The organism is Desulfomonile tiedjei (genome assembly GCA_016212925.1).
Taxonomy (GTDB): Bacteria; Desulfobacterota; Desulfomonilia; order Desulfomonilales; family Desulfomonilaceae; genus JACRDF01.
This window is the reverse complement of the sequence record JACRDF010000011.1, coordinates 57,672-115,342: the sequence shown is the minus strand read 5'-3', so window position 1 is coordinate 115,342 and position 57,671 is coordinate 57,672. Positions and strand designations below refer to the sequence as shown.

The following is a 57,671-nucleotide window of genomic DNA, read 5'->3' as shown; positions in this document are numbered from 1 at the left end:
GGCTCCGCCTGGGAACGAGGATTTATACTAGTTCGCTTTCAAACAGTGAAAGACAGGTGGAAGCAAAATCCGCACTGACCTGGTGCCCCCCCAGGTCAGTGGCACCCAAGATTGCATCACCTTCGCTCTGTGGGTGCCACGGACCTGAGCTTGGCCAGGTCCGTGCATGATTGGGTCGAATGTTAATTGTTTGACCACGCAATGTTACAAAAACAGAGGCCGGCTGGGCTTGCTACGGTAGGGGCCTGCGTCCCTGCCGGTCCCAGGGGAATTACCTCACAGCTGGAAATCATTCCCAAGCAAAGGTTTTTCCTTGAATTTCATCCACCGGTTTGTCTGGTTCCCAGGCTCCGCCTGGGAACCCATGCCGTCCGGGCTCTGCCCGGACACTGCCAGGCAACACACGCACCTGAAAGGCGTGACTGTCGGAGGGAAAGCCTCCGGAACTAGGATTATAGCCATTCTCGAAAGTTCTGTCGGAATCAAATCACACTGCGTAAAGCGATTGGCAGTGGCATGCCAGTCGATGGGACGTAAGTTCCAGCACGCCGTCCCTGCATCCGGTATTCCCCGAAGGGGAATACTGTGGGTAGCCCTGGGTGAAACCCAGGGAAAAAGCCCCCATCAATCACCAGACCGGCCCCGGAGGGGTCGGCCCCTTCAGGGTCGCGAAAAGACTAATTATTGGCGCTTCGTACCACGGGTTTCACCCGTGGCTACCCACCGTACTCCCCCTTCAGGGGAAAGATACCGGTGATAACTATTTTCGCGATTAATTTTGAGAACTACTATAAGAGAAGCACCGAGTTCGGTAGGGGCGGACCCCGCGTCCGCCCTTGTCCTTGCGTCTCGTTGGACCTAGGGCAGGCACGAGGCCTGCCCCTACATCGGCCAACCCCCCATTGGGACAAAAAAATTGGCACTCGGAATACCTCAAACAACCACAATCTTCCGGGGCGTTTGCCGGCGTGAACAAAAAAAGAACTTGACAAGGGGGGGCAAACATCTATAATTCGAAATATGTCAAACAATCGAATAAAAGAAATGGCTCGGTACGCCGAAATGTTCAAAGCCCTCTCGAATCCTCATCGACTTGCTATCTTCTTGCGCCTCCTCGCGGTTTGCCCGCCCGGAACAACCTGAAGCACAGTCGAAGAGGCCCGGCGGTACGTCGGCGAGTTGGGAGAAGAGTTGAACATCGCTCCTTCCACGGTTTCTCACCACATCAAGGAGCTTCGCCAGGCAGGCATAATTGTGGTGGAACGCCGCGGAAAGAACATTGAATGCTGGGTTAACGAGGAAGCTGTGAAAGCTATGAGGGAACTTCTCCATAGTGGAGGAGGGGCCGTTTTGAACAAACATAGTGCCTCCGCGGAACGACTCACTTGAATTGCGGAGAAAGGGGAACAGGTCATGGAAAACGCATGCCGTTTTCAGCCCGAGGGGCTTACAGAGGAACAGATGGGAATGATACAGCGCGTCCAGCAGGGGTTCCATTGCAGTGAAATCCTCCTGTTCGCGGGACTCGATGCTCAAGGCAAAACCAATCCCGATCTGATCAGGACTGTCTCTGGATTGGCTGGAGGTGTCGGCTTTTCCGGTGAGCTTTGCGGCGCGCTCACCGGCGGAGCCTGCCTGTTAGGCCTGTATAACGGTCGAGGAAGCGAGAACGAGGAAGCGGATCCGCGCCTCAACATCATGGTCAGCGAACTGATGGACTGGTTTGCTTCAAAATATGGAGCGCAATACGGTGGGATAAGATGCAGGGAAATCACGGAAGACGACCCGAAGAAACAACCTGAAAGGTGCCCCAGGATTGTCGCGGGCGTGCTGAAGAAAGTCCAGTCGCTTCTGGCCGAGAACGGCTTCGAATGGAAGCAAGCCTCGTCTCTCGACGAAACGGGTCCGGCCACAAGTAAATTGACACGGGTTGCAGTTGATAGCCATCCTCAAACGGCGTGCCCATGTGCCGCGGGGGCCAGGTAGCGGTGGCAATTAAATTCGAAGTGATGAGGAACATTGTTTGAGTGCCACTGCCGGCTTTTCCAGCAGTGGCACCTATCATGGGCAAAACACCAACGCTGACTTGATGCCACGAGAGGCTGTCACATGGGGAATCTGCCGAGCGAGTCTGATAGAAAAAAATCGCCTCTGGCTTTACGCGATCGAACGTTAGTCACTGTTACCAGTCTCCTGGGAAACGTATCGCTGCTCTTGATGGCGGTCTTTGTGTTCAAAGGATCGCTAGACCTGGTGGACCTGGGTCTTGGAGAAGTTGGCGCGCTCGTGTTGAATACCTGTCTGTCCATTGCCTTCTTCATTCAGCATAGCGGCATGATCAGAGCATCTTTTCGGCGATGTTCGGCTCAATTCATGGCAGAGAAATACCACGGTGCTTTGTTCACCGTAGCTTCTGCTGTCTTGCTGATCCTTCTCGTGGTGCTCTGGCAGAAATCCAATTACACCTTGTTTTCCGCCGAAGGGGCTCTTCGATGGGTCCTGCGGGCTGTATTCTTCTTGTGCATTATAGGTTTCTATTGGGGGATTCGGTCCCTGGGAAAGTTCGACGCCTACGGCCTCCGTCCGATTCTAAGGAATATTCAGAGCGCCACAGCGACAGCCGGTGATCTTAAGGTCCGTGGTCCATACCGCTGGGTACGTCACCCTCTGTACCTTTTCTGCATCTTGATGATCTGGTCCTGTCCGGACCTGACAGCCGACCGCCTCCTGTTTAATCTGTTGTGGACCGCGTGGATAGTTGTCGGGACAATATTGGAGGAACGAGACCTGGTCGCACAATTCGGTGAAGGTTACAGGACCTACCAAACTCAAGTGCCGATGCTGATTCCGAGCACCTTCCGGCATCTGGGTATTACAAGATGATATACCAGCTCTCTAAAGTTATCGCGGATTGATTCCCGGGTGCCGGGTGCCGGGTGCCGGGTGCCGGGTGCCGGGTTTTTTGGAAAACAGCGAGGTTGTCCCCCGCATTAAACACCAAATTGAAGAGCGAGCGGATGGTTCGGTAAAGCTGGGAATCCTCCGATTTATCGTGGCGATATAACTGGCAGGAAGCACGGACCTGGTAAGGCCCAGGTCCGTGGCACCCAATACAGAAAGCATCGCTTGACGCAAGGGGTTACAGCGGTTGTTCCCAAAAGCTCTTCCCGAATGAGATCGTCCCGCGTTGGCAGGATATCCGCAAATTGATCCGCGCTTACTTTCGAGAGCCACTATACCAGGTCGCAAACCAACAAGGTTATAGGTGTTGCCCGGCAAGGACGCCTTGCCCTACCCACCCTCCAGTACTTGGGTATCGGATAAGGTCAACCATTTTGGCGACTGCCTGACAATTTCTAATCAACACTAGGTTCTTTCGGCTCATCGAACTGAAAATAAAGCGACACTACGCCATCTTCCAGTGTTTTGTGTACCACATAAGGCAGCCTGTCAAAAGTTCGCAGCATTGGTTTGTTGGAAACCAGCACATCAGCGCGGAAGCCCTTGATCCCCCGCTCTTTTGCAATCTCGATCAGATAGTGCACCAGAGCACTCCCGATGCCGCGGCGCTGGTAGTTTTCATCAACCATGAAAGCTACGTCCGGGAACCCGCCTTTGGGGTCAATCATGTAACGAGCTTCGGCAATGATCCGCCGGTTCTCTCGCGGGCCCGTACTGACAACCAGAGACAGTCCCTTGTCCTCAGTAAGATTGCAATATTGCTGCACGTTCTTGTGGGGCATGCTCCGGCGCGGGGTGAAATAGCGGAAGTATACCGAATCCTCCGAGAGGTTGTAGAAAAGGTCCCGTATCATAGACTCATCGGTAGGTTTTATAACCCTAATATGGCCCTGGACCCCACCCTTGAACACTCTATCGGTCCGAATCCGGCGGCGGAATTCCGGTGACGCGGTCTCGAAATAAAACTGGTCGCTATACACGTACCCCATTTCGCGGGCCTGCTTCATCAGCTCTTCCCGGAAGTCGGGATGAGCGATTTCTATAAGAGCCATAGCCCTTTCCCGGACCGACTTGCCGCCGAGGTAAGCGATGCCGTACTCCGTGACTATATAATTAACGTCACCGCGATTGCTTACCACCGATGCCCTGGGACCAAAAGACGGAACAATCGTCGATCGGCCGCTCTGAGGAGAAGTTGACCGCAAACAGATCACGGAACGCCCGCCCTTGGCCATAGTGGCCCCTCGCATGAAATCGTGGTCGCCTCCTGAGCCTTCAAAAGCGGTCCATGCGGGCTTTCCTTGCCGAATCTGGCCCCGGAGATCCACCTGAAGCGCCAGGTTGATCGCGACCATCTTTTCGTTTGTGGCTATGAAGGCCGGGTCGAGCAGGGTATCCGAGGGGTACAGTTCGACCAGAGAGTTTTCGTGAACGTAGTCGTAAAGCCGCCGTGTGCCCATGCAGCACGAAGCGAGAGATCTGCCTCTATACTGCTTTTTTGTGCTGTTGTTGATAACACCGGCTTCGATGAGGTCCATTAATGGGTCGGTCAAGATTTCGGTGTGAAGCCCGAGATTCCGATGCTCATAAAAATATTCCATCAGGCCGCGGGAAATGCCTGCAAAACCGAACTGCAAAATTGAGCCGTCCTCTATGAGTTCACTGACATAGCCGCTGATTGTCTTCTCACGAACTCCAAGCGTCTCCTCAGGGATCTCGTACAACTCCTCATCGGATTCCACCACGTAATCAATCTTATCCAGAGTTATAAATGTGTCGCCGTTAGTACGAGGCATCCTCGGGTTGACCTGAGCTATGACCCTCCGCGCGCTTTCTACCGCGGCAAGAGACACATCCACCGAGATGCCAAGGCTCAATCGCCCGAATCTGTCCGGGGCCGAAACCTGTACTACCGCCATGTCGATAGGAATGCGGCGGTTCCTGAAAAACATGGGAATCTGGGAATGGAACAGCGGGACATAATCGGCTTCAGAAGGCCTATCAGCCTCACAAGGCGCCCCGCCGATAAAGAAGGTCTTTATTCTGAATCGTTCCCGACCTTTAGCCGCCAAAGCCGACGATTGACACCCTGTGATGAACTGTATGAACTCCACATCTTCGAGGTAAGATTTGCCGAGGGCCTCGATCACGGCCGAGGGCTCGGAACACATGCTCCCCAGATACACCCGGTCGCCGTTCTTTATGAGAGCCGCAGCTTCTCGGGCGGTGACAAGCTTAGAGGCATAAGACGTTTTGTGGTTGCCCATTACACATTACCCACCAATGCAGATTTTGGGTTTTTTTGACGTTGAAAACTCCCGCGAAAAGGCCTTCAGGGGTTTGGCCGGTTGTCCATTACACCAAAATGTCACCGGACGAGGAGCAAACCGAAACAAGGGATGGTGCGGCATGCGTCCCGCGCCTATTGGCACTTTGCCAAGAAAAGCTTCTGCCCCTGGCCCTCCCCGATTTCTTTTCGAGGAAGGCCCTCAAGGCCAAAGGATGGATCAGTCAATTGGGATCTTGGAAGCTTCCTTCGTTTTTTTCAAGTCCTGCGGCCCTGAGCCGAATAAAACCGTGGTAAACCCTTTCTGGAATTCTTCGACTCCTTTTCGAAAATGCACCGCTCCTGTGATCAAGTCTGAAGGTTTCGGGGCCAATTGCTTGATCAAATAGCTCATTCCGGCCACTGCAACCAGAGTTATTCCTGCTGCCTTTGTAAAAAGCCATAGAGGGTTCATCGGTAGCCTCACTCATTTGCGGGGAATTTTATGGAAAGGACATTGTCGGTCAAAGCAGCCCTGGAGGGCTTACGATTCACCAACGTTCTCGGAAGAAATATGTGCCGCTTGAAAGATCCAATGCGGACCACCAGGTCTCCTTCCTCCTTTGACAGGTCCACATATTCCTTGGCTACAAACGGCAGTTTGATCTTAAGCGTCATGTCGCCGTCGTGTTGCTCGATCTCGTAGACCGTGTCTCGATGAAGGACCGCCGAGGGGTCAATGTCGCCGTAAACCATCCTGCCCATGGCGGATAACTTCTCCAATCCCACGACTTCATCCTCGAGGATGTGGACAGGTAGGATGGGGATGGGTTCGAAAATCGTGTGGATTTGCTCCAAGCTCTTTTGCTGGGTTGCGAGCCAGTCCCTGAAATAGACATCCTGCAACGACTCAGGAAAGAGCCGGTTGACAATAATCGCGTCAACCACCAATCCATACAAGCAAAAATACATGAACGCGCGTTGGGTTTCACGAATGACCATGCGTTCCGCGTTGGTCACCAGCCGTATCGAAGTGATCTCGCGGTCCAGCAAGACTTCGTCCACCCCTTCCAATTTCAGGAAAAGGTCCTGCAACGCGTCAAAGTAGCTGTCTTCCGGAAGGGGAACGTCCGTGAGCTTCTTGGCGATGGGTCGAGCCAATTTCAAAAGACTGCGTTCCAACCGAAAGAACTTTTTCATATACCATTCCAGCGTGGTAGGCATGCCCAGGAAACGCAGCGACTCGCCGGTTGGGGCGCAATCAATTACAATCACATCGTAGGTGTTTTCTCGGTAGTACTGGTTTATGTACAGGAGGCTGACAACGTCTTCCATCCCAGGAATTATGGCCAGTTCTTGCGCCAAGACAGGGGTCATGCCACTGGACCCGAACAGAGCGGCCAGGTACTGGGATACCTCTCCCCAGTGCTGATCCAACTCTTCCTGAATGTCCACTTCCTGAATCCAGAGATTGTCCGTGACCCGACGAGGCTTTCCTCGGTTGAAATCGTGGAGATTGCCGCCCAATTGAAACGAATCGGAAAGACTGTGCGCGATGTCTATGGAAATAACTACGGTTTTCAAGCCCCGTTCGGCACATTTCAACGCCGTGGCCGAGGCTACGGTAGTCTTACCTACGCCGCCTTTTCCTGAGAAAATGATTATTCGTGGCTGTCTGGCGGTCATTCAGTCTCCTGGTCGATTGTTGTGCCTTAACATCCGAGCAGACTATACTGAAACCCGGGAGCGAAGTCCAGGCCGGGCGCATTGCGGAACTTTTCGCAACCGCGGCTAAGGGAGCTGTCCCAGCATGTACTTCTGTCCGCGATTGTAGGCGGTGTAAGCCGCGATGAGATGGCAAACCCAGCCAAACATTCCGCCGGTGCCGATCCAGAAGCCGGGCGTAACGATCAGCCAGAAAATGCCCCGCAAGAAATCCCCGTTGTAGATTTGCCCAACACCGGGAATGACCAAACTCAAGATCGCTGCAATTCCGGATTGAGTCATCAGATCTGCCTCCAACGCGGTCAGCCGGTGGTCCACAAGTCACAACAGAAAGAGCCGCTTGTGTCCCCCAGGTTTCAGTATTTTCATTTCCGGGCTGTTTTGCAACCCCGGCCGGTCTATAACGGGGGAGGAAGTCTCATACCAGTTCGCGTTCAGACGGTGACCATGACTTACGGCAGTTGCCAAATTTTTGTCCGATTCGTGGGAACTCCATTCCGTCATTCCTGCGGAGGCAGGAATCCAGTCCCGCGTCTCGCTGGATTCACCGGGTTCGCGCTTTCGCGGGAACGACGGGGTGAGTAAAGCAGAAGTGGCAGGAGGGCCGTTGGGGGACAACGGACATCAATTTTGGCAGTTACCGTAGGACCAAATCAGCACTGACCTGATGCCCAGGTCAGTGGCACCCAACAGCCAGTCAGAAGCGGCCCTGGGGTGCCACGGTCCACAGCTTGCCCAGATCTGCGCTGGATCTAACAAACTTTTCACTGTTTGAACGCTACCTGGTATCAAGTGCCAGATGTGTAAAACGAAAGGGCTGAAATGAGCTTGCCCGAATCTACATTGGTAGATTCGGGCAAACCAAACCGCGGCTAAGAGAAAACCGATCACAGGGAAGTGAAAAGGGGTTTTTTTACTTCTCGTAAAAGGCAAAGAAATCTTTGCTGTAGCCCTGGTCGTAACGCTTCATTGTGTACTGTAACTGCTCGGGTGAAAGCCTATCGCGTTTTACAACCTTATCGTTTTGGTCTCTGAAGTAGAAGTTACAGACGATATTATGGATGTTGGCGTCTCCGTGAATGGCCCGCTTGCAGCCAGCCAGAACAAGCGCCTTCGCCAGGTCTTTGGTACTGATATGATGACCCATGGCGAAAACGAGGTTTCCGTCGTCACGAATACCGAATGCAGTCCGATTGGCAAGGAACCACATCTTGTTTCCCATGGTGCTCCTGCCGCCGGAGTCGATCAGGAATCCGCCCAGGCCTATTTCCGAGTCATTTATCTTGCCGTGCTTGACTACCTGTTCTACCACTTTCCCGTCTTTGACTATCAGGTGGCGCAACTGGCGGGCATCCTTGACAAGAGAAAGGGGAATATCGCTCGTCCACTCGATGATATCCACGGAGTCATCTCGATACACAACCATTGTGGCCATTTCCGGTACCATGGGATAGATGACCTGGCCGCGGAAGATCGCGCCTGCTCCCCGAGCATGTTGCTGCATCCACATGGCATTAGTTATGGCCACTATCTTGGACTGGTTCTCTTCCCGAGGCGTGTGCGAAATCTGATAAACCCCCGGTTCCGTCTGGCCTATGAAAAGACGTGTTTTCATTCGTTTCATGTCGAAAACCGCCATGTAAGCGACTGCGGTGGGGTACTCTTCACTCGGCCTATAGACGGTTTTGTAGAGCAGGGGCCGTCCATCCCACCCACGCGGGGTGTCCTCGTCCGACCAGATCCCCTCTCCATCAAGTTTAGGCGATGTATAAAGCGGAGGCATGTTTGGTGGCTTCGGGAAGAAGGGATCTTGGGGCTGGTTGGTTTCGACTGTGACCGGGGTAAAGCTCTCCTCCAGTTCACGCTCTAAAGATTCGGTTTTTACTTCCTGATCCAAAGCGAGGGGTTCCGGGGAATCTTGCCTACCGGTTTGGAGCACTTCGGATTTGTCCTCCTCGGGTACGCGAGTCAGCAGTTCCTCCAGCCAATCAGGCAGAGCGTTCTCTTCAATAAGGCCTGTGCGCTGATCGTCAGCAATATCAGATACTTGAGCGTTAATCCGGGCAAACTTTGTTTCGGAAAATGCCGGCGCGGAAAAAAGGCTCGAAAGGACTAGAATCAGAACCGCAGGAACGACAAGCTTGTTCATAACACCATCTACCATGTTTCACCGTATCCGACCCGGAGGAGTTTCCCCGATCGCCACTACACCTTGTTGATCGGGTTTTTCTAGGGTGAGTTCCGTCTTTCGAGGAACTTCACCGTTGACTTCTCAGCGCATTACTGAAAATTCGTCTGTTTTGAGACGCGGAAACCGGAAAACTTGCCTGTCCCTTGTTTAGCTTCGCCTGATATGGCTTCGGTAGGATTGACAACCGGCTCCAAAACCTCTCTCACAACAAACAGTAAATTACGGCTTTTTTCGGCCAAAATAGGTCTGAAGGCGAATTATATCAGACTAGAGTCTCAAAAGCAAGCTATGATGGCCGGCAGCCGTTTCCGGAACCTTTCTTGGCCCCCGCGCTCGTTGAGAGAAAATAAAGGCAAATCTTAGGATGTCAAGGATTTTCCGTGGGAAGGTGGGTAAAGTTCAATTTCGTGACCTGCGTGGTTAGTTAATAAGCTAATATTACTGGTATAGTATCGCTGCTAATTCCGTCACAAGAACAAGCCCGCACACCAAGCCTTCATGGTCTTGGGAGGGTCTCCGCCTCGAGGAGATCCTGGAGATCGTCCGGGCCGAAATCCAAGAGTAGGAAGATTTCCCTTTCCAACTTAACGGTGTCGTCTTTCATGAGCGTCAACATGTCCACGGCTTCGGGGGTCTTGGCATAGGTCTCAAACAGGTATACGAAACGGTCTTCCAGGCTCACCACCTCGTCATGGACTACTCTCTTGTCGGCATAAAAGACCACATGCTCTTCCCGTATCGGATCACCCCTTTTGGATCGCAGTATAACGTGCTGCCCCACTATATTGGCTACATCCGGAAAACCTTCCTGTTCGAGAATTTGCTCGCCCCTGATGTCATGAAACTTTGATCTGTCCAAGATGCTCGGATACTTGCCTATGTCATGTAGTAAGCAGGAAGCCTGAAGTAGAGCCATGTCAACAGGATACTCTTGCCTGAGCAATCCCTCGCCGAGGACTCGCCCCACCTCCCAGACCCTCCGGCAATGCAGGACGATGTGCGCAGGCGTGTTGTATTTGGCCAAGAGGTCATGGCAATCTCTTGCCGTCGGGATGTTGATTTGCCCCATTGGGAAACTCCGGTCGTCGTGCGAGAACCGCGTGCCGAAACTTGCAATCGGCCATTTAGGTCTTCAAGATAATATATCAATTATTGGTTCAAATGGACAGCTTGAGTCACAGCTATCAGTAATGACGCCATTGAAATTTGGGTTGAGCTGTTATAATATAAACTTGATCTGTGGAGGGTCCAACACGGAGGCAAGATGGGCTTCCGAAGAGTTGGGGGTCCGTCAGGGGACGTGTCGAAAGCCCGGTCCAGATTAATCCGATGTCCGTGCTGTAAAGTAAGACAGTTGGCAGCCTCCGGGCACGAAAGGTTACCCATTCGGCAGCCAATTGGTGTGGGCTACTTTGCCCGAATCAAGAACAGGCCTGAACGGCCTGAGGTTTAGAGGTGGTTTTTACTTATGTTGCGGGAACACATTAACGACATCAGAATTAGATGGAGCCCTAAAGAAAGGCGAGGCAGCACTTATGACCCGGTGCTTTTCCTGGAGACCCCGGATCAGGCGCGAAAATTGATTAGACACCTGCAAGAGGAACTCGCCAGGGCTTACAATGAGAAGAACAAGGAATTGATTTCAGAGGTCGGCGAAATCCTTTCCAGAGTGGAGAGATTGTCCAAGAAATTCTTCCGATGGGAACAGTCTATGTCCCGTGCCCTGGAAGCTCAGGATTTACGCGAAATCAAGAAATTACCCTTGGGTTTCTAATGCTCCATAATGGCTCTCTTGGCAGCGCGCTCGTCATGCCGCCGAATTGATGGTGGATCGGTTCGGCAAGTGACCAGCGGGCAAATTGGGAGACCATGACTGGGAAAAAAGAATCGGTTTATGTTTCAGGTTAGCGGAGGTGCGGCTTAGGGCCGGTTTGAGGAGGGAGATTATGGAACTGGATGAACTGAGTCGCGAAGAACTCGTTCAGCGCATTAAAGAAATGAAAGATCACATGGACAACGTAATCGTCCTCTGGGGAGGAAAACGAGAAATGCGCGAGACGTTAGCCCATGTGGAAGAGAATAAGGACGGAGAATATACCGAGCAGGAAGCCGGCAATGCCGGAATTCTTGTCCGATCTGGGGCCGCGTTCAATGAATTTATCGAAATGATTCGACTTTCTTTTGACCGGGGAGGCATCAATTACGTGGTTTCGGAAAAACTCTCGGACATAATGGAAGAAGTAGCCTCCAAGTACAAGTGAACCGACGCTTCAAAAACACCATTGACCGTAAAAGGCTGTAGGGTCTTGTTCCTTTTGGAACAAATATTCGCTGGGCATTCAGCAAGCTTGCGGCTGAACAGGCTTTTCATAATAGCCTTGTCGCAAGTAAGCGCAGACGCTTCGATCGACATGACATAGTCAGACATCCGGCTGGCGATGCCAATCCGCTGTGTTGGTCGGGAAGCACAGCGAGTCCGGCATCTTGCGAAGCATTCGCGCGTTGGTAGGGCGCCTTCCCCCGCGTAACCAAGCGGTTATGTAAAATACTGATAAATGGCTGGAGATTTCTCGTAAGATAGTTTAACATATTGCCGAGAACATGGCCGAGAAACGTTGCTTCGAGGAAGCCTGCCGAAAGGAGAATTCTTACGTGAACAGTCAGGACAGATTGGCGGGTTTGTCCGTCCCTCTTATAGTAATTTTCTCGCTGACATTGCTGCTCATGTGGAACTCTCCCGGGTGGCCGGACGATTCGGATGCCCGCTGCACCGCCGCCAATAGACGCTGGGAGCAGATCCTGCAAGACCTCAAGGACAAGCTTCACACTTATGCCTCTATTCAGCAGACCCCGGTAGACAGGGTCATTCAGCGCCCCATCCTCGACACGCGTGAGAACAAAACCATCGCGAAACAGATCTCCGACGCTTTGGAAACCAAAGAAGAGCTCCTGAATGCCAAGAGAAAAGAGTGCCGAAACCTTTTGAACCTCGAGAGCCAGGTATATTCGGAAGTGCAGCAATGCCTGAATCGCCGAAACTCAAAAGACAAGGATCTTAAGAACATAACCAAGAACCGCCAAGCGCTCATAGACAGGGCAGTCGTTACTATTGCGGAGGTTCGGGAAGTGGAGGGGAAAGAGACTGTTGCCCCTTACGACGCCATGGGTGACCCCGACCCGTACCGCCGCAGCGTGAACAATTATTGGCAGAATTATCAGCAGATGTACCGAAGATGGTGGGGCCAATAGGGGCCGAATTCATGATTCCGCAGCGCTTTGCTATTGTCTTGTTTGGACGCGTTTGCGGTTCGTTTCTCTGCGAGGCCAACTCTTGTCCGCGATAGTTGCATAGCACAATTTGCCGTTACTGCCTGAGAATCCTTGACAGCCGCTTCGGTAATCACTAATATAATCCAGTCATACGGGACGTGGGCCCATAGCTCAGCTGGTAGAGCTCCCGGCTCATAACCGGTCGGTCCCTGGTTCGAATCCAGGTGGGCCCACCACATGCGAGAACCATTATGCGATTGCCTCATTTAACCTTAAACCGTCTTAATCTTCATCACGGGGAGCTAAGCCAGGCTCCCCGTGATTTTTTTGAGGCCTGGAGACAGCGGCTTTGAGCGTACCGACATTATCCCAAATTGTGGGAATCGCTGATCGGCTGTTTCCTTTTCAGGAGGCGGAACCCTGGGACAATGTCGGCATTCAGATAGGCACCCCTGACCGAGTTATTGATTCGATAGCTTTCAGCCTGGATCCCACACCCCAGACGGTGGAATTCGCGGCGAGAAACTCGTGCCAGCTTCTAGTAACCCACCACCCCGTTCTTTTGGAGCCCATCAGAAGCATCAAACCCGATAACCTTTCCGGAAGAACATTTCTTGCCGCTGCCAGATTGGGCGTAGACATTCTGAGCCTCCACACAAACCTTGACGCGGCGCCTGGCGGCCTGAACGATTATGTCGCTCGGGCTATGGACCTTCAAGAGGTCCGCACACCGTTCCCTGCGCGCTGTGCCCGACTCGGGCGGCTTCCTGAGGCTCTCCGAGTTTGTGAACTGGCCGGCCAAGTGGCAGAAAGGCTGATGATTCCGCACGTGCGAATTATTACGGAATCGGATTGCCAGGTTGAGCTTGTCTTTTCGGCCACAGGAAGCGGAATGGGCTACCTGAGGGAAGCGCTGGAATACGGGGCTGACGTTATGGTCACCGGCGACGTGAAGTATCACGCGGCTCGCGAGGCGATGGAATTAGGGATGCCGGTAATCGACGCGGGCCATTACGGTCTGGAAAAGATGGCAATAACGCTTATGGTTGAGAGCTTTCAGACGCATTTTATGAGCATGGGTTTGAACGTGAAATGCCTGGCTTGTGATTCGGAGAAGGAACCCTTTCTACACATATACGACCTCGAGGAGGACATTTCAGTTGAAAGAGCAAATACGGCTTCTTGAAGAACTTCAGGAAATCGACAACCAAATAGACGGTCACGAGAGCGACATCACCCGATTGCCTCTCGAGATCCAGGAAACGGCCAAAAACCTTGTTGTACTCCGAAGAGACATATCGGAGGCAAGCGACAAATCATCCTCGGTGGAGAAAGAGCTAAGAAAAAGGGAACAGGAGTTGGTGCTGGAACAGGAGAAGATCAAGCGCTCCGAACGCCGACTTCTCGGCATCAAGAATCAAAAAGAATACAACGCGCTCAACAGAGAAGTCAAATTGGGCAAGAAAGTGGCCACGGAAATCGAAGAAGCCATACTTGACTTCATGGGTCAACTGGAATCCCTTAAGAGAACTTTGGACAGAAAAGAGAAAGAATACGCGGAGTGCGAAGCCGCTCTGCTTGCGAAGAAGTCCGAAGCGGAACGAATTACCGCGAAGGCCCAGGCAGCACTTGCTGACTTAAAAGCCGAAAGGGACAAAGTCGTCGCCCAAGTGGAAAATGATTTCTTGAAGAAGTACCGAACGCTCAAGAAAGCTCGCGGTAAGGCCGTGGCGGAAATGCAGAGCGGGACATGTACGGGGTGCCATATGGCCATTCCACCCCAGTTGAACATTCGGGTTTTGAAACAGGAAGAAATGATAACGTGCCCTAATTGCCACAGGATACTTTATGTGAAGCCGGAGAATATTCCCGAATTCAACAAGATTGATTCATGATGTTCCGGAGTTGCTCAAAGCGCTGAACCGCCCGGTTATTGTTGCGGTCTGGTCGAGTGCCCTGAAAACAGAGCCGCAGGCAAGGCTCGTGGTCAGAACCCCATTTGGTGTCCTATGTACGGGGGAAGAATAAAAAATGTATCCCAAAGAATTTCTTTCAGGAACAAGTCTCAAGGATATTAAACGGATCGTGCGGGTGGAACACTCGGACCCTCACAGCGTGCTTGGCGGCCACCCCGCGCGAATCGGTGACCAAGACGGGGTACTCGTCCGGGCGTTTCATCCCGATGCAGTCCAAGCGGAACTGATGATCGACGGCGAGAGAGTTGTCATGGACAAAGCCGCCGCGAGTGAAGGGCTGTTCTGGTGTTTTCTTCCGGGCCGGCGCTTGCCCCTCAGGTATCTGGTTTCGTTCAAATTCGCCGACGGTTCCGAATGGCAGTCCGATCCTCCGTACCGGTTTCCGCCGACCCTCGGGGAATTGGACCTCCATTTCGTGGGGGAGGGAAAGCACTACAACCTTTACGAAAAGATGGGCGCGCACCCTCGAGAGATGGACGGGTCAGAGGGGACCTCGTTCGCGGTCTGGGCCCCCAATGCCAGACGGGTCAGCGTAGTTGGGGAATTCAACAATTGGGACGGCCGACTCTATCCAATGAGGAGCATGGGTAGCAGCGGAGTGTGGGAGCTGTTCATCCCCGGTGTGAAGGCGGGTGAGCTGTACAAATATGAGATCAAGACAGCCAGAGGTGAACTCCGCATCAAGACGGATCCTTTCGCGTTCGCAATGGAACTAAGGCCGGGGACTGCCTCGCGTGTGTGGGACCCGGACGGACATGAATGGCAAGATGAGGGCTGGATGGAGAATCGTAGGACCGGCAATGTCTATGCAAGCCCGATGAGCATTTATGAAGTCCACCTTGGATCATGGCTCCGGTTCCCTGATCAGGAGAATCGCTGGGCAACGTACAGGGAAGTGGCACTTACGTTGGCGGAGCATGCGAAGAAATACGGATTTACTCATATAGAACTTATGCCGATCATGGAGCATCCCTTCGACGCGTCCTGGGGATATCAGGTGACGGGGTACTTCGCTCCTACCAGCCGTTTTGGTACGCCTGACGATTTCCAGTTTTTTGTGGACACTCTCCACCAACACGGCATCGGTGTCATCCTCGATTGGGTGCCGGCTCATTTCCCGAAGGATGATTTCAGTCTGCGGCTCTTTGACGGCACGGCACTGTACGAGCATGCTGATCCTCGCCAGGGAGAACACAAAGACTGGGGTACGCTTATCTTCAACTACGGCAGGAACGAGGTCCGGAACTTCCTGGTGAGCAACGCTCTGTTTTGGCTGGACAAGTACCACCTGGACGGCTTGAGGGTCGATGCAGTCGCTTCGCTGCTCTACCTGGATTACAGCCGGGAAGAAGGGGAGTGGCTCGCTAACAAATACGGCGGGAACGAAAATCTGGAAGCCATAGAGTTTGTAAAGGAATTCAATGCAATAGTCTATGCACGCTGTCCGGGTTGTTTCACCGTGGCAGAAGAATCCACAGCATGGACAGGCGTCACGACACCGACTCATCTGGGCGGGCTGGGATTTGGCTTCAAGTGGGACATGGGGTGGATGCACGACACCCTGCTGTATTTCTCCAAAGATCCGGTGCACAGAGGCTTTCATCAGAATGATCTGACTTTTTCCATGATGTATGCGTACAGCGAGAATTTTATTCTCCCCCTTTCCCACGATGAAGTGGTCTACGGCAAGGGCTCACTGCTAAGGAAAATGCCTGGCGACGATTGGCAGAAATTTGCCAGTCTGCGCCTTCTGTTCGGATACATGTACACGCATCCGGGAAAAAAACTTCTGATGGCCGGGTCGGAGTTGGCAACGTGGAACGAATGGCATCATGAGTCCAGGTTGGAAATCGACCTGCTCCAATACGACGTTCACCAACAAGTCTCCCGGTTCTTTTCCGATCTGGGTCGGCTCTATCTGTCGGACAGCGCTTTGTGGGCCTGGGACCATGAACCGAGAGGCTTTTCCTGGATCGACTGCCACGATTACTCGAACAGTGTCCTGTCTTACATTCGTCGCGGACCGGATGGTTTTCTCGTTTGCATAATGAATTTTACGCCTGTGGTTAGAGAACGTTATTCCGTGGGTGTTCCCGACGCAGGCGAATATCAGGAGATCGTCAATTCGGACTCCAGGTTCTACGGCGGGAGCGATGTGGGTAACGCGGGGCTGGTCTCCACAATCCCTGGAGGGCAGCACGGTTATCAGCAATATTTAAGCTTGACTCTGCCGCCGTTGGCGTGCCTAATCTTGCGGAAGGCTTGAGCATTCCATGACAATTATAGTGGAAGGTATCCGAAGAAGGTCGTTGTAAATCGTGTGGGTTACCTTGTCGAAGGCTTGAGATGCAAGACGGACATACTCTTGCGGTTCGCGCACATATCGGCCGCGATCTCTGGAAAGAATAAACCGCGCCAGGGTGGACTGATCCGGCACAAAGCAGCCGTCGAGAGTGACCAACCTTTTGCCGGGCTTCAGGAGTCTGGCAGCGAGTTCAAAGAGTTCGCCGGCCTCGCGATCGTCAAGATGATGGAGAACCCCTGTAGCCACTACTATGTCAAAACCCGGGAACTCGGCGACAACATCCTTCCCCAACTTTCGTAAGAAGAACCGGCCTCTGTGGCCGTAATTCTTTTTGGCGGCCTGGAGGAGCTTCTCGTCCATGTCAAAGCCGACGTATTCCACCGGCGGCATGTGCCGAAGGATATCCCCTGTGCCGCAGCCAATGTCCAGGATTCTGGCTCCCGGTTCAGGGCGGATGTGTTTGCTCACGTAAAGAGATTCACCCTTGCCCCGCACCAACCGCTGAAACAGCGTGTAAACTGTCGCACTTGCCAGCAAATCCCTGGGGTCTCGAAAAATCAACTCCGCCTCCTGCCGATCATGTCCCCGGAACGGGCCGCGTAAGAAAAAGCACGTAATAATCCTTGGTATGTGGCGCTCGAGTCCAACCTTCGGCCTGGATGGCAGAGAACCGACTGCCTTTCGCTACCAACGCTTTGATGCCGGTTCTTTTCAGCGCATCTATTGCGACTTGCCTTTCATCCCTGGAGCTTTCAAAGAATTGGTTTGCATCCTCTATTTCACCGACTATTTTCAAACCGCTCATCCGGCCCCAGTAGACCGGCAGTTCGCCCACCAGACCGGCGTAATCTCCTCTTTTCAGGCCTTTTTGTACCAGGAAATCCTTAACTGACAGGTGCTCATTGTACGAATCGCGATACGATAAGGCCTTCCCCGTTGAATGCAATCCTCGGAGGCTCTGGTCCACGAGGGAGTGAACAATCACGGCCATGAAGAATCCTGAGAGCAATCCGGCTGCGATCGCTGCCCTCTTCAAGGCCTTGGCATCGTTTGCCGGCCGTCTCAGGACAATAGTCATAGCCACAAATCCCAAGAACAGATATGACGCTATGTAACGCGGTTCCATTTGGACCAGGCTGTAAAACGCAATTCCGAAAACGGCCGTGACCATGAACAAAAGGAACATGGATGGAGGCTGAATGGGCCCGGGCCGGATTGACCCTTGCCACCATTGCAGTGCAAACCACAAGAGCATGACCAAAAGCCACGGGGTTTGGTCGAGGATGTCCCAGACATTGCCGGGAATTCTCCTCAGATGGGCCGTTAGATTGAAATCCGGCTTCAGCCCTTCGTGCCAATAACATATGTCGAACCCTGCGGGCCTCGTGCATGCAAACTCCGACACATATCCGGCCGTTTTGGGCTTTTCCGACAGAATTTGCGGGTGGATAGGTTCGCCCTTGCCGGAAATAAACTTTGCGTAGATATGCCGCCCAAGCTCCCCGTAAGTCAACCTTCCCAACCTCTCGGAAAGTGCGCTCACCAGAGGTGCGCTTATCACCAGCATGCAGAAGACCGCGACAAGGATTCTGGGGATGGCCTTCTTGAGAGAACCTGAACAAAACGCTGCCAGCGCAAAGAAAATTGGAGAGAAAGGAAAAAAGAAGGACTTTATCAGATACCCGATTCCAACGATGGCGCCCAGCACACCGTATCTGAAATACCTCTCCGGGTTTTCTCTGATCCATAGAATTGCCGCCATGCAGCCCAGAACTGTAGCGAAGATCAGCATGTCCGGGTTTATTAGCCGAATTCGTACAAAAACCAGCGAGCACACCAGAAACATGGAATAACACAGGATACTTATGATCGGCAAAGGAAGGGGGGTCTCTCCTGCTGATTGGAAACGGTTCACCTCGCGTCTGACAAACCACATCACCAGGTCGCACGTGGCCATGGCCACCACAAAGCAAAACACGTTTGCCACTCTGAGCAGAGGGAGTTCATTCAATGGATTGGTGCCGAAGAGGGCTTGTGCTATTCCCAGCAGGACGGGGTACCCCGGACTGTAGGTGAGATTCACCAGTCCGGACCAGTCACCTCTTCTGAAGGCTTCTCCCATCTCAATGTAGACTATAGCGTCGCCGTTGATGAAGAAGCGGGTGGTATAGGCCATTATTGTGCCGCATAGGATTCCCATGACCCAGAACGCGGCCCTTATTCGGATGTTCCAGCCCGCCAACTCGAAGTTAGCCATCCAACCAAGCACCTCTGCCAGAATTGACCCAAAAAGGTTCCGAAAACGCGGCCCAACCAGTGTCATGGGCAACGCCCGGAGTCGGCGGACATCCCACTTCCCGCGATGCGCGGGACACGTCCGTGGCATCAAATCCGCGAAAAATTTTCATAATTCGTTGTGGCGATTTCCGCATGGGAGTTGGTATCTCAGGCCTCAAACGTCATCAGAGACATATATGACTTTGCTCCCTTGGGGTTCAAAGCTGAATGGAAGCTCGGAAAGTTCCGCCAGCGCGCCTCTCACCCGGTCCTGGTTCTGTGGCTCGACGTAGAACAGAAGAAAACCTCCGCCTCCGGCCCCTAGTAACTTGCCGCCTATTGCTCCGGCATTGATCGCAGCGTCGTAGTAATCATTGATCTTTTCGTTGGTTATTCCGTGTACCAGGCCGCGTTTATGCTGCCACGCCTCATGGAGGATTTCCCCAAATCGATTTAGCGATCGGCCTTCTCTGAGCACCGCTAGAAGTCGGCCACAAAGCTCTTTCATTTGAGTAAGGACTTCCATCTTCTGATTGGTCGAAGCCTTCTGGACTTCAAGAATGTCACCGGCGCGTCTGGTAATTCCGGTGTAAAACATCAGCAGATTCTGTTCCAGCGCTTGCTTGGTCGCTTGCGAGCATATGACCGGATCCACGAAGACCGATTCGTCAGGATTGAAACGGATGTGACAGATCCCTCCATAAGCGGCGATGTACTGATCTTGTTTTCCGATGGGGTCACCGAGCCTGCCGATCTCTATTTCGCAAGCCTCACTGGCAAGCTGCCCTGCCGAGACGTATTCGCCTCTAAAGGTGTGGAGCGCGTGGAGCAATCCTACGGCATAGGTGCTTGAGGACCCGAGTCCCGTGCCCGCAGGTATATCGGCCATGGAGGTAATCTCCACCCGGTCCACCACACCGGTGATTTTCATCGCCTCTCGTATAATCGGGTGGTGAATCTCTTCTACGGAATTGACCAGTTCCGTTTGTGAGTATTTCAGCAAGATGCGATGATCGAAGTACCGACTCAGGCGGTTGATGGTGATGTACACGTACTTGTTGACCGTGGAACTTACCACCGCGCCCTGCACAACCGAATAATACGAGGGAAGATCGGTGCCCCCGCCGCAAAAGCTTATACGCAGAGGAGTGCGGGTAATTATCATAACTCACCTTAGCATCGGGATTTTGTGATCGAGGAAACAGTGGTGGGAAACGTCACATCACGGAATGAATTCCCTCGTCGGGCGGGAACAAGATGATTTGGTTCGGGATTTGGGGTGTCCGCTGCAACCAATTTAGTCGGGACCCAGGCCGTTTGGAACCGGCAGCTTGTCCATTCTGCCTACAAACTTGGCTGAGAGTGTATGCCCCATCCCGGGAGGCCGCCCACCGGAAAAAAGTTTCCCGGGACGGGGTATCCCTCAACCCTCCATTCACACAACAAACAACAAACTATTAAGATATTCCGGTCGCGGTGAAGGTTGAGGATAGGCCAAGAGCAAGACCGAAGTCAAGACTTTTTACGGGGTGGGTGCACGCAATGCGGATCTGAACAAGCGGCGCAGTCCTGGAGATACAAACGTGAATCGCACCGTTGCCTCATGCTGTTCTGAGGCCTCCGCGACAGTCAGGACCTTCGCGAACAACTCGCTTGGTGAGCCGTCATGAGAATCTTCCATCAATTCCATTCTGATCTCTTCTCGGACCAGGATCGCTTTAGGGGCCAGGATCACCGCTGAGTTCTCCGACAAGTGGGTTATCCAGACCAACCCTTCCACAGGTCGGACAATGTTTTCATCAATACGACACATCCTGAACGGAATTTTCTCCTCAACCCGCACCGGAACATCCACGGTGTCGGGAAGCTGAACATTATAAGGGCCGGCCATCGCGCGGAGGCTATAAAGACTCACCGACTCACGAATACCTTTCATACGGACGCGGATCACGTCCCGCAATTGGGCAATCTCGCGGACTCGGTCAAAGGCGGAATTACTGACAAGCACCTCCCCTCCAACCGCGTAGGATTCTATGCGGCCGGCAAAATTTACTTCAGAGCCCACAATTCCGTATTTGGTCCGTCTTTCCGAGCCTATGTTGCCAACGACTACCGACCCTGTGTTTACTGCGATGCCCATTTCCAGCCGTGGAAGCCCGTCAGCCTGGTTCATGGCATTTATGTGGTCCATCGCCGCCTGCATTTCGATCGCGCAAGCAATCGCACGAGCGGGATGGTCCTCCATGGGTGTGGGCGCGCCGAAAAAGGCCAGAATGCCGTCTCCTTCGATCTCGTCCACAGTGCCGCCATGATCCAACAGAATTTCGACCATTTTCCCCAGGTAACGGTTCAAAAGACGGAGGACCGCCTCAGCCGGCATTTCGGCAGTGAGGGCAGTGAAGCCCCTCACATCGGAAATAAGGATCGAAATCTCCCGGTTTTCACCGCCGAGCTTCAACCCGTCCTCCGCCTCCAACAGTTGGTCAACGACATCCTGAGTTAGGTACCTGCCGAAAGTATCCCTGATAAAGTCACGCTGCCTGAGACCGGCAGCCATAGTGTTGAAGGCCTCCACAAGGTGGCCCAGTTCGTCTCGTGAGATCACAGGCAGAACCTGTTCGTAGTTTCCTCGGCTCAGTCGAGAAGCAGCCTCGGAAAGCATATTGATCGGCCGAGCGATCTTGTGCGCCATCTTCACCAAAACCACTGAGAGCACGAGAATCGACGCCAATCCCAGGCCCAGGTAAGCCCACGCCAACTTCAAAATCGGCGCTACGGCCTCGGCCAGAGGCACCTCCAGACCTACGAATAGATCTCCCTGGCGGGTTTTCTGGAAGCCGCCGTACCAGAAGGCCTCATCCACGGTTCCAACCGAACTCCACCGATTCTGGTCTGCGCCCAAGGCTTGCCGCATCCTGACGTGGAGATCGGCACTCGATTCTCCCAGCTTGTGGCCGATTTTTTCTTCGCTGCTGTGAATAATATATCGGCCGTCACGTCGAAATATGGAAAAGACGGTTCCTCTGTGCTTTTCCAAGATTTTAATTCTTGGCAGCTTCTGTCGTATGGTGGACAGCGGCACGTTGAACCCCAGGACCCCCTTGACTTCCCCGCTTGGGTCAGCCACCTTTTGCGCTACCGTCATCACAAGTTCAGATGAAAAAGGCGATAAATAAGACGCGCTCACAACGGTGTCATCACTATCGAGCGCGGCTTGATACCACGGTAAGAGGCGAGGTTCGTATCCTTGAGGTATCTCCCTCTGTTCCAGGCCGGAAATGAATCTTCCGTCCGGAAAGGCCACGAACGCACATTCTACAGGGAATTGGCTCGCAATTTGGAGAAAGAGATGCCTGTATTGGGCATCGGTGAAGTCCACCATGCCCGCCTCCATGGAAGAGACTTTCAATGTCTGGATTCCCACTGACAAACCCGAATCGATCTCATCCGCGGCCTGCTGCAAGCCAAGCGTAGCCAGTTCCGTCATTTGCTGCAATACGATCTGGCGAGCAATCACGAAAGAGAGGATACCTGCCAGAGAAATTATGACGATGACAGGGAGCAGAATGTACACGAGAAACTTGTTACGGAGCTTCCTCATGGTTTACTGTTCTCGCATCACAGGGTTTCCACGTGATGGACACGATGACCCCGTTGCCGAATGGGATTCCCGGATAAATTATAGACGCAGCAAAAGGTATTGTCTTGTTTCATTCGCACTTAACCGTCTGTCGTCCACTGAGGCTTACCCCGTATTCTACCTTAGACGGCAATGTCCTCCATTCGTTCTATCACGGCCCTTCCGAATCCCGAGCAGGACACTTCCTTGGAGCCCGGCATCAATCGAGCGAGGTCGTAAGTCACTGTGCCGGCCTGAATCGCGGCAGACATTGCTGAAACGATCAGACCGGCCTCTTTTTCCCATCCCATGTGATCGAGCATCATCGCACCCGACAGCAGCAGGGAGCCCGGATTGACCTTGTCAAGACCTGCGTATTTTGGAGCGCTGCCGTGCGTGGCTTCAAAAATCGCACAACTATCGCCTATGTTCGCGCCGGGAGCCATGCCCAGCCCGCCCACTTGTGCTGCGAGAGCATCCGAAAGGTAATCACCGTTGAGATTCGGCATGGCCAGGACTTCATATTCCTTCGGACGAAGCAGCACCTGCTGAAACATTGCGTCCGCTATCCGATCGTTCAGCAATATTTTCCCCTCAGGGATTGCTCCGCCCTGGATGTCGGCAAGGTCCCGTTCCAAGACCACTTTATCCGCGAATTCCTCTTGGGCCAATTCATATCCCCAATCACGAAAGGCCCCTTCGGTAAACTTCATGATGTTCCCTTTGTGAACCAGGGTAACCCTCTTCTTGCCGTTTTCCAGGGCGAACTGGAGGGCTCGGCGCACGAGCCTTCTCGTTGCATGGGGGCTCATAGGCTTTACGCCCACGCCTGAAGCAGGGTCAATCCGCACGGCCATCTTGTCGCGAAGGAATTCTATGACCTTAGCCGCGTCCGCACTACCTGACGGCCATTCGATACCCGCATAGACATCTTCCGTATTTTCCCGGAAAATCACCATGTCCACGTCTTGGGGCCGCAGAACCGGGGAGGGTGTCCCGGGAAGATATCTCACGGGTCGAATACATGCATACAGGTCCAGTTTTTGCCTCAGCGTGACATTGAGGCTTCTGAATCCACCGCCCACCGGCGTGGTCAAAGGGCCTTTCAGGACCACTACCGCTTTTTGGATAGCGTCGAGGGTATGCTCGGGTAGATATTCACCGTAAGCGCGGAAGGATTTTTCCCCCGCGGGCAGCTCCCACCATTGTATTTTGCGTGTACCTCCGGATGCCTTAGCTACGGCCGCATCAAATACCGGCTTTGCCGCGGCCCAGATATCGGGCCCCACACCGTCGCCCTCAATGAAGCCAACAATCGGATTCTCGGGAACCGTCAATTCACCAGACTGCTTCAATGTGATGGACTTCCCTCCCGAAGGAGGAGATTGAAAATGCTGTTTCATAATTTCACTCTCCGCAAAGGGTTATTCATGAATTGGCGTTCGCTCTCGCCAGATGGCTGTCATGAAAAGATTGTGATTTTAAACAGGATACAGGAAAAGCCTGCTTGCCATAAACCGGCGGCTACTTCAGTAGCCGAGGCATTTATTTACCGTCACAAAAGTCACCCAGGGCGGGTCGGAATGTTGGCCCAGCAATTCGAATCCCTGGTCGGAAAACAGCTCTATTAGCACTTCGCTCTGTGGGGCGTCAATACCGGACACGATCCAGGTCTTATGCAGGGGGACACCTTTTAAAGGCACCAAGTCTCGCAACACACTGAATGGCAAATTCGCGGTAATGAGGTCAAATGGCTCATCAACGAACAGTCTTAACTCACTTTCCACAACATTTATCTTGGATGCAAGGGAGTTCAACCTCACATTTTCTCTGGCGGTGAGGGCTGCCAGGTGGTTTCTGTCAACCGCGGTAATCCTCTCCACGCCCAAGGCCGCGGCAGCCAACGCAAGAATGCCACTGCCCGTCCCAAGGTCCAGCATTGAGGTTATCGACCGCGTCCGGATGATTTCCTCCATGAAGCGGAGGCACGAAACCGTCGTAGGATGGCTGCCGTCACCGAAGACGACCGAAGGGTCCAACAACAATGAACCGGAAGGCGGTGCAGGATGATCGGCCGAAACGAAAACGACGCTGCCGACGGCCAGTCCCGCTGGAGGAACGCCAGTCTGCCAGTCGCGGTATCTCATTTCATGGCGCGAACTCAGTATGCCGCCCTGTGCGGAAATCAGCGAATTAACATAATTGTTTTCAGGAGCAGTAAAGAACAAATAAGAGAATTCTTCCTCGTTCCAGCGGCCCACGTAAGACGAAGGTGCGGAAAAAACGTCTTCCTTCACTTCCCCCCGAATCTCATAAATAAACAGCATGTCATCCGGGGAAATCATCGGCAAGGCCTCACGTGGTTCCCGCCAAAAGCCGACCTGTCAGTCCGCACCTTTGATTTCACCCACCTCGCGCACAATGGCCAGATAGGTCTCAACTGCGGCCAACAAGTCGTTCTTGGCTTGCGCGAGATCCGCCAGCTCGCCGGAGGTCAAAAAGTCCCGTTGCAGAAGACCGTCAATTCGACGATTGATCTGAATGATCTGCTCAGGCGATGCCAGTTCTCCCATGTCAAGCTCCAACTCTTCTGCTGCTCCTTCGGGAGCCTCCAGCTTGGCAGGTTTGAGCTGATCCATCCAACGATCCTGATCTTTCCATTTGCTGATCGTGGCGGGGCTTACTCCCACACGGCGTGCGAGGTCTTTGTTAGTTAGGTTCCCTTCCGCGTCGAGATAGATTTTCAGGGCCTTGTCACGAGCAGCTTTCTTTCGCACGGCCCCTCCTGCCGCCTTGCCTTCAGGCTGCTGGGTACCCTTCAGTTGCGAATCCCAGCCATCATCGCGTTTCCACCGACCTACGGTGAGAGGGTTGACGTTGACTTCCTTTGCAATCTCTCGGTTAGTTATTTTTCCTCCGGCTTTGAGGAACATTCTTTGGGCCTGCGTACGAGCTTCTTTTTTCATCAGCTGCTCCTTCCAATTCCGTCAATTACTTCTCAGTGTTACGCCAAATAAAGTCACCCGCCTCCTCTTGTATGTTAAGCAAACTTTTCTCAGAAAGCAAATAACATTAGCCGGGACTAAAAAACAAACAATTTACGGAATTGCCCCGTATTTTCAAGGCAAAAGGCATTGCCGCCGATGACTCCGCCACCATTCCCAGTGAGAATATAGAATGATGTCACTATGTTGAAAATATGAAGTAGACTATTCTGCGGAAACATTTGAGACTCTATTTTATAGCCGTGCCAAAAGCTTGAGCCTTGTTGAATACCCTCAATGCGATGCATCGGTCGATCCGGTCGTCGCGGCCGGCCACCACTCTGAAGCAGTGGGTTTATAGGCGCATAACGAGCCTGCACAGGGACAACGCGTGTGACCTGGATCAACTTTGTCGAAAAGGCAGCTCGCGATTGGCGTGACGGTGCTTGAGCGAGGCATGACTCGCATCCGCAATAAACCGAAACAGTATTTTCTCCCTAATAGGAAACGAGCTGAAACTTACAATGACGATACACCGAGACTCGAACAATAATATCCGGAGCAACACAAGATCACCCCGGGTCAAAGCGGAACAACTGCCCGGAAAAATCATACCAAAGGTTTAGCTGTTGGATGAACTGGTGCCTGAGGACGGACTCGAACCGTCACGGGGACTAGCCCCAAGGGATTTTAAGTCCCTTGTGTCTACCTATTCCACCACTCAGGCGCCTACCGGAGTCATCACCAAGATATCAATTTCCTGAGAGGCTTTCAATCTATAAGCAGTAAACGTTCAGTCTTTCGGGGTCACCACGCGGTCAAACGGAATTAGAAACAACAACAGGCCCCAAACGTGCATACTCAAACCGGCACCCCACTTTTGCCGGGACGGACAAGTCCCTAAACATTAATATGTAAAATGTCATTGGACAACGGCCCCGCCGGCCGTCACATAAATCACGGGATCGCCGGATGGATTGGAGATAACGAATGAGTCGTCTTCCTTGACATGCACTGCATGACCGCGGGGCAGAGTGATTTTTCCGCTGGTGGTGTGCATCACTAGAGGCCCCCCCACTGCGCATAAGATCTCTTCGTACCCCTTGCCGGCCTTTACGAGCCGATCTCCTTCACCCCCTTGAAGGATACCGAAAACCAGGTAGCACGCAGTGGAATGGAGATCTTTTTCCCCTAGAACATATTCGCCCCCCTGAGTACGGGCGCGACGCTCCAGGTCGAACAATTTCACTCAGGCGGCTCCTTCCGCGGGTGCCACGGAGAATAAGGGCCGTCGTGACCATGGCGCTCTTTGTCGCCAGCGGAACGGCGTGCTCCGTCAGAGGACTCAAAGCTGGGGCCGAGGCTAATTCCTATGGTTATCTTGCCGGTGTAAACCAAAAGAAGGTAAGGATAGTTGGTGCAGTACTCCGCACCCACGGCTCTGATTTGCCGGGTGTAAAGCACGTCAAGGTCGAGATCTCTGAAAAGCTCTTCTGCGCTCGTCCAGCAAAGATCAGTTATGGATGCCATGGATATAATTCTCCTTGGATGGCGCTGCTACACGGTATTTCAGGGCTTCCCAAGTTAGGACGGAAATATCAAGGCTGACAATCCCGTGTTGCGTTGCTGTAAAGTCGCTTCTAAATCTCCTCAGCGCGTCTGTCAAGGAATTTGTGCAAGCGTTTGTAAGCCTCCAGTTACGCGGGGGAATTCGGAAGTGCCGCCCACGTTAGTGCCGGCAACTTGCCCGCCGCCGGTTGACGGCTCCGCTTCCCCCGCATGACCGAGCGGTCCCGGGATTCCGTTCAAATCTTCGGTACTGCCGGCGACCGGATCGGTAGAGGCGGCAAAGTCGCCACGCCAACGATCCACAGGGCCGATTGTTCTCCTTTGCAAGGCCGACACGCAATGCTATCATACACCAAGCGACTTTCCACAACATGAATCAAATGGAGCAAGTCCGAGCCGCAGCGGTTTACAGGAGAGAGGGTCATGTCTTTACCAGTCTCGTCGGATCGAGTTTGCGCGATTTGCGGAGACAACGAAGCTACCTTGCCAAAAGACGAAGCCGCACTTTGCGGGACCTGTAACGAGAAATCCGAAATCCTCTTTGATCGGGAAATGCGAAAAGTGGAACTTCTCCGCACTATTCGCGGCCTCGACGTGGAATTGTACGATATTAAACATCCGGATGCGCTGGAAGAGAAGAATCACTGCGGTCAAGTGATCATAATGAAAGCGGGCCAGGGGTTCGAGGTCAAAATATGTTTGAGGGCCGCGGTCTTGGATTGGATGCAGCCTTTGTCGGATGAAGGCACCGCCTTTAGCTCGTTGGATGCGCGGCTGGACGCCCTCATTGGGAATATATCGCTGCTGATAGAGTCCTGGGGCGGGGGTCCTTATTACATGGACATATTTTATGTGGACAGGGTTGTCTCCACGGAAGGTGAGGTCTAGGGGGCCACGAAGTCGACGAACTTAGTGTTGAAAAGCGTCTTGTGCTACAATGATGCAAATTAGACCAGACTGGAGACTGTTCCGTGTTCGGCATATCAATGTGGGAAGTGGTTTTGATCCTGGTGGTGGCCCTGATTGTTCTGGGCCCGAAGCAGCTTACGGAAACTGCTCGGGTATTGGGGAAATTGTACCGGGAAATCCAAAAGATGGCATCGGATGTTCGCAATTCGGTCGACCTGGACGCGCTGACCTCCACGAATCACTACCCGGAACCGCCGACTCATAAACCTGAGCCGACTCCGTCTCCGCCAAAGGATCAGGGCCTGATCCCTTCTCCCGGCGAGAAATCAGGGCCGGATTTCTACGCGGACCTGCTGGAAAGCTCCAAAGAAGAAGAAAAGCCGGACGAAGCTTCGGCCGCCAACGCAGAGGAGTTTAAAGAACCCGCCTTGGATGAAATCCAAAAGGATGCGGTTGGGGACCAGCCTGTGCAAGCGAACCCTGGTCAAGCGCAAGCCAAGACCCTCGATGCCGAAAGCAAACCCGAGGATAAATCAAAATAGCCTTCAATGGGATCGAACGTTCGTTGAATTCCCCAAGCTACAGAGGGACAACGAGACCGGCTTCTCGAATGGGAAAACTGTAAGGCCGGCGAGTACCATACGATTGTGTCTTAGCAACGTCATGTCAGCCCGCACGAGAAATCTGAAGGATTGGCTATGAGCGAAATTCTCCTTCTTCTGAGCCCGCGCTGGAAAAAATTCCGCAACATTCTGAAAAACAGACGAACGGAAAAAATGCGCCTTCCCTTCCTGACAATCCTGGTCGTCGCCCTATGGGTCGTTATATACGTGGCCTTTGTGAAGTCATTGATCTATTTTACGTCGGAAGAAATGTTCGGCACTGTCGCAGCCACCAAGCTTTTGTCAATGATACTGATGACGTTCGCTTTTGTAGTAATCATTAGCAATATCATAACCACATTTTCCACGTTTTATCTTTCGGAAGATCTGGAACTGGTAATGGCCGCGCCCGTTGCGATTAGCTCGCTGTATACCGCGCGGTTCCTGGAGACGATGGTAGATGCTTCGTGGATGGTCGTTTTATTTGGCCTGCCGGTTTTCCTGGCATATGGCAGAGTCTTCTCAGTTCCGTGGACCTTTTACGCACTCAGCCTTGTCGGGTTTTTGTCTCTATTGGTTATTACCACTTCGGTAGCGGTCTTTGTTGTTCAGACCCTGGTAAGGACTTTCCCGGTCAGGCGGCTGAGGGACCTATTCGTATTTGTCGGCCTGTTGATTTTTGTCGGCGTCTATTTGTTGTTCCGAATGATCCGTCCGGAGGAGTTTCTCAACCCGGAAGGGTTCGCTTCCGTGATGGACTATCTTTCGATAATGTCCGAATCATCCTCGCCTTTGCTGCCTACAACCTGGCTGATGGAGGCGCTGCGACCATACATCACCGGTTACGGCTTTGAGCGGACGCCGCTGTTCATGGGGCTGCTCGTTCTCGGCGCGGTCGCGGCATACCGATTGGTCGGCCACGGCCACGAGGCCATGCACTTTTATGGTTATTCCAAAGCCGTTGAGTCAAAAGGGGCACGATTGACCAAAAGTCGCGCTGTGACCTTTCTGGCTAGAGTCCTTGGTTGGAGAATGGACCAGTCCACGGTTCGGCTGGTGATCAAGGAAATGCTCCTGATGGCGAGGGATTGGGGGCGCCTGAGTCAACTCCTATTGTTACTCGCACTTATAGTGGTCTATTTGTATAACTTCAGCGTCTTACCCTCCCTGGAGACACCCGAGGCGACATTAATGTTGAAGAGCGCTGTCGCTTTCTTGAACATCGGGCTGGCAGGGTTTGTACTGTCGTCTTTGGGGGTCAGATTCCTTTTCCCCGCCGTCTCGTCGGAAGGCAGGGCTTTCTGGGTCCTGAAGGCTTCGCCGGTTGGGCTGCGCAAGGTTTTGTGGGTAAAGTTCGTTTTCTATCTGGTTCCGATGCTGTTTTTGGGGCTAATCCTTGTCATAGCCACAAACAGGCTGCTCGGCCTGGGGCTCGCTATTTCCCTGATCTCTACAGTCACGGTCGCGGGCCTAACATTGGGCATAACAGCTCTCTCCGTCGGTATGGGAGTCATTTACGCGGATTTCAAGCAAGCAGACCCCAACAGAGCTTTCACCAGCTTCGGGGGGCTTGTAACCATGATCTATTCCGCGTTGGCCGTCTCCGCTGTGGTTCTGCTGGAAGCTTTCCCGGTATACCGAATAGTGACCGCGCCCTACTTTGAGCATATGTTCAGGACGCGGGATTACCTGTTAATCGCAGGGTGTTTTGTCGGGGCGATTGCCGTGACGGGGTTCATTGTAATCCAGCCGCTCAGAGCCGCCTTGGCACGAATTACGGAGCTGGAGATATGATTGACCGAAGCGATTGCTTCGTTTAATGATGCGATGGGCAATGAAACAATTGTTGCAAGGACGCATCTTCAGGCAATCTTATTCTTTGGTGGGACGGGCATCTTGCCCTTCATTTCAATAGACAGGCGAGACGCCTGTCCCACCCATGGAGTTGCTTTGCGGTTTCACTCCTCGCAATGATGTTTCCGGGTCGCATCTTGAAGTAAAGCCTGAGAGCCCTATCGTCACAGCATAGGCAAAACCTTCGATGTCAAAGAACCATCCGTTATTTTAGAGACGTTTATTGAAAGGAGGTTAGCGAGAGGGATTTCCGCAGAGGATTCCTGACCGCGAGAGATATGGTAACCCGTGAAGAAGTGCCTATTCGTTGCGGAAGTATTGTTCTTGAAGGCGTTCTGGAGGTTCCTGACAACACTGCCATGCGTCTGGGAGGAGCGGTGGTTTGCCACCCCCATCCCCAGTTCGGCGGCAACATGTTCAACAATGTGGTGAGGGCCTTGAGAAAAGCCTTCCTGGAGCAAAACCTGATCTGCCTTCGATTCAACTTCAGGGGCACCGGCGGAAGCGAAGGGGCTTACGGAGGGGGTATAGACGAAATTGAAGACGTGCGAGCGGCCCTGGATTTCGCAGAAGGCCTCGATCAATTGGACCCAACGAAGCTGGTCCTGGCAGGGTACTCTTTTGGCTGCTGGGTGGCCCTGCACGCGGCCGCTAGCGACCCACGACCTTCCAGGCTGATCGGGATCTCACCGCCGGTGGATGAGTATGACTTCAGCTTTCTCAAGGAAGAAAACAGGCCCAAGCTACTGGTGGCGGGTGATAACGATTTTGTTTGCTCTTTGCCCAAGTTCCGGCAACTGCTGGATGAAATCCCGAACCCGAAGGTCGGCAAAATCCTGCCAGGGACCGACCACTTCCACGTAGGCCGCGAGGAAGCCCTTATCAGCGAAGTCAACTCATTCTTGGATATCTATCCCCTGGACAACAAGGCCGAATGACCAATGCTCTCCTCGTTCTCGGGCTCGGCCTGGGAACCAGACAATAACCAGCGCATTGACCCGGAGAACTTTTCCCGTGAACTAAAGAGGGCGCTCGACCCGGAATGACACTTTCGCGCGCACCCGCCACACATCTATTTGATCGTTTATCATTCGAACGTCCTGCTCGACCACGCCGATTCGAGTTATGCCGCGCAGGGTTTTCTGAGCCTCGGCAATGACCTGCTTCATGGCGTCGTCCCATCCCAATTGCGATTCGCCCACCAACTCGATAATCTTAACCACAGACATTTTCCTGCCTCCTAGCAACATTGCAAGTATCTGAAAAAATTAATTAGTCCGACACGTTTTGTCTCACATTGCTCGCGCCGCTGTCAAGGCCGGAGGCCGAATCCAGGCTATGGGTGCCATTGATTGGAAGGGGTTGCTAGCCGGAGGTTTTTGAACTATTCTAATTCGCCACAAAAATCCAAACACAGGGTGCAACAAATGGGGCTTCTATCACGGTCTGTTTCCATCATGCGATATCGGGTTCGCGGCGAATTGGCGGGTTCTTTCTGGGATTCAGTGGATGAAGGGGTAAGAAAAGGCGCGTTCAGAGAGATCGACACCACGGGAGATGAGGTAGGCATGGGATGGGTAGCGATGGAGGATTTCGCAGCCAATGACTTCAAGGGAGCCTCTTATCTTCGAGGGAATTACGTTGCGCTTTCCCTCCGTATAGATACGGTCCGCGTCCCGCCTCGAATACTCGAGATACAAGTCCGGAAGGAAAGCGCGAAGCTCCTGGAAGAATCAGGAAGACAGAGGCTCTCTTCCGCTCAGCGTCGGGAACTCAAGGAGCGCGTCAAGGAGACCCTGAAGCGCCAGGTGTTCCCGTCCATCCAGGTTTTCGACCTGATCTGGGACACGTCGAAATCTGTGGCTTATTTCGGCAGCCACTCGGTCAAGGCCAGGGACAGGATGGAAGGCCATTTCAAGAAATGCTTCGGACTGACTCTGGTGCCCTTGATTCCATACATCCGAGCTACGGAATTGCTTACGGAGAAGTCACAGCAACTGGTACTCGAGCAATTAAAACCGTGCTCCATGGCCCCTTGACCCAACCGAAAAGGAATAAGGAACATAACAGTATGGATTTTATAGATATATTAAGCCAAAAGGCCTTTCTGGGCCGAGAGTTTCTTACGTGGCTCTGGTTCAAGTCCGACCGGGCCGGAGGGCGAATCGAGATGCCGGGAAATAAAGCTGCCGAGGTGCTTTTCCTGGACAGAATGACCCTGGACCTCTCGGACGCGGAAACACCCCAGACAGTGATGCTCAAGGGCGAGTATTCCGAGCTTAGAGAAGGCCTCGCGGCGCTCAGGGAAGGCAAGAAAATCGAAGAGGCGAGGATTTCGGTGAGGGCTGCCGACAACGACTTTACCATGATACTCAAAGGCACATGGTTTTCCTTCGGGTCACTGAGGACTCCGCCCATTCTTCCTGCATCGGACGCGGACGAGGAAGAACCTGTTGAAGGAGCGTTCCTGGAGAAGGTTTCGCTGATTGAGGAGAGCATGGAGATCGTGGACTCGCTTTTCGCGTACTTCCTGAAGCTCAGGACATCCGACCAGTGGGAAACCGAGGAACTCCCCGCTTTGCGGCGCTGGGTGGAGTCAACTTCCGCTTAGAGGCGTGGAACGGCCGGGAAGGGTAGGGAGACTCTTGACCTCATGGGGTAAGCATTCAGTCTTGCGGGGGTAGAAAAAATTCTGAGCCCTGAAGGGGCGTACCAATGGTAGCCACGGGTGTAACCCGTGGACCGGAAGTACTGCTACGGCCCTGAATCATCGACCCTGGAGGGGTCGACCAATCCCGAAGTCCAACTCACATTTATGGTCGACCCCTCCAGGGCCGGTGATCCAAATGATTGTGTGGACGGTTCTCCACGGGCTCACGCCCGTGGCTACTGTTGGGCTGCCCCTTGGGGGCATGGGAGGCGCTCCCGCACGTCACTGAATGCTTACCCTCAAGGGACATTTGGGCATTGACAAGCAATGTCTTATGATCCAAAATAAACGGTCTCAGGTTGGGGATGACAGGTCGACCTTGCCGGCCCCAAGACCGGAGACTTTGCTACATTTATTCCCCGATAGCTCAATTGGCAGAGCGGGTGGCTGTTAACCACTAGGTTGTAGGTTCGAGTCCTACTCGGGGAGCCAAAAAAGATAAATCATCCCGCTCGGTTACCGACAAGCCGCAGCGGGATTTTTCGTCTCGGAACCAGGCTTACGCCAATTTTGTGCCAAGTCTTGGGGCAACCCCGCTCTGAGGCTTGAATCAAATTGATCAACTCCGGCGAGGAATAGTGGGTCGTGATCCTTCCCGACGCATGGAAGCAGAGGTTTGGCCGGTCCTCCGGAATTCCGCGGAATTCCGAAATACCGGGGACGCCACGATCAATTTCTTTTGCTTTGGGGCCGCTGGCCGAGGTTTCTTCTCCGGTAAATCCCAACGGACGCCTTCTCTAATCTTTGGACAGGCTCGCTCTCTCTCAAGGCTCGCCCACGGACTGCTCGTGGCATCTAAACATGCGCCCATCCGCAGGAGACAGACAATGAATTAAGTGTGGAGTCCCCCGAATTTGCCACGGGATTTGGCGAAGCGGGAGGTTCACCATTGCCCGGATTTTAACGTGCGTAGTCAACCTATTGTTATATAAAGATGATTTACCCAATTGACAGATAAGATTAATAGCTTGACTTTAATGGTGAAGTCAGTACCTTGGGTATCACATTCTTGATACTTCTGAAGAGGTGACATGGAGCCAATCCCGCAAGCGCAGGTGATAAAGAGAATCCAGACGGAAAACATGTGGTGGAATGACCCCTATCGCATCACGGATTTGTACTACCGATTTCGTCATCGCGCTTATTTCGATCTCTTGCTCCCTTTAGTGGAGGAAATCTCGGTCAGGAGAGCAATCTTATTGATGGGACCCCGGCGTGTTGGGAAGACAGTCCTAATTCACCACATAATACAACGACTAATTGACGATGGCATTGACCCAAAACAAATATGCTACATTTCAGTTGATCATCCAATTTACAATGGGTTGAGCCTGCAGGTATTGCTAGAGCTGTTCTCTAAAGCAAGCGGAGTTACCCTTACGGACAGACAACTCTTTGTGTTTTTTGATGAAATTCAATATTTGAAAGATTGGGAGATCCATCTGAAGGCAGTTGTCGACACGAACCCACATATCAAATTCACTGCCTCGGGGTCGGCGGCGGCGGCATTACGATTAAGAAGCAGGGAATCGGGAGCCGGGCGTTTTACGGATTTCTTGCTTCCTCCACTCACATTTCATGAATACCTCGACTTGCTCGGAAAGGATGACTTGGTTGACTCTGACGACTCTGCTTTGTCCGTCACGGCTCCTGATATCAGGGCACTAAATGACGCCTTTGTGCATTACCTCAATTTTGGAGGCTATCCGGAAGTAATCTTTTCGGAGCGGATCCAGTCTGACCCGGCTCGATTTGTTAAGGCGGATATAATTGACAAAGTGCTTTTACGTGATCTGCCCAGCTTGTATGGAATTCAGGATATTCAAGAATTGAATTACCTATTTACTACGTTAGCCTTTAATACTGCTAATGAGGTCTCACTGGATGAACTTTCACGCAATTCGGGGGCGGCCAAGAATACAATTAAGCGCTACATAGAATATCTCGAAGCGGCATTTCTCATCAAAGTCGTTCACCGGATTGATCGAACGGCCAAAAGGTTTCGACGTGCCAATTACTTCAAGATTTATCTGACCAATCCTTCCATGCGCAGCGCGCTATTTTCGCCAATTGGTGAAAACGATGAATTTGTCGGACCGCTTGCTGAGACAGGCATCTTGTCGCAGTGGTTTCATTCAGATGAGTCTCTGAATTATGCAAGATGGAGGGACGGCGAAGTTGACATAGTCTATCTGGACCATCGGCAGCGGCTCTGCTGGGCGGTTGAAGTTAAATGGAGTGACAGGTTTGTTCAAAACCCTTGGGAACTTAAGAGCGTCATGCAGTTCTGCCATTCCAATAATCTGGAAGAAGTGACTATTACATCTCGTAGTGTATCGGCAATTCAAGTCGTTGAAAATATCCGCATGGAATTCATCCCTGCAAGTCTGTACTGCTATTCTGTTGGCCGGAATCTGATCAAAGGACGAGGCATTACATCAGTGGGCGATGAATGCGCTATCGAGTAGGCCTCGTGAAGCTAAAGAGACTACGAGAAAAAGAGTGCGGGACTTTTGCGGGATTCGGTTACGGACGGTTATGGATTGTCGTGGGTTCTTGCAACGGGCTTAGCCGACAACATCTTGTTTTTGGTGATTCTACGCCTAGTGCAGGCGACTGTTAACCACTAGGGTGTAATGGTTGAGGCTTTAGCCGAAATCCCGCATGAGGCGGGATTCGATCCCGCGCGACGCGGGACTACTCGGGGAGCCAAACAAGATAAATCATCCCGCTCGGTTACCGACAAGCCGCCGCGGGATTTTTGGTTTCAGCACGAGAGTCGAGGATTGGGTGCAGGTCCACTCCTGGCTCACGTCCGAACCACCTCATGTGGCCGCCGCATGAGCCAAGACGAGACTTGATAATCATAAAAAGGGGCCACTGAGTTGGGGAATATCACATCCCCGATTCAGTGGCCCCTTTTTATGGGTGACCCCTTTTCCCCCTCTTTGGGCTTCTATAGCAGTTCCCGAAAGTAATGACGGATTGACTTATGGGTTTCCCGCCAACGCGGGACTGGCTTGTCCAGCAGTGCGGTTCCATTCAGAAAGAACTTTCGAGAATCACTATATGTAAATGAACATGTGGGGCATCCCGCGTCCCGCGAGACCGCCACCACATTATGGTAGCGGCCAGAGCCTGCCCCGGACCACGATCCGGGGTCCCTGCCGGCCATGGCTAATGGTAATTCGTTTGACGCTCACTGCCACGATTGGGCCTAATACCAGTTCGCTATTGTTGTCGTAACACACGAGATGTTAGCTGTCATTGCGAGGAGCGAAGCGACGAAGCAATCTCTCGCCCCAGAGATTGCTTCGGGCTTCACGCCCTCGCAATGACAACTGTTCGCAATGTTGTATTTTTTATGGCGAATTGGCATAAATCCGCCCCATAGGACAAGTCCATGTCCGATTGGTCAGAAATTCAGTTCCGCGCCAAGGCCCACAGCGACCTGGCTTCTAGTCAGCGTGGCAGTTTCATCTGCCGCTCCCGCAAAACTGGCGGAGGCAAGTGTCACTCCCCCAACAACGAGGGCATTGTTCAATATCTCGTCCAGGTTGCCCCTTCCCCTGACGCTCAACCAACTCCCCTTGGCCCAGGCCTTGAGCGAAAAGTTTGGACTGAGTTTCATATCGTACTCGAAGTCCCCCTCAAGTTGCGCGCCTGTTCGAAACATCGAGTAATTCCACTCAATGCCGGTTGTTAACAGGATAGCGCCGACAAAGAGGTTGTTGACGAAATGATCGGGGACCTTCACGGCCGCACTTACAAATGGGGTCCAAGAAAGCGAGCATCGGTAATTGGGCCCCATGAACCGGACGCCTAGATAAGGCGTCCAAAGCTTGAGCTGGAAGTCAGCGCCGGCTGTGTTTGTTATGACAATGCCCGGAGCAGGGCTTAGAACGGAATTGATCGGGTTTCCGAACTGATCTCGAGGGTTGTCCAGACCGAATGACAGGTGCTCACGCCTCAACGCTGCAAAGACCGCTAAGCTATTCGAGATCCTGTACGCGAAACCGCCCTCGACGGCCCACCATTCCAAATGAGACGCGTCCCACCGGGAAGGGAACAAGCCGCCTGCAACAACGTGGAGCGGTTCCTCACTGGTAACCGCGCCCACGCTCCTCTTCGCGTTGCCTTCAGCATTCACAAAGAGTGAGAAAGCAGGGGTCAGCCAGCCCTCCAACCCCACGGATCCTACCCAGACATGGGCATCGCGCAACTGAATATCAATGGGAGTACTCGCGCCAAAAAACGGAATGGCGGATGCAGTCGGAAGGTTGAAATTCAGACCTATCCACTGATGGCCCGCGCGGACATTCGGCGTCAAGACCATCCCTGCGACATCGAACGAGGCGAATCCCGGAACCGACCCGAGAAAAGCCTCGCCGGGGGAACCCATTCCAAACAGCCCCTGTGCACCTGCCGAGGTTGCCAGGGTTGTGATCAGCAACAGCGGCAGCACCCACAAAAGCCATCTGGACCTAATGTAAGCGGACCTCATAACTCCCTCCAAACCCAATGCAAAATGAAAAACAGCACTATCCCCCCGTGGGGGGCGCTGCTGAGAAAAAAACAAGCTGAAAATCTGGGAACGTAAGATAACTTGTAGCTAGAACTGGGCCACAAAGTCAAGGAAAACCTGCGGGTTAAAGTAACACTTTAGTTACGCGAGGACACTCCATCTATGCAAGCAAGAGATCTTTCACCGGAGAGCCCGCGGAGCGTAAGGCGCACGGCCGAGCCTGTCCCAGAAGCCAAAAGGAAGTCTAAATCGTGCCACGATCACGGAGGTAGTTGCTTTGTTACCCTCACCCCAGCCCTCTCCCGCAGGGAGAGGGGGCCCTCTGGAGCCGCTTTCAAGTCCCCTCTCCCCTAGGGAGAGGGACAGGGTGAGGGGCATTCCATTGTTATTTCATTGCCCGCCGCGCTCCGGGTCGAAGAATTCGGGATACAGTTTTTTTGCGCATTCCGGGCAGAGGCCATGGCTGAAATCCGCTTCGGAATGGTCGCGAATGTAGGCCTCAATTTGCTGCCAGTACCCCTTGTCGTCTCTTATTTTCTTGCACGAGGCACAAATGGGCAGCAGGCCACTTAGATTCTTGACCTGGGCTAGAGCGGCCTGAAGCCTAAGGATCACTTTCTCTCTCTCTTGCTCGGCTCGCGTGCGCTCCGCGACTTCTCTCTTCAGGTTCTCGTTTGTCTTTCGCAATTCCGCTGTGCGTGCCTCGACCCGTTTCTCCAGTTCTTGCCTGAGCATCTCGTTTTCATGGAGTTGCATGGTTTCGCGGGTGAGATCTTCGACCAGCACTAGGACAAAGCGCTCGTTGACTATTCGGATGGGTCGGAAAGTCATGCGAGCCCATACTATGGAATCTTCTATCCTCAGAGGTCCTTCACTGACGCGTGGCTTCCTGTCGGAGAAGACTCGCCCCAGAACCGCTTGCGCCTTTTCAATAGCTGATGGTCCACCAAGAAGATTCGCAAAGGGCTTGCCCTGAATTTTTTCGTACGCAGCGGTAAATCTTCCGCAGGCCTGATTCGCTACGGCAACATCCAGATATTCATCGAGTAAGAAAGCGGGGATCGGGAGAGCTTGGATTACTTTCCCGAAGGTTGTAGCCCAGATTCCTCCTCTTACGTCGAAGCTGCCGGAAGTCGTCACGTCGCGGGTAAACAGGGACCTTAGCTCAATGGATTCCGTGGACTCGTAACCGACACGGAGCGGTCTGGGTGGCTCTTTCAACTCAATAAAGCAATCGCGGCGCAGTAACTCGCCGCTGTTGATCATTTGGTACGGGGGCACGTTCGCGAGATCCGCCCGCTGCGCCTCCAGTTCGGCGATTTGGTTTCGGAGTCGTTCAATTTCCTTGAGAAGGTTCGTTTTTGACTCGGCATCGTTGCTCATGGCAACCCCCAACCGATGGACTCCGCGCATCTATAGGTTAGACAACGAACCGGAGAATATGTCCCCCGCACCCTTATGGATTCCCAAAAGGCGCGAGCAGCACCGCCGCGCATCGCCACTACCACCCGGTTGCCGAGGTCTAGCTTGCCATCTTATTCGGCTGTTTCAACGAAGCTCTGGCAACAAAGACTTGGAAAAGCGCGGCCACGCCTAATAAAGCAACCCCGGCCAGGTCTGCCCACGGGGAGGGGTGCACAAGACACAATCCGGAGCCGGCCAGCAACAGACGCTCCAGCGCCGTCGACCTCTTTAGAAGCCATCCGGAAGCCGCGGACGCAAAAGCAACAACCCCGAGAAACGACGTTGCGATGACCCAAACCGATTCGAGCAAACCGCTGCCCTTGAGAAGCAGAGCGTACCCGGAAGGGTCAAGCACAAACATAAAAGGTACCACAAAAGCCACAACAGTATACTTCCACGCCATCAAAGTAGTCTTGAACGGGTCTCCTCCGGTCAGGGCCGCGGCGGCAAAGGGAGACAGAGCCGTCGGCGGCGAAACTTCGGAGAGCACGGCGTAGTAGAAGATGAACATGTGCGCGGCATAATCGGGCACGCCAAGCTTTACAAGGGCCGGAGCGGCAATAACCGCCGCGATAATGTATGTAGCTGTTATGGGAACTGCCAAACCTATTATCCATAACAATATCCCGGTGAATATGGCAGTAAGTAGGAGGCTTCCCCCTGCATACGTTATGATGATAGTGGAAAGCTTCAGACCGAGACCGGTCAGGCTTACGACGCCCACGATAATACCGGCGCAGGCGCAAACGGAAGCTACGTTGAGCACAGCGAGAGTCCCTTGCTTAAGGGTATTTACCATCTTAGCCAGCGTGAACCAGGTCTCTCGGCGAATAAAGCACGCAAAAAAACAGGTCAATATCGCGAAAAAGACCGCCATGGGCGGAGTAAAGCCTGAAACAAGGGAGGCCACCAGCACGATAACAGGAAGAAAATGGTACCCGTACGTCCAAGTCAGAGACCTGAGGGTATGAACTTTTTCCACCTCCACCAATCGCAATCCGAATTTGCGTGCATCGAACTCAACCATGAGCAGAAGTCCCCAATAGTAAAGGCACGCCGGAATAGCCGCCATTTTGATGACATCCAGGTAAGAAATCCTCAGGAACTCTGCAATTAAAAACGCTGCCGCGCCCATGACAGGCGGGGTGAGCACCGCGCCCAGGCCACCGGCCGCCAACAATCCACCGGCATTCTCTTTGTTGTACCCGGCTTTCTTGAGCATGGGATAGGCAACGGAACCGACCGTCACGGTATCAGCTACTCCACTCCCCGACCCGCCTGCCAAAAAGAACGACGCCATGCACACAGTGCGACCCGCTCCTGTTGGTTTGTTTCCCTGAGCGGTAAATGCAAAATCCACATAGAACTTGCCCGCACCGGACGTTCGCAGAAACGCTCCGAAAATCGTAAACATAATTATGAAGGTTGAGGAAACATCGATTGGAACGCCGAAAATGCCCTCCAGAGTCATATACATGTGCCCGACGATACGCTCGAGGTCATAACCTCGGTGAGTCCAAGGAGGAGGAAGCAAGGGGCCAATATACGCGTAAATGAGAAAGAGCACCACCGTGACTGGCATTATCAAACCGGAAGTCCTGCGCGCGGCTTCAAGAATCAGGAGAATCAGGATAACTCCAAACACCAAGTCCCAGCGATCCGGTGTTACGGCCCTGTAAATGAACTCTTCAAAATCCAAGAGCATGTAACCGATAGACGAGGCGGCAAGCAGTGCCAGAATGATGTCAAGGGCGTTCACCTTGTTCTTGAACTTCTTCAAGGCCGGGTAGTGCAAGAAGACCAGGACCAATATAACTGCTACATGCACTCCTCGAAGTATTTGAGTGGTAATAGTGCCGACCGCACAATAGATGGCGAATACGGAGTTGGCCACCGCCAGGACTGTGATGATTATGCTCCAGATAGGGTTGGGTTCCCTGGTTACTCCCTCTTCTTTCTGTATGACTTCTTCAACCTTCTTAAGCTGTTCTTCAACGACCCACGTTTGTTGCTCGTTTTCCATTATCTATCTCCAAAGGGCGCTGACAAAGTATACCAGGGCGCGGACCCTGACCAGTTTCACCTGGATGGCCTCTTCCCGGTTTTCTGGGTTTCCAAGATCAATCTCGCGGTCACGCACTTGAAAAACGTGATTCCCAATGCTGCCGGCCGGGATCGTAAATCCGCGGCAGCGTAGATCCACGTTGAATTCGTCCCTGCGTTCTATCCCCAAGTATTCCAGCGCGGCTTCGCTGAGGCTCGTCACTTGGACAAGCCTCAAGTAATCGCCCTCTATTCTGAACTTCTCACTGACGGGAACGTCATACATGGAATGGGTGTAAGTGTGGACAAAGACATCGCCCTCGGACACAGGCAGTGCAAGCTCGCGGCCACCGATGTCTACAATTAGGAGACTTTGGCCCGGTCCGACGACCAGGAGGATCGCGGCAACACCCAAAAGGTACGGTACCCATGCCCTGGCGCCGTACCCCAAACGGCGTTTCATGTTTGGAGGTTCAGTCCCTTTTCCTTAAAGAATTTCTGCGCACCTTTATGATAAGGGATGGGAGATCCCTTTACGGCGCTTTCGAGACTTATGGCCTCAGCCTGCTTGTGAACGGCGACCAGATCGGCCTTGTGATCGAACAAAGCTGCCAATATTTCATATACCAATTTCTCGTCCATGTTTTCATGGGCGACCAGGCAGTTTGCAACGGCAGCCACAGGAACATCGTTATCAACGCCTTTGTAAACGCCCTTTGGAATTATTTCAGGGTAATACACCGGCCCGTACTTGACCGCCATCTTGTCTATGCAATCAGCATTGGGTATTAGACTGATCTTCATTCCGGGAGACGCGGCGTTATCGAGGACCGCGGCCGTCGGTACACCGCCACACCAGAAGTACCCGTCAATCTTTCCATCTTTGAGGGCGCCAGAGGATTCGGATGCTCCCAGCCTATCTCGCTTAATATCTTTGTCGGGGTTTATCCCGTTGGCTTCCAGGATTCTCAGGGCCATAACCTCGACCCCGCTCCCCGGCGCGCCTGTGGAGATGGTTTTACCCTTCATGTCCGCGACCTTGCCTATCCCTTTCCCTTCCACAACCACGACATGCATGAAGTTCGGGTACAGGACTGCCAGATTCTGTATGGGAAGGGCCTGTTTGAATTTGCCGAGCCCCTTCCAGGCATCGTAGGCTGTGTCACCCATGATGATTCCCAAATCAGATTTCTTGGCGGCTATAAGCTTGCAGTTGTCCACGGAGGCGGCAGTGACTTCGGCCGCCGCTTCCACGTTCGGGACGTGCTTGGTTATGACAGCCGCTATGGCGCCCCCCATTACGAAATATACGCCACCCATTCCGCCTGTGGCTACGGAAATCCTCTTTTCCCCGGCGGCGCCGGCGCCCTGAGGCCCTCCAAGGACCACGATGCCTCCGACCGCGGCTGTTAGCTTAAGGAATTCACGTCTTCCCATTGCGCAGCCATATTTAATCCCACGCCTCTGCCTCATGCCACCCCTCCTGTTGTTATAAGGTTGATCAGCAATAATACGACAGCTCCGCTTAGCAGATCCGGCCTACGTGCCTGTAGGCCGCCAAGCCACTGAAGCCGTAGTTCTTGCGCGGTGTTGTTCTTGCCAAGCTTGTCCCCGGAAAGAGGGAAAGAAGGAGTCCGGTCTCGTAGATCTGACCGCGCGCAGCCTTGCCATGGAGGACGCGAACTTTTGGGGCATAAATAGCATAAAGGACCGGGGAAATTCAAGTTCGATCATGGGCAGAGGCTGAGGGTTCCGTTACGCCGAGCAAATTGAAGTGGTGAGCGGACCGCGTGATGGGACCGGCATCTTGCCGGCCAGTCGACACCCCGGACTCCGATTCGGGGTCCAGTCTGGATTCCCGTCTGCACGGGAATGACGGCGGGCGAAACGTCTGGTCCACCAATTTGCAGCGCAACCGCCGTGAGAGCCGGGCCCGGGAAGCCGTCAAGGCTTCGATAACAGGTACAACCTGTCAGGCCTTTCCTATCTTCTGCGGCGGGGGCGGTGGGTCCCCTTCAATGACCATGATGGCCATGCCTGTGGCCAGGTGCCATTCAATGTGGCAATGGAAGAACCAGAATCCGGGATTGTCAGCCTCCCATTGCACTACAGCCCAGCTCTTGGCCGGAATGCTGAGATTATCTTTTTGGACGGGATCGTTCTCATTAAGGGGCTGACCACGGTACTTCCCGGCCCCTTTGGCGCCCAACCCCAGCACGCGGAAGTAGTGGCCATGCAAATGAAACGGGTGGCCCATCTTTGATTCGTTGTCGATGACCAGTCGAACGACATCCCCTTGCTTGAATCTCATTTGCGTGACGGGTGGATCCGGGGGATCACTGTCTTCGGTTGCAGGCTTTTGGGGCAACTCGAAGACCTGCCCGTTTACCATCCACTTGTAAGGCATCATCGATCCCGAAAGCACGAGGACTTTGTTGGTGGTGGGCGCTTTCAGTTCCAAAGGAGAGTACGGCTTGAGGTCAGTCACCTTAAGAGAAACACCCCATTCCGCTTTCGTTTTGGGCAGTTCCTGGAGAGCCCCTTTGTATCTCAGTACTGCGAGGGCATAGTCTTCCTTGTCCTCTTCCAGCGTCTTGGCTCGAATCCAATAATTTGACACCGACTGATCAGCGTTGACGATAACATCGTATCGCTCTCCTACGTCGATGAGCAGGCTGTCCACTGGCTGGAGTTTCGTTAGGGCTCCATCAGTGGCGATAGCGGACAGTTTATGTCCATCGATGGCAAGCCTGAACGCGTAGGTTGAAGAGGCGTTTATAACACGAAACCGAATTCGATCTTTTTCCGCCACTTCGTAGGTCTCCAAAGGGGTTTCAGAGCCCGGATCAAACCTCCCCTTTCCGTTGATCAGAGCCGATTCAAAGGGAACGTCGGCAACGTCCGGTGCGCTATCGGAAGCCATTCGCATTTGCATTTTGGAGGGTATTTCGTCAGCCGGCTTTTCCATCTTCATTTTGGCGCCCATTTCGCCGGATGCCATGCCCATGTACAAGCCTTTTTTCAAGTTTGCCAGAATCCGCTCTGAAGGGATGTGAAACCAGTCGCTGATCATGATGACCCGCTCATAATCATAGTCGTTCTTGTAAGGGTTATCTTTCTCCTCGATGATGAAGGGGCCGAACAATCCGTCAGAGTACTGAACCCCGGTGTGAGAGTGGTACCAGTGTGTACCCGCCGGAAAGGCCGTGAAGGTGTATGTGTAGCAATCTCCGGGTTGAATTGGTCTCTGAGAGATCATGGCCACGCCGTCCATAAACCATGTTCCCTTCTGGTGTATGCCGTGCCAGTGCATGGTGGTTGGTTGCGGAAGGTTGTTGCACAAAGTAACGGAGACCTCCTCACCTTCCTTGGCGCGGATGGTGGGACCCGGAAACATCCCGTTAATCGCCCAGATACCCCCCTCCTTCGGCTTCCCGTCCGGCCATTTTCCGGGTGTGAGGATGCTCGCAGTGAATTCAAACGGCCTGCCGACCGGCCGAGCGGCCATCGCCACCGATGATGATCCGATACGCAAGGCTGCAGTGGCTGTCAGCCCTCCGGCCACGAGAAGGAATTTCCTCCTGGTCAAAGTGCTTGCTCCCATTTAGTCCGTCCTTTCCCCTTGCACAGTGCGGCATCCAGATTTGATTTGACTTTGAACTCCGTTTTCATGGAAACTGACCATCTATTGTTTTGAGTGTTCCACAACAAAAAAAGATCTTTCACGAAGGGGTCAGAATATGAGACGAGCAGGATCCATCACGCCAATTGCCGTTGCGGCGGCGTTGCTTTTGTGCTTTGCCTCGGGTCCCGGCCAGGCCCAGGAAAAGAAGATTGTAAGGATTAGCGGGGCGGGTGCGTTGTCCGACGCAGTGCAATCCTATTCGGAGCAGTATATGAAAGAAGCGGGGAACTGCTCCATCACCGTCACGGGAACGGGTGTTGGTTTGGGTTTTAAGAGGCTGATTGGTGGAGAAACGGATATGGTAATGTCCACAAGAAAGCCGACGGCCGAAGAAACCAAGTTGGCTGGAGAAAAGGGCCTGACACTCGCCTCAAAGGACATTGGCCAAGTTGAACTCGCTGTCATTACAAATGACAAGAATAGTGTTAATGAGCTGACGATGGAGCAACTGGCAAAAATATTCAAGGGGGAAATCACCAACTGGAGCCAGGTTGGAGGACCAAATGAACCGATAAAGGTCACCATCCGGCCGGTACCGGAATCGGGAATAGGAGTTCGCTTTCAGGAGGTAGTATTGAAAGGCGCTCCGTACACAAAAGAACATCTGGTGATGAGTTCCTATAACATGACTCTTGTGGTCTGCGGAAAATCTTTTGCTATAGGATATCTTCCGACATCGACGTCGTTCTTCGACAAAATAGGGGAGCGCGGTGTCAAAATTTTAAGCCTGAAGAAATCGGCGGATTCCGCACCGTATCCCTTGGCGAGCGGGGTTACCAGGGAAACGCTCTTTCCTATTTCAGTCGGTTTTTACCTCTACTGGAATTCGCAAACCGACAACCCGTGTATCAAAGGATTTGGGGACTTCGCGGAAAAGCAGACTGAATAAGATGCCCGCGAGGCACGGCAGGGCAGGCAAGGCGCTCACCCCTTCGCCTTGCCTCGCCATTCAATCGGAGGCATGAAGCCCCCTGGCTCTGCCGGGCCATCTATCCCCGTGGCTTGGTTCATCTGCACGAACCGCCCCGGTCTCCCCGCTTTCCGATTCCGAAGTTCGTGGGCAAAAGTCCTCTACTGCTCAATACCCATGGATTTCTTCAAGTGGTCACGCAAGATTTCTACCAGCTTGGCAGAGTACTGCGACTTTTTGGCCTCAGCGTTCCAAAGGGACCTCGTTGCTCCCCGGAACTTGACAAGCTGGAATTCAGGGATCACCGAAACCGTCACGCCAAGCTTCTCGGCCTTCTCCAAAGCCGCTTGGTCAATTCCGTCGGATTGAGCGAAGCTACGCTCCATGGCGCTCATAGCCGCCTTTTGTAGGGCTTGTTGCTGGTCGTTGGGGAGCGCCTTAAAAGTTTTGGTGTTAATGGTAATCTCGATGATTCCCGGGGTATGCAAAGCGGGTTTTACTATGTGGCTCAGCACTTCGTAGAACTTGTACTGTTCTACTGTGTACCAAGGGAAGTCAGTGCCGTCCACCACCCCATCCTTTAAGGCCTTGTGCTGTTCGGGCGCAGGAATGTCGATTGCTGAGGCCCCGAGAGCCTCTATGATCTCGGCCTCCATGCCCACGGCCCTAATCTTCTTACCTTTGAGATCTCCGATCTTGGTCACCGGAAACTTGGTTAGCAAGCCCATGCTTGAAACAGACAGGGCGCCCAAGTATGTGACACCGTGTTTGGCGACCGCGTCTGCCATCACCTGGCAGTAACCCTTGTTCAGGAGCACGTCTTTGGCATCAGCCGCGTTCGCCCAGTTGAAGGGCAGCCACTGGCAATTCACCTCGGGCACCTTGTCGGCGTAGTACAGAAGGGAACCGGAATAGCCGTCCAGTTTGCCCTGGCAGACCGCGTCGAAGACTTCCGTGATTTTAAGGCCTTGGCCTGGCCAGGTGATTTTGACTTGCACCTGATTGTTGGTCAACCTTGCCACCTCACTCGCGAAGAATGACGTGGACTGACCAACATTAGCCTTTTCCGGGTAGGCGCATTGGAAACTCAAAGTGGTCTGCGCGAAAACTTGAACCAGTGGGCAAAGGCAAAGCACTAGAGTCGCTACCAGCACCGTCGCAGCTTTTTTCAACATCTGAACTCCTTTCTTTGATTCACACCTATATTGCGTTCACGGCAGGTAATCACGCCCCAGGCGTGACTAAACATGGCCGGGAGCAGGACAATAAAGAAAATCGCGTCATTCCCCCCTTTTGTAAGCCGTGACCGAGGGGGATCGGATTAGACAAGGCGGCTTCCCCAATGCTTTTGATGGCGCCTTCATAGTCGCAAATTGGTGTAGGTCGGCTTGACCGTATAAAAATATGTACGATTTCTCCGGTTAACGGTAGTAATTTTTTCAGGCGAGTGTCTTTTCACGTACACGGGAAGGTTGTAGAAGGCCAATTGGTCGCGCAAATGGCAGAGAAGGATTATTTGAACCGTTCCCTGAGTTCTCTATAGTGACCCTGTGCGATACAAGGGGCTGTGCTCTAGGCAGCTGCAAAGTGGTTCTTGGCGAATTCAATCCGCCGGCCAATACTGGTCAGGTCTGCGTGGTGCTGTTCTACCAGTTCAAGCCTAGGGAGCAGGCCCGAGTTATTGGCGATTTGAATATTCAAACCGGGTCGCGCATTGAGTTCAAGGATCAGCGGGCCTTTGTTGCGGTCCAGGACAATATCGACCCCCTGGTATCCCAGCCCTGTTAGGTCGTAACAACGTGCTGCAAGCCCAAGCAGGTCGTCCCAGTGTGGAATAGCCACCCCGTTGACGGACCTGCCCGTGTCGGGGTGTTCGGACACTATTTCATTGCCCCAGACTGCGCTGAGCGTCTTTCCATTGGCGATGTCGATCCCCGCGCCCAATGCCCCCTGATGCAGGTTCGCCTTGCCGTCGGACATCCGTGTCGGCAGCCTGACCATGGACATGACAGGGACGCCAAGAAATACGATGATCCGAACGTCAGGAACTCCCAGGTAGCTGATGGCTTCGAATATCGGGTCGAATTCCACTCGATATTCAATGATGGCCCTGTCGGGCTGGCCGCCCAGACTGTACAATCCGCTGAGGATGTTGAAAATATGATGATTCAATTCGTCGTAATTAATTATTAGGCCGTCGGATTTACGAAACTTGTCATGCATCCGGCCGGCTATGACGAGAATTCCTTCTCCACCACTTCCATGAGCCGGTTTGACAACAAAATCGGGGTGCCCCTCAAGAGCGTCCGGCAGATGGCGGACCTGACCTTCCACTTCCACTACCGCGTAGAGTTCCGGCACACCTATCCCGTTTTCTTGAGCAAGCCGCTTGGTAAGCAGCTTGTCATCCACCAGCGGATACAGGCGGCGGGGGTTGTACTTCAGGACAAAGTCCGCATTGCGTTTGTTTATTGCCAGCACACCCTTCTTCTTCAGTTTGCGGGCCAAAGCAAATATCATGTCTGCTCCTTGGCCAAAGCCTTGAATCTGTGCAGATCCAGAAGTCTATATCCGGAGTATCGCCCCAGGAGCAGGATGGCTGCCAGCAATACAAGAAGGAGTTCCGGGAAAACGAACACCAAGTGTTCGACATGTTTTATGTTCATCACCAGAAAGGCCAGTGCCGCAGTCACCAAACTTCCTGCGCCCGCGATAAGGGCCTCACTGGAACCTCGCTCTTCCCACAAGATGGACATTCTTTCTATAGTCATGGTCATGATGACCATGGGAAACAAAGCCACAGACAGGCCCCTATGAATGCCCAGGGTGTTCATGACAATGCTGAAGATTGCCATGAGGCCCACCACGACGATCAGCACCGCGGCCATGCGCGGCACCACAAGCAGTTTAAGTCGTTCCAGGTAGAAACGTATGCCCAAACCGATTCCGGTAAGCAGGCTGAATAGGACGATTCCCGACAGTAATCCCGTCTCTCTAAAGGAGAGAGCTATAAGCACCGGCATAAAGGTCCCGAAGGTCCTGATGCCGACAATATTTCGCAGAATCACGAGAATGAAGGCCCCCACGGGTACCAGCAACATGACTCGGTATACGGCCTGTGTGTTCACTGGCAGGCTGAAGAGAGAAAACTTCAGCAGGAGCGGTTTGGAGATTTCCCCCCGTTGAACCGCCGCGGTCACCCCTTCTTCCAGTTTCGGGCTGATTGACAGCACCACGTTTAGCTTCGATGCACCCTCGAGTTGTACGAGGCTCTGAGACCCTTGCCACCACCGCAGCCAATCGCTCGGAACTGGCGATTTTCCTCTAAGCGGGTCGAAAGATACCCACTGTTTGTTGTGGTAGACTTCCAGCCAGTGCAACAGAGGGGTTTTTTTTGAGAAATCATACTTTTCCGGCTGCAACCGGACCCCTTGCACGACCCTGACCGGTATGCCTGCGTAGCGTAGTATACGCGCCGCCTGGTCGACTTTTCGGAACAAACTCGGCTTGGGGCCCAGCAATATCCTTACATTGTCGTCAGGATTTGGGTTGTTGAGCCTCTTTATCAATTCCGCGACCGTCGTGGGAGTGTCCGCGGATTTGGCCTTGATGTCCTCGACGAGCGATTTGACCGCCTCTTCGCCAGGTCCTTTGAATTTAGGCACTTCCAGTTCCGGCGACTCGGCTTCCCCTTTTGGCGCCGGGGCCCGCACAGGCCTCACCACCGCTTGATAGTACAGATTTTGTTTACCCGCGGCCTTTCTGATGGACCAGGTCACGCGCCTGTTGGTCTCTTCCGTAGTGGCCACAAGACCATAGCCACTCGAGATAAAATGCTCGTCGACAATCGCGTACCGCCGAGTGTTGCCGGGGATAAACATTGAAGCCTTGACCGGATTGCCCTCGGCAACGAAACTGACCCGGGCTTCCACGTTCCAAACCTGAACGGTCGTTCGCGGGGCAAGGGGAAAGTTCAGGAAAAAGGCTTTGTAAAAGAAAAGCCCCAGCCCGGTAATGGCAAGAACCACCACCAATATATACAAGTGGAGTTTATTCAAGACTCAGCTTCTCTTGTGGGCACTGGGGTTGGACGGTGTGCTCCAGTGCAGGGTCCACCACTATTCCGCCCTTCATAAAGCTGCGCCCAATGAGGAGTTGGTACTTGAAGCGGCTTCGATCGACCAGGTTGACTTCCGCTTCCTTGTAAAAATTTCCCACACAGACGCCCATCAGGACCACGGGACGCTTTTGTCTGGGCGCGCCGTTCCGCTTGATTTTGGCTAAGCGGATCAATTTTCGTTCGAGATTGAAGGTCTTTCCATCAGAGTCGGTCACCTGAAACCGCACCCATGTTTCTCCGTCACGAGCAAACTCCGTCAAAACCTTCACGTTCAAAGACGAATTGTCCGCACCGGTATCCAGCTTAGCAGGAATCTTAATCTCTCCCGGATAGACTAGGGCGTTTTCAATAAATCCCATTACTTGTTTAGACTCTGCATCCACAGTTTTGACAAACCCGAATATAAGGACCATGCAAAACAATAAACAAAAGCCTTTCATGCTTCCTCCGACGTGTAAGAGCGTTCGGTATATATCTGGTCGGGACCTTTGTCAATTGCCCCGATCAAGGTGTGATTTGACGTTTCATGATTTTTGGGGGCGCGACTAATCTCCGTTTTTGCATAACCGGTCATAATTGATTAACGACCGGAAACGTTGTCAGGGCTGTCCGTCTTTGATAACATTATGCCTTCAATAGGTTTAACGCTGCCCATTCGGAACGTCAATCCCCTTGGGCAGTCGCGTGGCCGCCGTATGCCGGTGTCTGACAATTACGCGGCGACCCTGTTCCCACTGGTATTTTTCGCACTTGAATTCGATCAAGGAGGCATTGCCATGAACAAGAAAGTAATCGCGGCCTTGGTAGCAATTGGTGTCTATCTGATTATTCTTGCTCAAAACACCGAAATCGTGACCGTGAAACTCCTCTTTTGGGAAGCATCCATGTCTCGAATAATTCTTATGACAATAACAGGCATGATAGGCTTCATAATAGGTTACCTGTTCGCCAGATTCTCCGGCGGACGGCACGGCGAAGCATCCGCAAGCATTCACAAAGCCGAGTAGTTCTAATGGCCTGCGATGGGGGCTGGAAGGCCCACCCTCGGAGGACAACCATTTACCACCAGCGCTTCCGCTTGAAATAGACCAGCATCGCAAAGACCATACAAAGCGCTATGGAAATGACCCACGCATAGCCGTAACGCCACTCATATTCCGGCATGGACTTGAAGTTCATCCCGTACCAGCCGACCAGAAAGGTCAGGGGAATGAACAGGGTGGCAATGATGGTAAGGACTTTCATAATCTCGTTGAGCCGGTAGCTTATACTGGACAGATAAATATCCAACATACCGGAAATTATGTCACGGGAAGTTTCCATTGTGTCAATAACGTGAATGGTGTGATCGTAAACGTCTCTGAGATACGGCATCGTAAGGCTCTTGATTAGAGGCGATTCCCCATCCAGCAACCGGTTGATCACCTCTCGCAGAGGCCACACCGATTTTCGCATAAAGATCATGTAGGTCTTCAATTTGTGAATTGTTTGGAGGGTGTCCGGCGCAGGGGCTTTGACGAGTTCTTCTTCCAGAAATTCCAGCTTTTCGCCCAGCTTCTCCAGCAAAACAAAATAATTGTCTACCACGCTGTCCAGCAGGGCGTATGCCAGGTAGTCCGGCCCACCTTTTCTTATCCGTCCTTTGGAGGCTCTGATTCGTTCACGAATGGGATCGAAGAGGTCCTCTCGATTTTCTTGAAAACTGATGAGATAGTTCGATCCCAGAATCAGGCTGATCTGCTCGGAGTTTATCTCTCCCTTCCCTTCATCGAATTCGAGCACCCGGAAAACGATGAAGAGGTAATCTTCGAGGTCCTCCGCCTTTGGGCGCTGGGTTGTATTTGCTATGTCCTCCATGATCAATGGATGCAGATTGAAGAGATGGCCGATATTTTCAATAACTTTCAGATCGTGAACGCCGTCGATGTTTATCCATGTGACAGTCGGTTTGTCGAGGAAGGTGTGAAGCTCATTGATATTTGTTACCTCTGACTCAACCGCGTTTGCTTCGTCGTAGTCAATAACGGAAATCCGAACTTTTTCCGTTCGTTCCTTCCCAACGTGGACCACAGTGCCCGGAGGCAGGCCTGATTTCCGTGCTCGTTTTTTGGTTGCGGCTCGAAAACGGCTCCCCAAGCCTGGTCCGTAAACTCTGGCGTTACCTTGACTCCTCTGTCGGCTCATTAAGCCCCCTCGCCGGCGTCGGCGTTGTCTTCTTGTCGGCCCAGGTTATCCTGAAATAGCATTCTTATCAGCTAAATTCCGCATCGTTTCCGGGTCATTCTTACAAAAAAGGGATGAAATCAGTAATGATGGTTGTCCATCCATTCCTGTGCCGCGAGAGACCAGGGAGTCACAGGAGTCGGGTAATCCTTGCCGCACCGTACGTCAACCACGAACGGCCGCTCTGCCTCCAATGCGGCCTTGAAAGCAGAATCCAGGGCTTCAGGCGCTTCCACGGTGACGCCTTCCGCTCCCAGCGAACGGGCGAATCCCGCCCAATCATGAATGGGAAGAGATGTCAGCGCGGCTGGTCCCGGACCCTGTTTCTTCGCGCGAAGGTAGACGTTCCCGAGGGCTCCATTGTTCACAACGACCCAAATAACCGGGACATTAAATCGCGCGGCTGTCTGGATTTCCATCCCGTGCATGAGCATGCAGCCGTCGCCGGTTATCACGACGCAAGGCAGTTCGGGCCTTGCCAATTTGGCGCCGATGCCCGCGGGAATTGCCCAGCCCATGGGGCCCAAATTTGTCGCTGAGATATAATGTTTTGGAGCGTACGCTTTCCAGTAATGGCCGGCAAAGGCCCGATGCGCCCCGGAATCCACTAGAGCTACCGTATCGCGAGGCATTACGTCTCGAAGTGCAGTTATCACCCGAGCCGGATGAATAGGCACCTTGTCGCTGGAACAGTTCTCCTCATCGTAGAGCAGGGGGCCTGAAGCGCGAACTGTCTCCATCCATTTCTGCCGATCCGTTTTGCCGGCATCGAGCCACCGAAGCAGATCATTGCCTGCGTTAATGAGTGATTGTATCGCCTTACCGCAGTCTCCGACAGCGGCCACATCCACAGGGTAGTTTTTGGCTATGGCCGCGGCGTCCACATCTACCTGGACAATCCCGCGAGTCGGCCTCATGGCTTCATTCCAATACATCGTGTCGCGCTGATTGAGTCCGGAACCCAAGACCAACAGGATGTCCACCGGCCCGAGTAACAGTTCGGTTGCGTGGCGGGTACCCGCGTATCCGAATACTCCAAACGAAAGCGGATGATCCTCCGGGAGCACGCCTTTTGCCCGGAGCGTCGTTGCCACAGGAATGTGGAACTGTTCCGCGAACTTTTGCAAATCCTTGCTGCATTGAGACGCCTCGACGCCCTGACCTGCAAGAATAGCCACTCTAGTGGCACATTCCTCGAATTTTCCCCCTGGGACAAGGAGATCCCAGAACCCCGCGAAAGCTTCTTCGTCCAGATAAGAGTGCCGGTACAAGGTGGGAAAGACCGGATTGTACTGCGTGCTGATATCTGCTGTTTGGATGTTTCTGGGGATACTGAGATGGGCCGGCGCACTCCGGGGAGCCAGCGTACTGGCCAGTGCGCTGCGCAGGTGATGATCCAGCAGACCTGCGTCCTCAACCTCCATGGAATAGGCTGTGACAGATCTCAATGTTTCGATGTCGTTGAGTCCGGAAGCGCTCGCGTCCTGAAATCCGCCTCTTCCCTCCCAATTCGTGGGGACTTCTCCGCTTATCAGCAGGACCGCCGACCGGTCGGAAAGCGCCGTTGCCATAGCAGTGACGGTATTTGTGACACCCGGCCCCCCAATGGCAAAACAGACTCCGAGACGCCCGGAAGCCCTGGCATAGCCGTCGGCCATGTAAGCAGCACCACCCTCGTGCGCCGCAACGATGGGCCGTATCGCGTTAGGATCTCCCAGTTCCGGATAGAAGGGATCAATAAGGCCTCCAGGGACCATGAACACATGCGTGATCCCCTCAGCTGCAATGGCACGCAAGATGTACTGAGTAGCTATCATTACAACCTCCTTGCACTCCGTGGGCTGCCTGATCCCGTCAAAATGGTTCACTGGCCCCTTCAGGCAGATCGCACTGGAAGCTCAAGAGAAGACAGCCTATCATCCCGTAAAAGCCTACCAGAGTGACTAATTCCACGAGATATGCTTTCCCCAATTCCTCGCTTGCTCGCTGGTACAAATCGTTTGGGATAGAGCGAGAACTGCACAGCGACTGCGCGACTTCCACTATGAGTCTTTCCCTCGGGTTGAGCAATCCCGGAGATGCTTGGGAACGAATAATCTCGATGGTTTCACTGGAGAGCCCTTCTTTTCGCGCGAACGGCTCATGCATGACCCACTCGAACGCGGCGCCCAAGAACCGTGCAGTCGTCAGTATTGCCAGTTCCCGCTCTTTGCCTGGCAGGTTTCCCCGAAATCGCAGAAGCTCTCCCAGGTCCGCCACTTTCTCGGCCAAGTCCGGGGTGTGCATGAGAACGGCATACGGTCCCCGCACGTCTCCTCTTGGCCCTACGATCTTGTCCCAAATCCTCTGTGCGTCGGCAGAGAGGCTCGTCTTTGTCGGCCGTTCCAGTCGCGTCATGACAATTCTCCACGAGCGTTATATGGTGATTCTCAAAAGTCTTGACGGTTTGCACTTGGAAACCAATGAATTTGGATCGTGTCTTGGGTGCCACTGCTGGCTTGTCCAGCAGTGTTGGCGCAGGAAGCACTGCTGGACAAGCCAGTCCCGCGTTGGCGGGACACCCACAAACGAACCCGTGCTTACTTTCGAGACATGCTATAGCAGTTGTCAGAAATAATATTCGATTATGAGAAGCACCTCTTGGAATTCGGTACGTCGCGGCCTCCGTGCCGGCACAGTTTTCGGTTACAAGTCAATCACGCCCCTGGCGTGACAGGGATCCCGGATCGCGGTCCGGGGCAGGCTCTGGCCCCCACCGGTTCTCTCAGAACCAGAGCTGTGCAAAAGGTCAAGAACTGTGGCACCTGGTATCTTTTCATTACTCCCGTGGCATGTGGATTGGGGAGATCCGTTGAATCAGCGTTCAATTAGCTGGACCTTTGATTTCAGAGCGTCTCAGTTCTCCGGCGAGATCAGATATCCTTGAGCCATGATTTGATGCGGGCATCTATCTGATCTCTAATTTCTCGGAATTTATTCAATTTTTCTTGTTCAGTTCCCCGAAACTCCGCCGGGTCCTCAATAGGCCAATACAGTCTGATGCTCGCTCCCGGGAAGACCGGGCATTCCGATTCCGCTCTCGCACACACGGTTATAAGAAACCCGAAATGAGTAGTTCCGAGGTACTGTTTCAGATCTTTGGTCTGATGTCCACTCAAGTCAAATCCGATCTCGTGCATCACCTGTTTGACAAGAGGATGTATTTCCGTGGGCTCAAGTCCCGCGCTGTAAGCCTCAAACCGGTCTCCCGCGTACTTTCTCAGGAAGGCTTCAGCCATCTGGCTCCTCGCGGAATTATGCGTGCAGAGAAATAATACTCTTGGTTTGTCCATCGCGAACTTCCATCCTCCTTTGCAGTTAACGGTCAAGGCAACCAAGCGCAGGGAACACCTGAGCAGGGGCTTCATCGTGCAATGGGACTTTTAACGAGGGGCAATTCTCAGGAAGCGTCCAGGACCTCCCGCACCTTGCGCGCGAGGGTCAAAGCCGTGAAAGGCTTTTGCAGGAAATTAACCCCGGGTTTCAAGACTCCATGGCGGACAATAGCGTTCTCCGTGTATCCTGAAACGTAAAGTACTTTCAATTCCGGATTTTGCTGGGTCAGGCGGCTGTAGAGAACACTGCCGTTAACCTTTGGCATGACTACATCTGTGAGCAATAGGTGAATCGGCCTGTTATATTGCTCAAACGACTTTGTGGCGTCTTCCGGATCGCCGGCTTCCAGCACATTGTAGCCAAGCATCTGAAGGATTTCACAAGTCATCTCCAGGACAGAGGGTTCGTCCTCGACCAGCAATATTGTCTCGCTGCCTCCATATTGGGTGAAGACTTCGCTGTCCTCGGGCCGAGCCTGTATCTCCTCTTCCAGCACAGGCCAATAAAGCTTTAGGGTCGTGCCGAGTCCGGGCTCGCTTCGGACTGCCACGTGGCCCCGATGCTGCTTGACTATACCATAGACCATGGACAGCCCAAGACCGCTGCCCGTCCCCTGGTCTTTGGTTGTGAAAAAAGGCTCGAAAATCCTTGAAACAGTCTCCGAATACATCCCGTGTCCCGTATCGCTCACAGCTATCATCACATAAGATCCCGGCGTGACGTCCGGGTAAATCCGAGCGTAACTCTCGTCAAGGGCTACATTGGAGGTTTCGATTATCAAGTCCCCTCCGTCCGGCATCGCATCTCGTGCGTTAGACGCAAGATTCATCAGAATCTGCTCGATCTGATCCCGGTCGGCCCGCACTTTCGCCAGTTCCGAATCGAGGATGGTAATCAAAGGAATGTGAGGCCCCAGAAGCTTCGTCAAGACCCCGTACGTTTCGGCGATTACCTGGTTTAGGTCTACCACCTTCACGTCAAGCACCTGTTTGCGACTAAAGGCCAACAGTTGCCGCGTGAGCCGTGCCGCTCTTTCGGCCCCTTGAAGTATTTGCTCGACTCTCTTGCGGTGGGATGAGTCGGATGGCATTTGCTGGAGCAGCAAATTCGAGTGACCCATGACAGCGGTCAAAGTGTTGTTGAAATCATGGGCGACCCCACCTGCCAAACGTCCCACAGCCTCCATCTTCTGGGCATGCCGAAGCTGGTCCTCCAATAGCTTGCGTTCGGTAATGTCCCTGACCACCGCGAGCAAACGATCACCGCCGCCTATGGCAGCGCGTTTAAGGTTAACTTCGACCCAAAAAGAGCGCCCTCTCTTGTCTTTGGCCATCCACTCAAAAAGCTGGGGTTCGCCTTGAGCGGCCCGCCTCATGAATTGGGACGCGTCTTTTTGAGTCCAAAGCGGTTCATCGGAAGTCAGATCTTGCCAAGTCAGTCGGCTTGCCTCTTCCGGGGCGTACCCGTAGATCTCGGACATTTTTTTGTTTACATCGAGAATCTCGAAGGTTCCCGCATCGTGCACGAAAATAGCGTCATTTGCCGCATCGAAGATCGCCCTGTAATTGGCTTCCGATTCTCGAAGCGCTTTATCCGACAATTGCCGTCCGGCCATTTCTTCGAGCAACTGTCTGTTTGCCACTCTCAGCTCTATAGTTCGAGTCTCTACATATTCTTCCAGTTCATCGTGAGCCTTCTGCAACTCTTCCGCGAATTTTTTTTGCAGGGTGATTTGCTCCTTCTCAGGGGTAAGATCCTGATAAAGGACCAGAATGTAGCGTCTGGAGCCCACCCTAAGCGAACGCAGGTGCATGCGCCCCCATCGTTGCCCAAGCCGCGTGTTCAGGGCCAGTTTCCTGGTGCGCGGTTTCCTGTCCGCGAATGTTATCTCCATCAAGTCTTGAACTTGCTGCGCCTGGGCGGGGTTGGGGAAAAAATTTCTCAGAGGCCGGCCCTGGACTCTGTCGGAGTCTTCAATAGTCTTGTCCCAGAATTCGTTGGCAAAGGCTACCGCGCAGGCATGGTCCACCAATAGAGCTGCCATGGGGAGACTGTCCAACAACTTGGTCAAGGCTCGGGCCTGAACCCCCCTAAGATCGAAACTTCCT

Annotated in this window: 47 protein-coding genes, 3 tRNA genes and 2 pseudogenes (1 of these 52 only partly in view); 20 read left to right on the top strand and 32 right to left on the bottom strand. The window is 53.1% G+C overall.

Features of this window, described 5'->3' with window-relative positions; genetic code table 11:
* Window positions 1-1,020: 1,020 nt before the first annotated feature.
* From HY913_06415 to HY913_06405, 3 genes and pseudogenes are all read left to right on the top strand, one after another.
* Window positions 1,021-1,389 (top strand): annotated as a pseudogene (locus tag HY913_06415) (winged helix-turn-helix transcriptional regulator).
* A 72-nt stretch (window positions 1,390-1,461) separates the two neighbouring features.
* Window positions 1,462-1,986 (top strand): C_GCAxxG_C_C family protein, encoded by a 525-nt coding sequence (locus tag HY913_06410; protein MBI4962888.1) that lies wholly within the window; start codon window positions 1,462-1,464, stop codon window positions 1,984-1,986.
* Between the two features lie 123 nt (window positions 1,987-2,109).
* Complete coding sequence (locus HY913_06405; protein MBI4962887.1) at window positions 2,110-2,883, top strand: isoprenylcysteine carboxylmethyltransferase family protein; 774 nt, start codon at window positions 2,110-2,112, stop codon at window positions 2,881-2,883.
* 473 nt (window positions 2,884-3,356) lie between these two features.
* Here the strand turns inward: HY913_06405 and HY913_06400 are convergent, their stop codons facing one another.
* The 6 genes from HY913_06400 to HY913_06375 form a co-directional block, all read right to left on the bottom strand.
* Window positions 3,357-5,228, bottom strand: a complete 1,872-nt coding sequence (locus tag HY913_06400; protein MBI4962886.1) for a GNAT family N-acetyltransferase — start codon at window positions 5,226-5,228, stop codon at window positions 3,357-3,359.
* A 240-nt stretch (window positions 5,229-5,468) separates the two neighbouring features.
* A complete protein-coding gene (locus HY913_06395) occupies window positions 5,469-5,702 on the bottom strand; it encodes a hypothetical protein (GenBank protein MBI4962885.1) in 234 nt (77 codons plus the stop codon).
* 8 nt (window positions 5,703-5,710) lie between these two features.
* The gene (locus HY913_06390) at window positions 5,711-6,913 is read right to left on the bottom strand and encodes an ArsA family ATPase (GenBank protein MBI4962884.1); all 1,203 of its coding nucleotides are present in this window, start codon (window positions 6,911-6,913) and stop codon (window positions 5,711-5,713) included.
* Window positions 6,914-7,018: 105 nt separating this feature from the next.
* Window positions 7,019-7,234, bottom strand: a complete 216-nt coding sequence (locus HY913_06385; protein ID MBI4962883.1) for a hypothetical protein — start codon at window positions 7,232-7,234, stop codon at window positions 7,019-7,021.
* A 631-nt stretch (window positions 7,235-7,865) separates the two neighbouring features.
* Window positions 7,866-9,116: a hypothetical protein gene (locus HY913_06380; GenBank protein ID MBI4962882.1), complete on the bottom strand. Its 1,251-nt coding sequence runs from the start codon at window positions 9,114-9,116 to the stop codon at window positions 7,866-7,868.
* A gap of 523 nt (window positions 9,117-9,639) precedes the next feature.
* Window positions 9,640-10,212, bottom strand: coding sequence for an HD domain-containing protein (locus HY913_06375; GenBank protein MBI4962881.1), 573 nt, complete (start codon window positions 10,210-10,212; stop codon window positions 9,640-9,642).
* 399 nt (window positions 10,213-10,611) lie between these two features.
* On the opposite strand from HY913_06375, the gene HY913_06370 reads away from it, so the two are divergent.
* The 7 genes from HY913_06370 to glgB all read left to right on the top strand — a co-directional run bounded on the left by HY913_06370 (window position 10,612) and on the right by glgB (window position 16,655).
* Window positions 10,612-10,917: a hypothetical protein gene (locus tag HY913_06370; GenBank protein MBI4962880.1), complete on the top strand. Its 306-nt coding sequence runs from the start codon at window positions 10,612-10,614 to the stop codon at window positions 10,915-10,917.
* A 172-nt stretch (window positions 10,918-11,089) separates the two neighbouring features.
* Window positions 11,090-11,404 carry a hypothetical protein gene (locus HY913_06365; protein ID MBI4962879.1) on the top strand — a complete coding sequence of 105 codons (315 nt, stop codon included), beginning with the start codon at window positions 11,090-11,092 and terminating at the stop codon, window positions 11,402-11,404.
* A 391-nt stretch (window positions 11,405-11,795) separates the two neighbouring features.
* Entirely contained in the window at window positions 11,796-12,392 is a 597-nt protein-coding gene (locus tag HY913_06360) for a hypothetical protein (protein ID MBI4962878.1), read from the top strand.
* Window positions 12,393-12,573: 181 nt separating this feature from the next.
* Window positions 12,574-12,649, top strand: a tRNA-Ile gene (locus HY913_06355).
* Between the two features lie 113 nt (window positions 12,650-12,762).
* Window positions 12,763-13,599, top strand: coding sequence for a Nif3-like dinuclear metal center hexameric protein (locus HY913_06350; GenBank protein MBI4962877.1), 837 nt, complete (start codon window positions 12,763-12,765; stop codon window positions 13,597-13,599).
* Complete coding sequence (locus tag HY913_06345) at window positions 13,574-14,308, top strand: hypothetical protein (protein MBI4962876.1); 735 nt, start codon at window positions 13,574-13,576, stop codon at window positions 14,306-14,308. The genes HY913_06350 and HY913_06345 overlap by 26 nt, the downstream gene beginning before the upstream one ends.
* 136 nt (window positions 14,309-14,444) lie before the next feature.
* Complete coding sequence (glgB, locus tag HY913_06340) at window positions 14,445-16,655, top strand: 1,4-alpha-glucan branching protein GlgB (protein MBI4962875.1); 2,211 nt, start codon at window positions 14,445-14,447, stop codon at window positions 16,653-16,655.
* On the opposite strand, the gene HY913_06335 is transcribed toward glgB, so the two are convergent.
* The 10 genes from HY913_06335 to HY913_06290 form a co-directional block, all read right to left on the bottom strand.
* Window positions 16,635-17,255, bottom strand: a complete 621-nt coding sequence (locus HY913_06335; GenBank protein ID MBI4962874.1) for a class I SAM-dependent methyltransferase — start codon at window positions 17,253-17,255, stop codon at window positions 16,635-16,637. The genes glgB and HY913_06335 overlap by 21 nt on opposite strands.
* 16 nt (window positions 17,256-17,271) lie before the next feature.
* Window positions 17,272-18,951 carry a hypothetical protein gene (locus HY913_06330; protein ID MBI4962873.1) on the bottom strand — a complete coding sequence of 560 codons (1,680 nt, stop codon included), beginning with the start codon at window positions 18,949-18,951 and terminating at the stop codon, window positions 17,272-17,274.
* Between the two features lie 195 nt (window positions 18,952-19,146).
* A complete protein-coding gene (locus HY913_06325) occupies window positions 19,147-20,136 on the bottom strand; it encodes a GHMP kinase (protein MBI4962872.1) in 990 nt (329 codons plus the stop codon).
* Between the two features lie 357 nt (window positions 20,137-20,493).
* Window positions 20,494-22,572 carry a HAMP domain-containing protein gene (locus HY913_06320; GenBank protein ID MBI4962871.1) on the bottom strand — a complete coding sequence of 693 codons (2,079 nt, stop codon included), beginning with the start codon at window positions 22,570-22,572 and terminating at the stop codon, window positions 20,494-20,496.
* A 161-nt stretch (window positions 22,573-22,733) separates the two neighbouring features.
* On the bottom strand, window positions 22,734-23,993 hold the full coding sequence (icd, locus tag HY913_06315) for an isocitrate dehydrogenase (NADP(+)) (protein ID MBI4962870.1): 1,260 nt from the start codon (window positions 23,991-23,993) through the stop codon (window positions 22,734-22,736).
* A gap of 126 nt (window positions 23,994-24,119) precedes the next feature.
* Window positions 24,120-24,935: a 50S ribosomal protein L11 methyltransferase gene (locus HY913_06310; GenBank protein ID MBI4962869.1), complete on the bottom strand. Its 816-nt coding sequence runs from the start codon at window positions 24,933-24,935 to the stop codon at window positions 24,120-24,122.
* 39 nt (window positions 24,936-24,974) lie between these two features.
* The gene (locus tag HY913_06305) at window positions 24,975-25,556 is read right to left on the bottom strand and encodes a winged helix-turn-helix transcriptional regulator (protein ID MBI4962868.1); all 582 of its coding nucleotides are present in this window, start codon (window positions 25,554-25,556) and stop codon (window positions 24,975-24,977) included.
* A 657-nt stretch (window positions 25,557-26,213) separates the two neighbouring features.
* Window positions 26,214-26,301: transfer RNA gene (locus tag HY913_06300), tRNA-Leu, on the bottom strand.
* 195 nt (window positions 26,302-26,496) lie between these two features.
* Window positions 26,497-26,823: a hypothetical protein gene (locus HY913_06295; protein MBI4962867.1), complete on the bottom strand. Its 327-nt coding sequence runs from the start codon at window positions 26,821-26,823 to the stop codon at window positions 26,497-26,499.
* Entirely contained in the window at window positions 26,820-27,104 is a 285-nt protein-coding gene (locus tag HY913_06290) for a hypothetical protein (protein MBI4962866.1), read from the bottom strand. The genes HY913_06295 and HY913_06290 overlap by 4 nt, the downstream gene beginning before the upstream one ends.
* A gap of 462 nt (window positions 27,105-27,566) precedes the next feature.
* Here HY913_06290 and HY913_06285 point away from each other — a divergent pair, with 462 nt between their 5' ends.
* From HY913_06285 to HY913_06270, 4 genes are all read left to right on the top strand, one after another.
* Window positions 27,567-28,031 (top strand): hypothetical protein, encoded by a 465-nt coding sequence (locus tag HY913_06285; GenBank protein MBI4962865.1) that lies wholly within the window; start codon window positions 27,567-27,569, stop codon window positions 28,029-28,031.
* Window positions 28,032-28,114: 83 nt separating this feature from the next.
* On the top strand, window positions 28,115-28,594 hold the full coding sequence (locus HY913_06280) for a twin-arginine translocase TatA/TatE family subunit (protein MBI4962864.1): 480 nt from the start codon (window positions 28,115-28,117) through the stop codon (window positions 28,592-28,594).
* Between the two features lie 156 nt (window positions 28,595-28,750).
* Window positions 28,751-30,448, top strand: a complete 1,698-nt coding sequence (locus tag HY913_06275; GenBank protein MBI4962863.1) for a hypothetical protein — start codon at window positions 28,751-28,753, stop codon at window positions 30,446-30,448.
* 338 nt (window positions 30,449-30,786) lie between these two features.
* A complete protein-coding gene (locus HY913_06270) occupies window positions 30,787-31,446 on the top strand; it encodes an alpha/beta fold hydrolase (GenBank protein ID MBI4962862.1) in 660 nt (219 codons plus the stop codon).
* Between the two features lie 81 nt (window positions 31,447-31,527).
* Here the strand turns inward: HY913_06270 and HY913_06265 are convergent, their stop codons facing one another.
* Window positions 31,528-31,737: a dodecin domain-containing protein gene (locus tag HY913_06265; protein ID MBI4962861.1), complete on the bottom strand. Its 210-nt coding sequence runs from the start codon at window positions 31,735-31,737 to the stop codon at window positions 31,528-31,530.
* 198 nt (window positions 31,738-31,935) lie between these two features.
* Between HY913_06265 and rdgC the strand changes: the two genes are divergently transcribed.
* From rdgC to HY913_06245, 4 genes are all read left to right on the top strand, one after another.
* A complete protein-coding gene (gene rdgC, locus HY913_06260) occupies window positions 31,936-32,547 on the top strand; it encodes a recombination-associated protein RdgC (protein MBI4962860.1) in 612 nt (203 codons plus the stop codon).
* A 32-nt stretch (window positions 32,548-32,579) separates the two neighbouring features.
* Entirely contained in the window at window positions 32,580-33,119 is a 540-nt protein-coding gene (locus HY913_06255) for a hypothetical protein (GenBank protein ID MBI4962859.1), read from the top strand.
* Between the two features lie 455 nt (window positions 33,120-33,574).
* A tRNA-Asn gene (locus HY913_06250) sits at window positions 33,575-33,650 on the top strand.
* A 599-nt stretch (window positions 33,651-34,249) separates the two neighbouring features.
* Window positions 34,250-35,686 (top strand): ATP-binding protein, encoded by a 1,437-nt coding sequence (locus HY913_06245; protein MBI4962858.1) that lies wholly within the window; start codon window positions 34,250-34,252, stop codon window positions 35,684-35,686.
* Between the two features lie 947 nt (window positions 35,687-36,633).
* Here HY913_06245 and HY913_06240 read toward each other — a convergent pair.
* From HY913_06240 to HY913_06215, 6 genes and pseudogenes are all read right to left on the bottom strand, one after another.
* Window positions 36,634-37,722 (bottom strand): hypothetical protein, encoded by a 1,089-nt coding sequence (locus tag HY913_06240; protein MBI4962857.1) that lies wholly within the window; start codon window positions 37,720-37,722, stop codon window positions 36,634-36,636.
* A gap of 411 nt (window positions 37,723-38,133) precedes the next feature.
* Window positions 38,134-38,346, bottom strand: a pseudogene (locus HY913_06235) (response regulator).
* Between the two features lie 919 nt (window positions 38,347-39,265).
* Entirely contained in the window at window positions 39,266-41,230 is a 1,965-nt protein-coding gene (locus HY913_06230) for a TRAP transporter fused permease subunit (protein MBI4962856.1), read from the bottom strand.
* 3 nt (window positions 41,231-41,233) lie between these two features.
* Complete coding sequence (locus HY913_06225; GenBank protein MBI4962855.1) at window positions 41,234-41,713, bottom strand: hypothetical protein; 480 nt, start codon at window positions 41,711-41,713, stop codon at window positions 41,234-41,236.
* Window positions 41,710-42,723 carry a TAXI family TRAP transporter solute-binding subunit gene (locus tag HY913_06220; GenBank protein MBI4962854.1) on the bottom strand — a complete coding sequence of 338 codons (1,014 nt, stop codon included), beginning with the start codon at window positions 42,721-42,723 and terminating at the stop codon, window positions 41,710-41,712. The genes HY913_06225 and HY913_06220 overlap by 4 nt, the downstream gene beginning before the upstream one ends.
* A 499-nt stretch (window positions 42,724-43,222) precedes the next feature.
* A complete protein-coding gene (locus HY913_06215) occupies window positions 43,223-44,854 on the bottom strand; it encodes a multicopper oxidase family protein (GenBank protein ID MBI4962853.1) in 1,632 nt (543 codons plus the stop codon).
* Between the two features lie 136 nt (window positions 44,855-44,990).
* Between HY913_06215 and HY913_06210 the strand changes: the two genes are divergently transcribed.
* Complete coding sequence (locus HY913_06210) at window positions 44,991-45,824, top strand: substrate-binding domain-containing protein (GenBank protein ID MBI4962852.1); 834 nt, start codon at window positions 44,991-44,993, stop codon at window positions 45,822-45,824.
* Window positions 45,825-46,006: 182 nt separating this feature from the next.
* Here HY913_06210 and dctP read toward each other — a convergent pair whose 3' ends face one another.
* The 4 genes from dctP to HY913_06190 all read right to left on the bottom strand — a co-directional run bounded on the left by dctP (window position 46,007) and on the right by HY913_06190 (window position 50,405).
* Window positions 46,007-47,020: a TRAP transporter substrate-binding protein DctP gene (dctP, locus tag HY913_06205; protein MBI4962851.1), complete on the bottom strand. Its 1,014-nt coding sequence runs from the start codon at window positions 47,018-47,020 to the stop codon at window positions 46,007-46,009.
* A 397-nt stretch (window positions 47,021-47,417) separates the two neighbouring features.
* On the bottom strand, window positions 47,418-48,365 hold the full coding sequence (locus tag HY913_06200) for an alpha-L-glutamate ligase-like protein (protein MBI4962850.1): 948 nt from the start codon (window positions 48,363-48,365) through the stop codon (window positions 47,418-47,420).
* Window positions 48,362-49,903: a UUP1 family membrane protein gene (locus HY913_06195; protein MBI4962849.1), complete on the bottom strand. Its 1,542-nt coding sequence runs from the start codon at window positions 49,901-49,903 to the stop codon at window positions 48,362-48,364. Before HY913_06195 ends, HY913_06200 begins: the two co-directional genes overlap by 4 nt.
* Window positions 49,896-50,405: an ATP-dependent zinc protease gene (locus tag HY913_06190; protein MBI4962848.1), complete on the bottom strand. Its 510-nt coding sequence runs from the start codon at window positions 50,403-50,405 to the stop codon at window positions 49,896-49,898. The genes HY913_06195 and HY913_06190 overlap by 8 nt, the downstream gene beginning before the upstream one ends.
* Window positions 50,406-50,741: 336 nt before the next feature.
* Here HY913_06190 and HY913_06185 point away from each other — a divergent pair, with 336 nt between their 5' ends.
* Window positions 50,742-50,972, top strand: coding sequence for a LapA family protein (locus tag HY913_06185; protein ID MBI4962847.1), 231 nt, complete (start codon window positions 50,742-50,744; stop codon window positions 50,970-50,972).
* 52 nt (window positions 50,973-51,024) lie between these two features.
* Here HY913_06185 and corA read toward each other — a convergent pair whose 3' ends face one another.
* The 5 genes from corA to HY913_06160 form a co-directional block, all read right to left on the bottom strand.
* Complete coding sequence (corA, locus tag HY913_06180; GenBank protein ID MBI4962846.1) at window positions 51,025-52,149, bottom strand: magnesium/cobalt transporter CorA; 1,125 nt, start codon at window positions 52,147-52,149, stop codon at window positions 51,025-51,027.
* A 119-nt stretch (window positions 52,150-52,268) separates the two neighbouring features.
* Window positions 52,269-54,005 (bottom strand): thiamine pyrophosphate-binding protein, encoded by a 1,737-nt coding sequence (locus HY913_06175; GenBank protein ID MBI4962845.1) that lies wholly within the window; start codon window positions 54,003-54,005, stop codon window positions 52,269-52,271.
* 37 nt (window positions 54,006-54,042) lie between these two features.
* Window positions 54,043-54,585, bottom strand: coding sequence for a carboxymuconolactone decarboxylase family protein (locus HY913_06170; protein ID MBI4962844.1), 543 nt, complete (start codon window positions 54,583-54,585; stop codon window positions 54,043-54,045).
* Window positions 54,586-55,100: 515 nt separating this feature from the next.
* Complete coding sequence (locus HY913_06165) at window positions 55,101-55,520, bottom strand: arsenate reductase ArsC (GenBank protein ID MBI4962843.1); 420 nt, start codon at window positions 55,518-55,520, stop codon at window positions 55,101-55,103.
* Between the two features lie 107 nt (window positions 55,521-55,627).
* Window positions 55,628-57,671 carry the 3' portion of a PAS domain S-box protein gene (locus tag HY913_06160; protein MBI4962842.1) on the bottom strand. It continues 113 nt past the right edge of the window, so the window shows 2,044 of its 2,157 coding nt (coding positions 114-2,157); its start codon lies off the right edge, out of view; it ends in the stop codon at window positions 55,628-55,630.

Coding starts and splice junctions, on each gene's coding strand:
- HY913_06410 (MBI4962888.1), top strand. CDS start 1,462: ATGGGAATGATACAGCGCGTCCAGCAGGGGTTCCATTGCAGTGAAATC.
- HY913_06405 (MBI4962887.1), top strand. CDS start 2,110: ATGGGGAATCTGCCGAGCGAGTCTGATAGAAAAAAATCGCCTCTGGCT.
- HY913_06400 (MBI4962886.1), bottom strand. CDS start 5,228: ATGGGCAACCACAAAACGTCTTATGCCTCTAAGCTTGTCACCGCCCGA.
- HY913_06395 (MBI4962885.1), bottom strand. CDS start 5,702: ATGAACCCTCTATGGCTTTTTACAAAGGCAGCAGGAATAACTCTGGTT.
- HY913_06390 (MBI4962884.1), bottom strand. CDS start 6,913: ATGACCGCCAGACAGCCACGAATAATCATTTTCTCAGGAAAAGGCGGC.
- HY913_06385 (MBI4962883.1), bottom strand. CDS start 7,234: ATGACTCAATCCGGAATTGCAGCGATCTTGAGTTTGGTCATTCCCGGT.
- HY913_06380 (MBI4962882.1), bottom strand. CDS start 9,116: ATGGTAGATGGTGTTATGAACAAGCTTGTCGTTCCTGCGGTTCTGATT.
- HY913_06375 (MBI4962881.1), bottom strand. CDS start 10,212: ATGGGGCAAATCAACATCCCGACGGCAAGAGATTGCCATGACCTCTTG.
- HY913_06370 (MBI4962880.1), top strand. CDS start 10,612: ATGTTGCGGGAACACATTAACGACATCAGAATTAGATGGAGCCCTAAA.
- HY913_06365 (MBI4962879.1), top strand. CDS start 11,090: ATGGAACTGGATGAACTGAGTCGCGAAGAACTCGTTCAGCGCATTAAA.
- glgB (MBI4962875.1), top strand. CDS start 14,445: ATGTATCCCAAAGAATTTCTTTCAGGAACAAGTCTCAAGGATATTAAA.
- HY913_06330 (MBI4962873.1), bottom strand. CDS start 18,951: ATGGCTAACTTCGAGTTGGCGGGCTGGAACATCCGAATAAGGGCCGCG.
- HY913_06325 (MBI4962872.1), bottom strand. CDS start 20,136: ATGATAATTACCCGCACTCCTCTGCGTATAAGCTTTTGCGGCGGGGGC.
- HY913_06320 (MBI4962871.1), bottom strand. CDS start 22,572: ATGAGGAAGCTCCGTAACAAGTTTCTCGTGTACATTCTGCTCCCTGTC.
- icd (MBI4962870.1), bottom strand. CDS start 23,993: ATGAAACAGCATTTTCAATCTCCTCCTTCGGGAGGGAAGTCCATCACA.
- HY913_06310 (MBI4962869.1), bottom strand. CDS start 24,935: ATGATTTCCCCGGATGACATGCTGTTTATTTATGAGATTCGGGGGGAA.
- HY913_06305 (MBI4962868.1), bottom strand. CDS start 25,556: ATGAAAAAAGAAGCTCGTACGCAGGCCCAAAGAATGTTCCTCAAAGCC.
- HY913_06290 (MBI4962866.1), bottom strand. CDS start 27,104: ATGGCATCCATAACTGATCTTTGCTGGACGAGCGCAGAAGAGCTTTTC.
- HY913_06285 (MBI4962865.1), top strand. CDS start 27,567: ATGTCTTTACCAGTCTCGTCGGATCGAGTTTGCGCGATTTGCGGAGAC.
- HY913_06275 (MBI4962863.1), top strand. CDS start 28,751: ATGAGCGAAATTCTCCTTCTTCTGAGCCCGCGCTGGAAAAAATTCCGC.
- HY913_06270 (MBI4962862.1), top strand. CDS start 30,787: ATGGTAACCCGTGAAGAAGTGCCTATTCGTTGCGGAAGTATTGTTCTT.
- HY913_06265 (MBI4962861.1), bottom strand. CDS start 31,737: ATGTCTGTGGTTAAGATTATCGAGTTGGTGGGCGAATCGCAATTGGGA.
- rdgC (MBI4962860.1), top strand. CDS start 31,936: ATGGGGCTTCTATCACGGTCTGTTTCCATCATGCGATATCGGGTTCGC.
- HY913_06255 (MBI4962859.1), top strand. CDS start 32,580: ATGGATTTTATAGATATATTAAGCCAAAAGGCCTTTCTGGGCCGAGAG.
- HY913_06245 (MBI4962858.1), top strand. CDS start 34,250: ATGGAGCCAATCCCGCAAGCGCAGGTGATAAAGAGAATCCAGACGGAA.
- HY913_06240 (MBI4962857.1), bottom strand. CDS start 37,722: ATGAGGTCCGCTTACATTAGGTCCAGATGGCTTTTGTGGGTGCTGCCG.
- HY913_06230 (MBI4962856.1), bottom strand. CDS start 41,230: ATGGAAAACGAGCAACAAACGTGGGTCGTTGAAGAACAGCTTAAGAAG.
- HY913_06225 (MBI4962855.1), bottom strand. CDS start 41,713: ATGAAACGCCGTTTGGGGTACGGCGCCAGGGCATGGGTACCGTACCTT.
- HY913_06220 (MBI4962854.1), bottom strand. CDS start 42,723: ATGAGGCAGAGGCGTGGGATTAAATATGGCTGCGCAATGGGAAGACGT.
- HY913_06215 (MBI4962853.1), bottom strand. CDS start 44,854: ATGGGAGCAAGCACTTTGACCAGGAGGAAATTCCTTCTCGTGGCCGGA.
- HY913_06210 (MBI4962852.1), top strand. CDS start 44,991: ATGAGACGAGCAGGATCCATCACGCCAATTGCCGTTGCGGCGGCGTTG.
- dctP (MBI4962851.1), bottom strand. CDS start 47,020: ATGTTGAAAAAAGCTGCGACGGTGCTGGTAGCGACTCTAGTGCTTTGC.
- HY913_06200 (MBI4962850.1), bottom strand. CDS start 48,365: ATGATATTTGCTTTGGCCCGCAAACTGAAGAAGAAGGGTGTGCTGGCA.
- HY913_06190 (MBI4962848.1), bottom strand. CDS start 50,405: ATGAAAGGCTTTTGTTTATTGTTTTGCATGGTCCTTATATTCGGGTTT.
- HY913_06185 (MBI4962847.1), top strand. CDS start 50,742: ATGAACAAGAAAGTAATCGCGGCCTTGGTAGCAATTGGTGTCTATCTG.
- corA (MBI4962846.1), bottom strand. CDS start 52,149: ATGAGCCGACAGAGGAGTCAAGGTAACGCCAGAGTTTACGGACCAGGC.
- HY913_06175 (MBI4962845.1), bottom strand. CDS start 54,005: ATGATAGCTACTCAGTACATCTTGCGTGCCATTGCAGCTGAGGGGATC.
- HY913_06170 (MBI4962844.1), bottom strand. CDS start 54,585: ATGACGCGACTGGAACGGCCGACAAAGACGAGCCTCTCTGCCGACGCA.
- HY913_06165 (MBI4962843.1), bottom strand. CDS start 55,520: ATGGACAAACCAAGAGTATTATTTCTCTGCACGCATAATTCCGCGAGG.